The organism is Burkholderia territorii, assembly GCF_001718335.1.
Lineage (GTDB): Bacteria > Pseudomonadota > Gammaproteobacteria > Burkholderiales > Burkholderiaceae > Burkholderia > Burkholderia territorii.
In genome coordinates this window covers 1,492,671-1,548,818 of the sequence record NZ_CP013365.1, presented here as the reverse complement: position 1 = coordinate 1,548,818, position 56,148 = coordinate 1,492,671, and the positions used below count along the sequence as shown (strand labels likewise).

The window sequence follows — 56,148 nt, the reverse complement described above, 5'->3', positions numbered from 1 at the left end:
GCGCTCGCCGCGCTGATCTGGCATTTCGCGGGCGATACGGCGGGCGTGAAGCGCGCAAGCGCGCCGCAGGTGACGACGGTGATTCCGTTGCCGCCGCCGCCTCCGCCGCCACCGAAGAAGCCGCCGCCGGAGAAGGTGAAGGAAGAGGTCAAGACGCCGGTCGAGCGGCCGACGATCGCACCGAAGCCGTCCGAGGCGCCGAAGCCGTCGGACAACCAGCCGAAGCAGATGACGATGAACGCGCCGGCGCAGGCCGGCACCGACAGCTTCAACATCGGCGCGGGCGACGGCTCGGGGATGGTCGGCAGCGGCGGAGGCGGCAAGTTCGGCAATGCGAGCTACGCGCAATACATGGTGTACGTGCTGCAGCGCGCGATCGAGCAGGACAAGGGCGTGCAGGAAGCCGGCGGCGCGCGCTTCGCGGGCAGCCTGAACCTGTGGATGGACGCGTCCGGACGCATCACGAAGGTGACAGTTGCGCAATCGACCGGCGACGCAAAGATCGACGCGGCGGTGGTCGCGGCGGTCGAGTCGCTCGGGCGGGTCGACGAGGCGCCGCCGCCCTCGACCGCGTATCCGGTGCTCGTCAGGCTGCAGGGGCGCAAGCCGGCATGACGTACCGCGCGCGAATGGCGAATGAATCCACGGGGCAGGTCCGTCGCACGGATGCTGCCGGAAAAGAAACGGAAATTGTTCGGAGTGCTTCGATGATTCACAAGATGAACGGACGGGGTGCGGTGCCCCGCAGCGGGGCGCTGCCCGTGCGCCTGTCGCGCGTCGGCGCGGCGGTGCTGACGCTCGGGCTCGCGTGCGCGTCCGCCGCGCACGGCCAGTCGCTCGACGCGCAGGCCGCGTCGGGCAAGGCCGCGCCGACGGAGAGCGTGGTGATCAACCTGATCAACCTGCTCGTCAAGCGCGGCGTGCTTACGCAGCAGAATGCGAACGAGCTGATCGCCGAGGCGCGTACCGAAGCCGTGCAGGCGCGCGCCGCGCGTGGCTCGGGCGCGGCGGTCGTGGCCGGCACGGGCGTGGTCAACCCGCCGACGCAGCCGGGCGACGTCGCGGTGCCGTACGTGCCGCAGCTCGTGCGCGACCAGATCCGCGACCAGGTGAAGCAGGAGGTGATCGCGCAGGCGAAGGCCGAGAACTGGGCGCAGCCGAACACGTTCCCCGACTGGGTGTCGCGCATCAAGCTCGACGGCGACATGCGCGTGCGCGACGAATATCACTTCTACGGCAGCCGCAACGCGAACAACGTGACGAACTTCGCGGCGATCAACCAGGGCGGCGGATTCGACATCAATCCGAACACCAACACGACGCAGCTGCCGACGCAGAACACCACGCAGAACCGCAACAACCTGCTGCGCTATCGCGCGCGGCTGGGCGTGACGGCGACGCTGTCGGACGACATGATCGCCGGTCTCCAGCTCGCGAGCGGCAACGACAACGGCCCGGTTTCGACCACGGGAACGGCCGGTGGCGGCTGGGGCAAGAAGAACATCTGGCTGAACAAGGCGTTCTTCGCGTATCGGCCGACGCCATGGCTGAACCTGACGGCCGGCCGCTTCGACAACCCGTTCTTCAAGTCGGACCTCGTGTTCTCCGACGACCTGATGATGGACGGCCTCGCCGCGAACCTGCGTCACGCGCTGCCGTGGAATCCGGACGTCACGCTGTTCGGCACGCTCGGCGTGTTTCCGATCCAGTACACGAGCGAGAACTTCCCGTCCAACAGCACCGACAAGGCCGGCAGCGACACGAAGTGGATGTTCGGCGCGCAGTTCGGCGCCGACTGGAAGATCGACGCGAAGAACCGGTTGCGCGGCGCGGTTGCGTACTACGACTTCCAGAACATGCGCGGCACGCTGTCGTCGCCGTGCGCGCTGTACCTCGGCGCGACCAGCTGCAGCACCGACAACGAGGCACCGGCGTTCATGCAGGGCGGCAACACGCTGATCGCGCTGCGCAACATCGTGCAGAACCCGAACCTCGCCCCGGGGATGACGCCGCAGCCGCAGCTGTTCGGGCTCGCATACAACTACCGGCTGCTCGACCTGAAGGCGCAGTGGGACACCGTCGTCGCCGATCGCATCAAGCTGCGTCTGGACGGCGAATACGTGCGCAACCTCGCGTACAACGACAACAAGGCGTTCGCGGCCGCGTCGCTGCCGGTCAACAACTACGAATCGACGTCGGTGAACGCGACGCGCGCCGATTACCGCAGCGGTCCGAACGGCTTCCTCGCGAAGGCGACGATCGGCGAGCCGGAGCCGCGCGAGAAGGGCCAGTGGAATTTCTCGATCGCCTACAAGTACCTGCAGCCGGACGCCGTGCTCGACGCGTTCAACGATCCGGACTTCCACCTCGGCGGCACCAACGCGCGCGGTTACGTGATCGGCGCCGCGTATGCGGTCGCGCGCGACACGTGGGTATCGGCCCGCTACCTGAGCTCGAAGGAAGTGTACGGGCCGCCGGTTTCGATCGACGTGCTGCAGCTCGAGCTCAACGCTCGCTTCTGACCGGAGCCGCGGATGAACACGACCTATCGCACGATGCTCGCGGCCGCGCTGCTGTTCGCGGGCGGCGGCGCGCACGCGCAGAGCATCGAGGACAAGTTGCGCAGCCAGTTGCGCTCGACCGTGCAGGAACTGCGCCAACTGCAGGACAACCAGGCGCAATTGCAGGCCGACAAGGCTGCCGCGGAGAAGCAGCGCGACGATGCGCTTGCGCAGTTGAAGACCGTGCAGGCGCAGCTTGCGTCGGCGCGCGGCGATTCCGGCGCCGAAGCGGCCGCGAAACGCGCGCTCGCGGCGGAGCGGGCGGGGCGCGAGCAGGATGCGCGCGCGCTTGCGAAGTACAAGGCGTCGTACGAGGACTTGCTCGCCGTGTCGCGTGCGCGCGATGCGCAGCATGCACAGGCGCAGAAGGACATCGCCGCGCGTGACACGCAACTGAAAACCTGCCAGGCACACAATGCCGAGCTGTATCGCGTCGGCCACGAGATTCTCGACGCATACGAGCATGTCGGAATCGGCACGTTCTTCGCGTCGCGGCAGCCGTTCGCGCAATCGGCGCGCGTGAAGTACGACGAGATCGCGCAACGCTACGGCGATGCGCTGTATGCGGGCAAGTACGATCCGGCCGCACGCGTGCCGGCCGCGGCGCCCGCATCGGCAACCGCCGCATCGTCCGCATCCGTGAGTGCGCAGTGACCCGGCCGCAGCAAGGCCTTGAACCGATCGATCCGTTGAACACCGGGAAGACAGACATGCAACACACGCAATCGAATACCGCCGACGACCGCGCCGCACATGACGCACCGATCGAAGCGATCAGCGCGGAGCACCTCGCCGATATCCTGCGCCGCGCGGGCTACCGCGTGACCATCGCCGAACAGAACGGCGCGATGCAATTGATGAGCGCGAGCCAGGGTGTCGGCTTCGCGGTGCGCTTCGGCAATCCGGCCGTCGCACTCGCACCGCAGGACGCCGATGCCGCGGCGCTCCCGTACATCGACTACACGCTGTCGTGCGTGCTGCAGGTGCAGGGCGACTTGCCGGCGGAACTCGTCGCGAACTGGAACCGCACCAAGCGCTTCGCGCGTCTCGCGAGCCACGGCGCGTTTCTCGCGCTGGAGATGGACGTGGTGGTCGCGGGCGGTGTGTCGGAGCGCCACCTGCGCTCGACGGTCGAGCTGTGGGACCGTTTGATCCAGGAATTCCTGCTGCACCTGCGCAACCGTCCGGCGATGGCCGAGCAGGAAGCGGCGGCCCGCATGGCGGCGGGCGGTGACGCGGCGGCATCGCCCGCCGTCGCGGCATCGCCCGAGGTCGCGGCGCAGTCATGATCGCTGCGAGCCGGCGCGCCGGCCACTGGATCGGCGCCGCGCTGCGCACGCTGCTGCGGGCGCGCGTGCAACTCGCGGCGCGCACGACGGCAGCGGCCGACGCGCCCGCCGCATGGATCGCGTATGCGGACGGTGTCGCGCGGCGGTTGCAGACGGCGATCGACGGCGACGATGCGGCTGCATGCCGGCTGCGCGCGGACGTCGGCCGCTGGGCCGACCGGCTCGCGGATACCGGCGACGACCGGCTGATGCTGCCGGTGCGCGCGTGGCTCGACCGGCGCGGTCACGTGACCCGCGTGGACAGCGCGCCGGCCGCCGATCCGGCGGTCGATGCGGCGCTGCGCGACGTGCTCGTCGGCCGCGCGATCGGCACGGCGCCGCCGCACGGGATGACCCAGCCGATCGTGCTGCGCATGGCGCTGTCGCGCCTGCGCTAGCCGATGCGGCGACGAACGTAACGACGCGTACGCCGCACGCGCTGCGGCGTGCGCGATACGACGGCAATCGAGAGGGCAGTCGAACCATGATGACGAAGATGAAGACGCTGGCGCTGATGGCCGGCGGCCTGATGCTGGCCGCGCCGCTCGCCGCGCACGCGCAGGACGACGTGATCGCAAACGCCGCGCAGGCGTCGGTCACGCAGTCCGATATCGCGAGCCTGCTGAAGGCGGTGAGCCCGGAAGGACGCGAGCGGCTCGCGGCCGATCCGGCGGCGCTGGACCAGATCGTTCGCTCGACGCTCGCGCAGAAGGCGGTGCTCGCCGAGGCGAAATCGAAGGGCTGGGAGAAAGACGCGCAGGTGCAGGCGGCGATCGAGCAGGCGCGGCGCGACATCGTCGTGCGCAGCTATCTCGCGTCGGTGAGCGCACCGCCGGCCGACTATCCGTCGGACGCCGAGATCCAGTCGGCCTACGAGCGCAATCGCGCGGCATTCACCGCACCGCGCGCGCTGCACGTCGCGCAGATCTACATCGCCGTGCCGCCCGATGCCGATGCCGCGACGCTCGATGCCGCGCGCAAGCACGCGACCGATCTCGCGAACCGCGCGCGCACCGGCGATTTCGCGGCGATTGCGAAGGCGAATTCGCAGGACAGGGCGAGCGCGGCAAACGGCGGCGATCTCGGCTTCGTGCCGGATTCGGTGATGCTGCCGGCCGTGCGGCAGGCGGCCGACGGGCTGAAACCGGGCCAGGTGTCGGCGCCTGTCCGCACGCCGTCGGGGTTCCATGTCGTGAAGCTGCTCGAGGTACGCGCGGCCGCGCCGCGCCCGCTCGCCGACGTGAAGGAACAGGTGCGCACGATGCTGCGCGCGCAGCGCACGCAACAAAACGCGCAGGCGTATCTCGCGAAGCTGACGGCGAACGCACCGATCAACGAAGACGCGCTGAAGAAAGCGCTCGCGGCTGCCCGGTAGGCGCCCATGGCACCCGTCCGTTCGACGCCGCGCGCTCTGGCGCCCGATACGCGCACGCCGGGGCGGCGGCGCGCTGCCGCCGCACCCGATCGTCCGCGTTTGCCGAAGGCGAATCCATGGCCGGGGCGGCCCGGCGAATGGCCGACACATTGCCCGCTTTGCTTCGGCGCGCTCGAGCCGCTGCCCGGCGCGGGCGGCCATGCACGGCACCGCAGTGCGCGCTGTTCGGCGCAATGCGTGCTGACGACGCGGCAATACCAGCCTGACGAGCTCACGATTCGCGGCTCGCGCGACGCGCAGGTGGCGGCACGTCATCGCGACGCGTTCGTCGTGCAATGGGCACGTCATTACGCGCTGATGCGACACGTGTGGCCGTCGCTGACGATCGAGCGTTTCATCGCGGTGATCGCGTGCATGGACGTCGCGGATCTCTGGTCGTACCGGATGCTGCGCGACGCCGATCTCGCGGCCGTGCTGCTCGTGCTGGCCGGCTTCCTGCGCGTGCCCGATGCGCTTGTCGGCGACGCGCCGGCCGCTGTTGCCCCCGGCGCCGCGGCGCTCGCGCCGACGGTGCGCTGGGTGCGGTTCTGGTTCGATGCGAGCGTGCGCGACGTCGGCGATCTGTGGACGGCGAGCGGCGATGCGCCGCGACTCTTTCGCGTCGATTATCGGGAACCCGTCGTCACGCCGTATCCCACGGGCGCGCAGGTGCTGGCCTGGCAGCCGATCGACGGGATGCGCGACGCATGGGCGCGCAGCGCCGACGCGCTCGCGCCTGCGGTGGACGCGACCGAGCGCGCCGCGTTCGAGCGCTTTCTCGCCCGGCCGAGGACGCGCGGCGCGCTTGCATGAACGGACGAGTGCACGGACATCGGCGGACCATGATCGAGGGGAAGCGCGGATGAAGATGCGACTGGAGGTTCTGGTGACGTTCGCTTGCATGCTGCCGGTTGCCGGCGCGCTTGCACAGGGTGGTCACGCGGCGGCGGACGAGCCCGGTTCGGCTACGAAGCCCGTGTGCGTCGACGCGGAAGTGGACGGCAAGCGTGCGCTGTCGTACGACTGCCTGAGCCGGCAACTGAAACCGACGCCCGATGCGCAACCGGGCGGTGCGTCGCAGACGGATTCGGAGCGGTTGTCGAAGCAGCCGTCGAATCGACTCGGCACGTTCAACCTGTCGACCGAACGGAATCGCTTCGGCTCGAACTGGGGCCGCTCGGTGACGCCGCAACGGCCCGACGCACCGGTCGCGGTGCCGCCGAAGCCATGATGGCGCCCAGCATCGGGAGCCGACGAGGAGCCGCGACGTGAACACGTGCATGAACATCGGGCGCGCAGTAGCGACGCGAACGACGATGAGCGCGTTGGCCATCGCATGCGCATGCATCGCGACGACGGCCGCGACGGCCGCGACATCGGCGGCCGAGCGGCCCGCATCGGCGGCGGATCGTCCCGTAGCCTCGAGCCTCGCGCTGCCCAACTTCGCGGCGCTCGTGCGACGCGTGGGCCCGGCCGTCGTCAACATCAGCGTCACGCGCGAGGTCACGCAGATGGGTATCCAGCTGCCGCCCGGCATCGCGCCCGATCATCCGCTCGCGCCGTTTCTCGCGCGGCGCGTCATCGGCAACCGCGAGGAGGTGAGCCTCGGCTCCGGCTTCATCGTGAGCGAGGACGGCGTGATCCTGACGAACCGGCACGTAGTAGGCGATGCGGCCACCGTCGACGTGAAGCTGACCGACAAGCGGCAATTCACGGGTCGCGTGATCGGCAGCGATCCGGTGTCCGACGTCGCGGTGATCCGCATCGACGCGCGCAACCTGCCGGTCGTCGCGACCGGCGACCCCGCGCGCACCGAGGTTGGCGATTGGGTGATGGCGATCGGTTCTCCTTACGGGTTCGCGAACACGGTCACGCAAGGCATCGTCAGCGCGAAGTCGCGTTCGTTGCCCGGCGAACGTGCGATTCCGTTCATCCAGACCGACGTGCCGATCAATCCCGGCAACTCGGGCGGGCCGCTGTTCGATCTCGACGGTCGCGTGATCGCGATCAACTCGATGATTTTCTCGAAGACGGGCGGTTATCAGGGGCTCGCGTTCGCGATTCCGATCGACATTGCGCTCGACGTGAAGGACCAGCTGCTGCGCACCGGCAAGGTCACGCGCGGCCGGCTCGGCGTCGCCGTGCAGGAAGTGAGCCAGGCGCTCGCGCGTTCGTTCGGCCTGCCGAACTCCGACGGTGCCCTGATTACGACGGTCGAACCCGACGGTCCGGCCGCGCATGCGGGGTTGCGGGCGGGCGACGTCGTGCTCGCGGTCGACGGCAAACCCGTCGCCGAATCGGCGGACCTGCTCGGCGCGATCGCGGGCATGCGCGGCGGGCGGCAGGCCGACCTGCTCGTGTGGCGCGCCGGACGGGCGATGCACGTCAACGCGACGGTCGGCGCGTTCGACAGCGGGGCGGCGCCGGCCGGCGGCGCGCAAGGGCCGGCGCGATTCGGGCTTGCGCTGCGCGCCGCGACCGAGCAGGAAAGGCAGCGGCTCGGCATGAGCCAGGCGCTCGTCGTCGAGCAGGCGAGCGGCCAGGCGGCGCGCGCGGGCCTTCAGCCCGGCGACATCGTGCTGTCGGTCAACGGCACGCCGGTCGCGAGCATCGGTGCGCTGATGGCCGAGATCGACGCCGCGCGCGGCAACGTCGCACTGCTCGTGCAACGCGGCGGCTCGCGGTTGTATGTACCGATCGAAATCGGATGAGCGGCGCGGGCGAGCGGGCACGTTGCGCGACGGTGCGGCGCACATGGTTTGATCCGGCACGCGGGAACACACGGGAAACGGGAGGTGCGATGGGGCGATGGCGGGAAGGGGCGGTATCCGGGTGGTTGCGCACATGCATTTGCGCATGCGTGCTCGCCGTGTGCGTGCCGGTTGCCGCACAGACCGCCGACGTGCCGCAGCCGTGGATCAACTATGCGCAGCTCGTCGGGCGGCAGTTCCAGGCATGGCTCGAAGCGGACGGCGACGCGGCCGACCGGCTGCATCGGTATCTGGAGGAGCGCGTGTTGAACGCGCGTGCCGATGCGCCGCCGCCGGCGATCGTCGTGCGCGCGTGGATCGGGGCGAACGGTGCGGTGACACGTGTCGAATTCGCGTCGCTCGGCTCGGCCGATGCGGATGCGACGCTGCGTCAGTTGCTGACCGCGAGTCCGCTCACCGAGGCACCGCCGCCGGACATGCTGCAGCCGTTGCGGGTGCGGTTGAGGTTGATGCCGAATCCGGGCGCGGCGGCCAACGCGCCCTGACGGCACGAATCGTCCGGCTCCCGTGACGCGCGCAGATGCCGCGCGCTACGTGATCGCGGTGCCGGTCGACGTCGTCAAGTCCGTCCTGCGTGTCAACGGCATTCCGTATGAAGAAACGGATGCGCGGCAGCTCGAACCGCTGCAGCCGCATGCGGCGCGCGCGGCGACATTGCAGGTCGGTATCCTGTGCGGGCGGTGACGGGCGTCTTTCCGTCACACAGGCCGCCGCGCCGCTCGACCCCGGGTGTCCCACCCCGCGACGTTCCGGTGGGCAGTCCTGTCTATCGCTGCTATCCTTTCGATCGCATCAAGCTATATCAACGCCGCGCGGGCCGGTCGAGCGCACCGGGCCGTCGGCCGCCCGAGCCGGATCGTGTTGATCCGGTCCGGTCGAAAATCCATAATCGAGCATTGCGGGTCTTTTGTGAACGCTTCCATTCCGTCCATGTGCAGAGGGTCAATCCAACGATGAGCGGCGCATCGAAACCACCGGCGAAGCCGGCAAGCGCGCCGCGCGCGACAGCGGACGACACCGACCACGACGCGCTGAAGCACGGCGCGGCCGACGACGAATCGTCCGCCGGCGGGTCGTCGTATCTGGTTCCGGGCCTCGAACGCGGGCTGCGGATCCTCGCCGAATTCTCCGCGCGCGAGCCGGTGCTCGGCGCGCCCGAGCTGTCGAAGCGCATCGGCATCCCGCGCACGACCACCTTCCGCCTGCTGCAGACGCTCGAGGCGCTCGGCTTTCTCGAGCGCGTGAACGGCGACCGCTATTTCCGGCTCGGCGTCGGCGTGCTGCGGCTCGGCTTCGAATACCTGAATTCGCTCGAACTGACCGATCTCGGTACGCCCGTGCTCGAACGGCTGCGCGACGCGACGGGCCTGTCGACGCACCTGCTGATCCGCGACCAGCGCGACGTCGTGTTCGTCGCGAAGGCGCAGAGCAACACGTCGATGTTCGGTTCGGTGAAGGTGCACGTCGGCACGCGGCTGCCCGCGCACGCGACCGTGCACGGGCACGTGCTGATGGGCGACCTCACGCGCGACGCGTTGCGTCAGCTCTATCCGGAAAAACGGCTCGAGCAGTTCACCGAACGCACGCCGGGCACCGTCGACGAGCTGTACGAGCGCGTGCGTCACTACGCGCGGCTCGGCTACGCGGTCAGCGAGGCCGCGTTCGAGAGCGGCATCTCGGCCGTGACCGCGCCCGTGCGCGATCATTCCGGCGCGATCGTCGCGGCGGTCACCGCGACGGTGCCGCGCTCCGAGATCGGCGAGGCCGGAGAGAAGGAGCGGCTCGTCGAAGCAGTGTGCGGTGCGGCGGTCGATCTGTCGCAGCGCCTGAACTACCGGCCGCTCGAAAGCGATCCGACGTTCGCGCACGCGCGTCATCGGGTCGCGATGTTCTGATCCGTCGCGCAGGCCGCATCGTGCGGCTTTATTCATTCATCCATCGCCAATGAAAAAGAGCAGCCCGCGGGCTGCTCTTGTCGTCTCGGGCCCCGGGCGCGTGCGCCCGTCGCCGCTCAGAACGAATGGTGGATGCCGGCCAGCACGACCACCTGGTTCGCGGTGCTCGACACGCCGGCCGTGAAGAACGCGGCCTTCGCGCCGCCCGAACCATGCTCGTACAGCACGTTCGCGTACAGCTGCGTGCGCTTGGACAGCGCATAGATGTCGCCGAGCTCGACCTGCGTCCAGCGGCGGCCGGCCAGGGTCGTGGTCGCCGCGCCGCCCGCGATCGTGTTGAACGCGCTGCTGCGGTAGTTCACACCCGCGTCGTAGCTCTGGAACGTGTCGGAAAACCCGTTCGACTGCATCTTCACGCGCGTATAGAGACCGTGCACGAGGAAGTCGCCGAACTGGTAGGACGCGCCCGCGCCGATGTTCTCGACCTTGTTCGCGAGGTAGCCGTTCGCGGTGTTCTGCCCCTGGAACGACGTGATGCCCGTCTGGCCGATCAGGATCGCGCGGTCGTGCTCGTTCGAGTACACGGCCGACGCCTTGAACGGCCCGTTCGCGTAGTTCAGCGCGACACCGACGGACTTGCCGGTCGAGAAGTTCGTCGTGTTGCCGAGCGCCATCGTGGCCGCGGCCGAGAAGCCGGCGAAGCTCGGCGAACGGTACTTGACCGCGTTGTTGTACGGCACGTTGCCGGTCGCGGCGAGCCCGTCGATATTGCCCGGATGGAATGCATACCAGCTCATCGCGAGATACGCGGTGCTGAGCGGATCGAGATAGTCGAACGTCAGCGGCGTCTGCCGGCCGAGCGTCAGGGTGCCGTAGCGCTCGGAGCTGAGGCCGACGAACGCCGCGCGGTTCCAGATCGTGTTCGCGGTCGCGAACTGCCCGTTGTTCGTATAGAAGCCGTTTTCGAGCTGGAAGATCGCCGACAGGCCGCCGCCGAGGTCCTCCTTGCCTTTGAGGCCCCAACGGTCGGGCTGCGTGTTGCCCTGGATCATCGCCCATTTCGCGTGACCGCCGACGTTGTTCACATACGCGACGCCGGCATCCATGCTGCCGTACAGCGTCACGCTGCTCTGCGCCCAGGCGCCCGACATCGCGCCCATTCCGATGATTGCTGCTGCTACCGCGTGCTTGACCATTTGATCTCCTGACTCTCCAAACCTGATGAGAAACGTGCCGTGGCGGCGGGCACGAGGACGGCCGGCCGTCGCGCGCTTCTTCACCACCGGGCGGGCATCTTTTGTGTTCCATATAAGGAACAGTGTGCCTCTGATGGAATGGAGTATAGAGGTGTCGCGGGAAGTATCAAAAATAAATTTATCGGGCCGGATGCGGTTGCAGACGATCCGCAACAGCGGGCCGGCAATCCTGAAAAGTGGACTTAAATCCCTGCCGTAAAACGAGAAATCATATTGGACGCGGATGACGGTGCCGGCCGTCGACCGGGCGGTCGGTGTTTTCCCTAGGACATGCAGCTTTTTGTTTTACTCGTGGAAAGTCGCTTCTATAATCACCATCCATAAACTGCTGTTCCGGATATGGAACAAATCCGGAGCGAACCGAGAGTCGATCAGAAGGAAGGGTGTGAGATGTCTGAACAATGGGTTTGCGCCGGGCACGCCGGCGCGCTGTCGGAAGACACGCCGATCGAGTTCAAGCGGACCGACGGCGTCGAAATCGGGATCTACCGCGTCGGCGACGAGGTGTATGCGCTCGAGAACGTGTGTCCGCATGCATACGCGCTGCTGACGCAAGGGTTCGTCGACGAGGGCACCGTCGAATGCCCGCTGCACGAGGCCGTGTTCGACATCAAGACGGGCGAATGCCTGAAGGGCCCGGGCGGGCGCGCGCTGAAGCAGTACGCGGTGCGGCTGGCCGGCGAGGAAATCCAGATCAAGGTGGAATGACATGAAAGAAGCGACCGTCAACTTCAATCCCTTCCTGAAGCCGTGGGTGGCGCCGCAGCCGAACAACGTCGCCGGCAAGGGGCAGATCGAGATCCCGGGCCAGGTCGAGAACCGGATCTGGCAGAACCGCAAGGCCGAGCCGACCCAATATGAAAACGACCTCGGCGATGCGCTCGAACGCGTGTTCGAGAGCGGCGCGACCGAGCTGGACGATGTCGTCGCGGGCCTGAACCGCATCGGCTTTCGCGCGCCGGACGGCACCGCGTGGACGGCCGAGCGCTTTCGCGCCGAAATGGCCTCGCTGGCGGAATGAACGCGCGCGCCGCGTGACCGCCAACCCGACGACAACCGCATCCGGAGCACACTGATGACGTCCCCCGCACAACACGAAGCCCAACACGACCCGGTCCGCGAGTACCTCGACCGCGGCATCAAGAACTACTGGTATCCCGTTGCCCCGAGCTGGCAGGTGTCCAACGCGCCGGTCGGCCTCACGCGCCTGTCCGAGCAGATCGTGCTGTGGCGCGATCACGAGGGCAAGGTCCACGCGCTGGAGGATCGCTGCCCGCACCGCGGCGCGCGCCTGTCGCTCGGCTGGAACCTCGGCGGCAACATCGCCTGCTGGTATCACGGCATCGAGGTCGACGGTGGCGGCACCGTCGCGCGCGTGCCGGCCGTTTCGAACTGTCCGCTCGAAGGCATGAAGTGCGTGAAGTCGTATCCGGTCGAAGAGAAGGCCGGCGCGATCTTCCTGTGGTTCGGCGATGAAGCGCATGGCGAACCGGCGCCGCTGAACCTGCCGGAAGAACTGGTCGCCGACGAATACGCCCACTTCCTGTGCGTATCGAACTGGAAGTGCAATTACCAGTACGCGATCGACAACGTGATGGACCCGATGCACGGCGCGTACCTGCACGCGACGTCGCACTCGATGGCCGAAGGCGACAAGCAGGCCGAGATGCGCGTGCGCAAGACGGAAACGGGCCTGATGTTCGAGAAGATCGGCCAGCGCGACGTGAACTTCGACTGGGTCGAGCTCGGCGAAACGGGCTGCCTGTGGATGCGTCTCGCGATTCCGTACAAGCAGAAGTTCGGCCCGGGCGGCAACTTCGGGATCATCGGCTTCGCGACGCCGGTCGACGGCGACAACTGCCAGGTCTACTTCTGGCGCACCCGCAAGGTCAGCGGCTGGCAGCGCGACGTATGGCGCTTCATGTACCGCAACCGCCTCGAAGGCCTGCACTGGGACGTGCTCGAGCAGGACCGCTACGTCCTCGAAAGCCTCGCGCCGCACGCGCGCGATCACGAATACCTGTACCAGCACGACGTCGGCATCACGCGCGTGCGCCGGATGCTGCGCCAGCGCGCGCAGGAACATCTGTCCGCGCTCGACGCGCACCGTGCGGCGCAAGCCGCGGCGGAGCCGGCGAATGGCTGAGTTCGCGCCGGTCGTTTCGCTGCCGGGGCGCCGTGTGCTCGTCACGGGCGGCGCGCGCGGTCTCGGCGCGGCGTTCGTGAAAGCGCTGGTCGCCGCGGGCGCGCAGGTCGCGTTCGGCGACGTGCTCGTCGACGAGGGCCGTGCGCTGGCCGCACAGCTCGCGCAAGCCGGCCACAGCGCGCACTTCTTCGCGCTCGACCTCGCCGATCCGGCGAGCATCGACGCATTCGTCGCGCAGGGCGCGGCGGCGCTCGGCGGCATCGATGCGCTGATCAACAACGCGGCGATCACGAACTCGGGCGGCAAGTTGTCGACGGAACTCGACGTGCCGACCTGGGATGCCGTGATGAACGTAAACGTGCGCGGCGTGTGGCTCGTCAGCAACGCGGCGCTGCCGCATCTCGCGCAATCGGGCCGCGGCGCGATCGTGAACCTCGCATCGGACACCGCGCTCTGGGGCGCGCCGAAACTGCTCGCGTACGTCGCCAGCAAGGGCGCCGTGATCGCGATGACGCATGCGCAGGCGCGCGAGTTCGGCGCGCACGGCGTGACGGTCAACGCGATCGCGCCGGGGCTCACCGAAGTCGAGGCGACGGCCTACGTGCCGGCCGAACGGCACGCGTTCTACATGCAGGGCCGCGCGCTGACGCGCGCGCAGGTGCCCGACGACGTGACGGGCCCCGTGCTGTTCCTGCTGTCGGACGGCGCGCGCTTCGTGACGGGTCAATTGCTGCCGGTCAACGGCGGCTTCGTAATGAATTGAATCGAAGTTTTCACTCTGAATGAAGGAGAGGACGATGGCGGACGCAGATCTCGAACGCAAGTCGTGGGACCAGCCGGAAGGCGCAAGCTTCGGCGACTGGATGGAAGGGCGTGTCGCGCGCTACGCGACGCGGCGCTACGACTGGGACGCACTGAAGTTCCAGGCCGACTACGACCCGAAGTATCGCCGTGCGCAGATGCGCTACGTCGGCACGGGCGGCACGGGCGTCGCGAAGGACGTCAACACGGTGCCGGCCGGCAACTTCACGTTTTCGACGATGGTCATCCCGGCCGGCAACATCGGCCCGAGCCACATCCACATCGACGTCGAGGAAATCTTCTTCGTGTTGCGCGGCAAGATGAAGGTGATCTGCGAGCGCGACGGCGAGACCTGGGAGGCGATTCTCGGCGAGCGCGACCTGATCTCGGTGCCGCCGGGCGTGTACCGCACGGAAATCAACATCGGCGAGGAAGACGCGCTGATGTGCGTGATGCTCGGTTCGCCGAAGCCCATCACGCCGACGTATCCGCCGGATTCGCCGCTCGCGAAGATCAAGCGCTGAGACGGGGCGGAGCAAGCAATGAGTGTCATCGACAAACGTGAACGCGACCGCACGGCGGCGTTCGCCGCGCTGCTCGGGCAGTTTCCCGAACAGCGCTGCGCGGCCGGCGCGGCGGGCACGATCGGCTATCGCGAGGCCGGCGCGCAGCATGCGGGCCGCGCGTTGCCCGTCGTGCTGCTGCACGGGATCGGCTCGGGCGCCGCATCGTGGGTGCGCCAGCTCGACACGCTCGGTGCGTCGCGACGCGTGCTGGCGTGGGACGCGCCCGGCTACGGTGTGTCGACCCCCGTGCACGGCGCGTCGCCGACGGCCGCCGATTACGCGGCGTCGCTGAACGCGTGGCTCGAGGCACTCGGCATCGAACGCTGCGTGCTGGTCGGGCATTCGCTCGGTGCGATCGTCGCGGGCGGGTTGGCCCGCGCGATGCCCGCGCGGATCGCCGGCCTGCTGCTGATCTCGCCCGCGGGCGGTTACGGCAGCGCGCCCGCCGAAACGCGCGACGCACGCCGCGATGCGCGCCTCGCGATGCTCGAGGAACTCGGCCCGGCCGGGCTCGCCGAGCAGCGCAGCGCCAACATGCTGTCGGGTTTCGCGAGCGAGGATGCGCGTGCGTGGGTGCGCTGGAACATGGCGCGCATCGTGCCGGCCGGCTATGCGCAGGCCACGCACCTGCTCGCGAATGCCGATCTCGCGTCCGATCTCGCCGGCTTTCGCGGTCGGACCGCGGTGGCGGTCGGCGCGAACGACGCGATCACGCCGCCTGCGGCGTGCGAGCGGATCGCCGCGGCAGCGCACGTCGGGCTGCAAGTGATTCCGCAGGCCGGTCACGCGGGTTACGTGGAAGCACCGGCGGTTTATTCGTCACTGATCGACACGTTCTGCCGTCAATGCGATCGTCAACGGGGGCTGGAATGAGCGAACCGTTGCAACAGCGGCAGGACGCGGAAGTCGCGAAGTCCGACGCGAACTACGTGGTGCCGGGCCTCGAACGCGGCCTGCGCATCCTCGCGGAGTTCTCGCCGCGCGAGCCGGTACTGGGCGCGCCGGAGTTGTCGAAGCGGCTCGGCATTCCGCGCACGACGGTGTTTCGTCTGCTGCAGACGCTCGAGTCGCTGGGCTTTCTCGAGCGCGCGGACAAGGACCGCAACTACAAGCTAGGCATCGCCGTGCTGCGACTCGGCTTCGAATACCTGAGCTCGCTCGAGCTGACCGATCTCGGCCTGCCGGTGATCGAAAGCCTGCGCGACGCGACCGGTTTCACGACGCACATCGTGATCCGCGACGGCCGCGACGTGGTGTTCGTCGCGAAGGCGCAGAGCCAGTCGCCGGTGTTCAGCTCGATTCGCGTGAACGTCGGCACGCGGCTGCCCGCGCATGCGACGACGCACGGCCACGTGCTGATGGGCGACCTGTCGCTGAAGGAATTGCGCGATCTGTATCCGGAAAGCACGCTGAACCGGATGACGAGCGCGACGCCGGAGACAGTCGATGCGTTGTACGAAGTAATCCGCGAGGACGCATTGCGCGGCTACGGCGTCAGCAATTCGTCGTTCGAACGCGGCATTTCGGTGGTCACGGCGCCGGTGCGCAACGACACGCAGAAGATCGTCGCGTGCATCACGGTGACGGTGCCTCGGCCGGAGATCGACGCGGCGCTGATCGCCGACGGCCTGATCGACAAGGTGCAGCGCGCGGCGGCGGAACTGTCGCGGCGGCTCAATTACCGCTCGGACGACGAGCACACGTTTATGAAGGCTTTGGGATTGAAATGAGATCCGCACGCATGCTTCGCACGCTGCCCCACAACGGGGCGACCATTCCTCCCGGGGCGGCCCGGCAGGGGGCGACGACATGATCAACATCGATCTGACCGGGCAGGTGGCGGTGGTGACGGGCGGTTCGTCCGGCATCGGCCTCGCGACTGCCGAAAAATTCCTGCAAGCCGGCGCGTCGGTCGCGATTTGCGGCCGCGACGGTGAGCGCCTCGCACGCGCGCAAGCGTTGCTCGGCGAGCAATACCCGGGTGCGCAACTGCTCGCCGTGCGCTGCAATGTGCTCGACGAAGCCGATGTGGCCGCGTTCGCGCAGGCCGTGTCCGACCGCTTCGGCCGCGCCGACATGCTGGTCAACAACGCGGGCCAGGGCCGCGTGTCGACCTTCGCCGACACGACCGACGACGCATGGCGCGAAGAGCTCGAACTGAAGTATTTCAGCATCATCCGCCCGACGCGCGCGTTCCTGCCGCTGCTGCGCGACGCGCACGCGCCGACGATCACCTGCGTGAACTCGCTGCTGGCGCTGCAGCCGGAGCCGCACATGGTCGCGACGTCGTCGGCGCGCGCGGGCGTGCTGAGCCTCGTGAAGTCGCTCGCGACCGAACTCGCGCCGCAGCGCATCCGCGTGAACTCGATCCTGATCGGCATCGTCGAGTCGGGTCAGTGGCGCCGCCGCTACGAAGCGCAGGCGCAGGCCGGCGAAAGCTGGGAAGACTGGACGGGCGCGCTCGCCCGCAAGAAGAACATTCCGCTGAACCGCTTCGGCAAGCCTGACGAGGCAGCCTGGGCACTCTTTTATCTCGCAACGCATCTGTCGTCCTACACGACGGGCAGCCATATCGACGTTTCTGGAGGCTTTGCACGCCATGTCTAAAAAAACCACGGTTGGCGAGCTGATTGCCGCCTTTCTCGAGCAGTGCGACGTCAAGACCGCATTCGGTGTCATCTCGATCCACAACATGCCGATCCTCGACGCGATCAACTCGCGCGGCAACATCCGGTATGTCGGCGCGCGCGGCGAAGCAGGCGCGGTGAACATGGCCGACGGCCTCGCCCGCGTATCGGGCGGCCTCGGCGTCGCGTTCACGAGCACGGGCACGGCGGCGGGCAACGCGGCGGGCGCGATGGTCGAGGCGCTGACGGCCGGCACCGCGCTGCTGCACATCACGGGGCAGATCGAGACGCCGTATCTCGATCAGGATCTGGCCTACATCCACGAAGCGCCCGACCAGCTCACGATGCTCGACGCGATCTCGAAGGCCGCGTTCCGCGTGCGCACGGTCGAGACGGTGCTGCCGACAATCCGCGAAGCGGTGCGCGTCGCGCGGACGGCCCCGACCGGCCCCGTGTCGGTCGAGATTCCGATCGACATCCAGGCCGCCGAAATCGAATGGCCGGAAGATCTCGCGCCGGCGCACGTCGCGGTGCGCGAGCACGACGAAGCGCGCGTCGCGAAGCTCGCCGACGCGCTGGCGGCCAAGCGCCGTCCGCTGTTGTGGATCGGCGGCGGTGCGCGCCACGCGCGCGCGGAAGTCGAGCGCCTGGTGAAGCTCGGCTTCGGCGTCGTGACGAGCGTGCAGGGCCGCGGCGTGCTGCCGGAAGATCATCCGGCGACGCTCGGCGCGTTCAACGTGCATGCCTGCGTCGAAGCGTTCTACAAGACTTGCGACGCGCTCGTCGTGGTCGGCTCGCGCCTGCGCGGCAACGAGACGCTGAAGTACAAGCTCGCGCTGCCGCAGCCGCTGTTCCGGATCGATGCCGATGCGCTCGCCGACAACCGCGGCTATCGCAACGCGCTGTTCGTGCACGGCGATTCGAAGCGCGTGCTCGCCGAGCTGGCCGATCGCCTCGAAGGCCGCCTGTCTGTCGATCCGCAGTTCGCGGCCGACCTTGCGGCGGCGCGCGAGCAGGCCGTCGCCAGCGTGGCCGAAGGACTCGGGCCTTACAAGAAGCTGGTCGACACGCTGCAGGGCGCGGTGGGCCGCGACTACAACTGGGTGCGCGACGTGACGATCTCGAACAGCACGTGGGGCAACCGGCTGCTGAAGATCTTCGAGCCGCGCGCGGGCGTGCATGCGCTCGGCGGCGGCATCGGCCAGGGCATCCAGATGGGCATCGGCGCGGCGCTGGCCGGCACTGCGGCGAAGACGGTCTGCCTGGTCGGCGACGGCGGCCTGATGGTCAACGTCGGCGAGCTCGTGACGGCCGTGCAGGAAAACGCGAACGTGATGATCGTGCTGATGAACGACCAGTGCTACGGCGTGATCCGCAACATCCAGGACGCGCACTACGGCGGCCGCCGCTGCTTCGTGCAGCTGCACCAGCCGGATTTCGCGCAGTTCTGCGCGAGTTTCGGTCTCACGCACTACCGGATCTCGTCGCTCGACCAGGCCGAGGCGATCGTGCGCGAAGGGATGGCGAAGGAAGGGCCGGTGATGGTCGAGGTCGACATGCTGTCGGTCGGCTCGTTCGCATCGGCATTCGCGGGCCCGCCGGTGAAGAAGGAAGAAACGCCGTCGGAGCGGCAGTATGCGTAACGGCCACGCTCACGGGCATGCGCCCGTCGACATCGCGATGATCGGCTTCGGCGCGATCGGCGCGGCCGTGTATCGCGCGGTCGAGCACGATGCATCGTTGCGCGTCGCGCACGTGATCGTGCCCGAGCACCAGCGCGACGCGGTGCAGCGCGAGCTCGGCGGTGCGGTGGAGGTCGTGTCGTCGGTCGACGCGCTGGCCCGCCGCCCCGAGTTCGCGCTCGAATGCGCGGGTCACAGCGCGCTCGTCGATCACGTCGTGCCGCTGTTGAAGGCCGGCACCGATTGCGCGGTCGCATCGATCGGCGCGCTTTCCGACCTCGCGCTGCTCGACACGCTGTCGCAGGCGGCCGACGAAGGCGATGCGACGCTGACGCTGCTGTCCGGCGCGATCGGCGGCATCGACGCGCTGGCATCGGCGAAGCAGGGCGGCCTCGACGAGGTGCTGTACGTCGGCCGCAAGCCGCCGCTCGGCTGGCTCGGGACGCCCGCCGAGGAACTGTGCGACCTGCGTTCGATGACGGAGGAGAAGGTGATCTTCGAAGGCACCGCGCGCGACGCTGCACGGTTGTATCCGAAGAACGCGAACGTCGCGGCGACGGTCGCGCTCGCGGGCCTCGGCCTCGACGCGACGCGCGTGCGGCTGATCGCCGATCCGGCCGTCACGCGCAACGTGCATCGCATCACCGCGCGCGGCGCGTTCGGCGAGATGTCGCTCGAAATGAGCGGCAAGCCGTTGCCCGACAACCCGAAGACCTCCGCGTTGACCGCATACAGCGCGATCCGCGCGCTGCGCAACCGCGCGGCGCGCTGCGTGATCTGAGCGGGCGACGCGGCCATTCGGGCCATTGAACGGCCGCCGGCGCCACGGCGCGGGCGGCTGCGCAGAGACAGATTTGTGGGACTTGTGACATGACTCCATTCGATACGAGCCTCGTACCCAACGGCGACATCCTGATCGGCGGCGAGTGGCGGCGCGGCCGTGGCGCGCCGTACGCGAGCATCTATCCGGCCGACCAGTCGCTGAACATGGAAGTATCGACGGCGAACGCCGAAGACGCCGTGGAAGCCGTCGTGGCCGCCGACGCCGCATGGCGCCGCGCCGACTGGGCCGGCCTGAAGCCGCACCAGCGTGCGCTCGTGCTGTACCGGATCGCCGACCTGATCATGCAGCGTCACGAAGCGCTCGCGAACCTGCAGCGCCGCGACAACGGCAAGCCGATCGGCGAGACGCGCGTGCTGGTGGCGAGCGCCGCCAACACGTTCCGCTATTTCGCGGCGTGCCTGGAAACGCTCGACGAAGAACTGACGCCTTCGCGCGGCGACTACCTGACGATGAGCGTGCACGAGCCGATCGGCGTGATCGCGGCGATCACGCCGTGGAATTCGCCGATCGCCTCCGATGCGCAGAAGCTCGCGCCGGCGCTCGCCGGCGGCAACGCGGTCGTGCTCAAGCCGGCCGAAGTCACGCCGCTCGTGTCGCTCGCGCTCGCGCGCATCTGCGAGGAGGCCGGCGTGCCGAAGGGCGTGCTGAGCGTGCTGCCGGGCAAGGGCTCGGTGATCGGCGACGTGCTCGTGCGCCATCCGCTCGTGAAGAAGGTGTCGTTTACCGGCGGCACGGAAGTGGGTCGCGGCATCGCGCGCATCGCGGCGGAAAAGCTGATGCCCGTGTCGCTGGAGCTCGGCGGCAAGTCGCCGACGATCGTGTTCGACGACGCCGATCTCGACCATGCGGTCAACGGCGTGCTGTACGGCATCTTCAGTTCGTCGGGCGAGGCTTGCATTGCGGGTTCGCGCCTGTTCGTGCAGCGCTCGGTGTACGACGAATTCATGCAGCGTCTGGTGGCCGGCGCGCGCAAGCTGCGCGTGGGCGATCCGACGCGGCCCGACACGCAGATGGGTCCGCTGATCACCGCGAAGCATCGCGAATCGGTGGAGCGCTACGTCGCGCTCGGGCTGGAGGAAGGCGGCCGCCTGCTGTGCGGCGGCGAGCGGCCGTCGGGCGACGGCCGCGACGATGGCTTCTTCTATCAGCCGACGATTCTCGAAGGCTTGCCGAACAGCGCGCGCATTTGCCAGGAAGAGATCTTCGGGCCGGTGCTCGTCGCGATGCCGTTCGACGACGAAGCAGCGCTGATCGCGCAGGCGAACGACAGCGTGTTCGGCCTTGCCGCCGGCATCTGGACGCGCGACTACAAAGGCGCATGGCGCATCGCGCGCGCGCTCGAGACGGGCACCGTCTGGATCAACACGTACAAGCTGTTTTCGATCTCCACGCCGTTCTCGGGCTGGAAGGAAAGCGGGATGGGCCGCGAGAAGGGGCGTCTCGGCATCCGCGAATACATGCAGCAGAAGAGCCTCTACTGGGGCTTGAACGACGCGCCGCTGCCGTGGGCGAACTGAGCGAAGGGGAATGACGCAATGAGCATCTTGGGTATCGAGCAGATCACGTACGGTGTCGACGACCTCGCGACGTGCCGGCGCTTTTTCGCCGACTGGGGGCTGAAGGAAGTCGCGCACGACGACACGCGCGCTTGCTTCGAAACGCTGAACGGCTGCACCGTGCTGGTCGTCAAGGCCGACGATCCGTCGTTGCCGCCCGCGTTCGAGGCGGGCCCGACGCTGCGCGAAGTCACGTGGGGCGTCGCGACGCAGCAGGAAGTCGATGCGCTGCGCACGAAACTGGCCGGCCAGCCCGGCTATTACGCGCAGGACGATGCGGTCGGCTGCATCGACCCGAACGGGATGGCGATCCGCATCGAGGTGACGCGCAAGCGTGTGCTCGACATCACCGGCTCGCCGTCGAACGTGTGGGGCCACACGGCGCGCGTCGACCAGCCGAGCCCGATCTATGCGCGCGCCGAGCCGGTCGAGGTGGGGCACGTGGTGTTCTTCACGAACTGCCTCGACGCGCAGGAAGCGTTCTATCACGAGTTGCTCGGCTTCGAGACGTCCGATCGCTATCCGGGCCGCGGCGCGTTCATGCGCTGCGCGCCGCACGGCGGCCATCACGACCTGTTCCTGCTCGCATTGCCGAACGGCAAGCGCGGCCTGAACCACGTCGCGTTCACCGTGCGCGACATCCATGAAGTGTTCGGCGGCGGCATGCACATCGACCGCTGCGGCTGGGAAACGCAACTCGGCCCGGGCCGTCATCCGGTGTCGTCCGCGTACTTCTGGTACTTCCAGAATCCGGCCGGTGCATTGATCGAGTACTACGCGGACGAGGACGTGCTGACGCCCGAGTGGCAGCCGCGCGAATTCGAACCGGGCCCGACCGTGTTCGCCGAATGGGCCGTCGACGGCGGCCTCGACGGCAACACGCGCCGGCAGAAGAACGCGAAGGCGCCGGAAGGCAAGTTCATGACGGAGCGCAAATCATGACCGAAGGGAATACGCAGGCGCCGGCGGCGCCGGGCACCGTCGTCGTGATCGGCGGCGGGCAGGCCGCCGGCTGGGTGCTGAAGACGCTGCGCGCGGAAGGGTTCGCGGGCCGCCTCGTGATGATTGCCGACGAGCCGCACCTGCCGTACGAGCGTCCGCCGCTGTCGAAAGCCGTGCTGGCCGGCGACGCCGACATCGAAACGGTGCGCGTCGTGCGTCCCGACGAATTCGACGCGCTGAACGTCGAGGCATGGCAGCCGGAGCGCGCGTCGTCGATCGACCGCGCGCGCCGCGTGGTGAAGACCGAAAGCGGCCGCGAGATCGAATACGACCGCCTCGTGATCGCAACCGGGGGCACCTCGCGCCGCTTGCCTGACTCAATCGTCAGGACCCCGAATCTGCATTACCTGCGCACGCTCGACGAAGCGGCCGCGCTCGGCGAGAAGCTCCGTGCGAGCCGGCGCGTGCTGGTGATCGGCGGCGGCTGGATCGGCCTCGAGGTCGCCGCGACCGCTCGCAAGCTCGGCGTCGAAGCGGTCGTCGTCGAAGGCGCGCCGCGTCTGTGCGGGCGCTCGGTGCCTCAGATCGTGTCGGACTTCCTGCTCGAGCTGCATCGCGCGAACGGGGTCGACGTGCGCGTCGGCGCGGCGCTCGCGTCGCTCGACGCACAGCCGGACGATGCGTCGAAGGTGCGCGCGACGCTCGCCGACGGTACGACGATCGACGCGGATTTCGCGGTGGCCGGCATCGGCCTCGCGCTGAATGCGACGCTGGCGAGCGACGCGGGCCTGGCGATCGACGACGGCATCGTGGTCGACGAGTTCGGCGCGACCAGCGACCCGGCGATCTTCGCGTGCGGCGACGTCGCGAACCATCACAACGGCTGGCTGAAGCGGCGCGTGCGGCTCGAATCGTGGGCGAACGCGCAGAACCAGGCGATCGCGGCCGCGAAAGCCGTGCTCGGCGTGCGCGCGCCGTACGCTGAGATTCCGTGGTTCTGGTCCGATCAGTACGACGTGAACCTGCAGATCCTCGGCGATCTGCCGGCCGATGCGCAGCTCGTCGTGCGCGGCGATCTCGCCGCGCGCCGCGCGACGCTGTTTTTCGTAGGCGATGGACATGTGAGAGGTGTCGTCGCCATCAACAACGCACGCGAGCTCAAGCTCGCGCGCAAGTGGATGAACCAGGGCCGGGCAGTGGATACGGAAGCCCTGGTGGACACGACCAAAGCGCTTGCCTGACCGGCGAACGATCCAGGAGACACCCCGCATGAGCACTTTCGACAACGTCGTGGCCGGCAGGGCCACGACGGAAGCTGCCGCCTCCACGCCCGGCGCGATCATCGCGCGGCTCGAGCGGCTTCCGGCCAACGCGATGCAGATCCGCGCGCGCGTGCTGATCGGCACGGCCACGTTCTTCGACGGCTTCGACGTGATCACGATCGCGGCGACGCTGCCGTTGCTGATTCACAAGTGGGGGCTGTCGCCGACGCAGATCGGCATGCTGATCGCGTCCGGCGCGATCGGCCAGCTGATCGGTGCGTTCCTGTTTCCCGCCCTCGCGGAGAAGCATGGCCGTGTGAAGGCGATCGCGTGGAGTTCCGCCGTGATCGGCATCACGAGCATCGCGTGCGGATTCGCGCCGACGTTCGAGGTGTTCGTGCTGCTGCGGATCCTGCAGGGGCTCGGTCTCGGCGGCGAACTGCCGGTCGCGGCCACGTACATCAACGAAATCACGCGGGCGCACGGCCGCGGCCGCTTCGTGCTGTTGTATGAAATCGTGTTCCCGATCGGCTTGCTGGTGTCGATGGCGCTGGGCGCATGGCTCGTGCCGCGGTTCGGCTGGGAGATCATGTACTTCGTCGGCGGGCTGCCGTTGATTCTTGCGCTGGTGCTCACGCATCTGGTGCCGGAATCGCCGCGCTGGCTCGCATCGCGAGGGCACCTCGCGGAAGCCGGGCGCGCGGTCGGCGTGTTCGAATCGTCGGTGCGCGGCGAGCTGCCGCCGGTCACGCAGGTGGCCGCGTACGACGAGATGGTCCGTCAGCACCCGAAGCGCCGGATGAGCGACCTGTTCAGCGCAGCGTATCGCAAGCGCACGCTCGCGGTGGCGACGCTGTGGGCGACCTGCGGGTTCATCCAGTACGGGCTGTCGACGTGGTTGCCGACGATCTACAAGAACTTCTATCACGCGCCGCTGCAGCTCGCGCTGAATCTCGCGGTGATCGGCTCGGTGATGGGCGTGCTCGGTTCGCTCGCGTCCGCGCTGCTGGTCGACAAGCTCGGCCGCAAGCCGGTGATCGTGTGGTCGTTCGTGCTTTGTGCGCTGTCGCTGGCGTTCGCGGGCTTCTATCACGCGGCATCGGTGTATGTCGTGGCGACCTTCTGCTCGCTGTCACTGGGGCTGATGGCGTCGGGCTTCATCACCGCGTACGTGTATACGCCGGAGCAGTATCCGACGAGCATCCGTGCGTCGGGCTGCGGCCTCGGCAGCGCGTGGCTGAAGATCGCGTCGTTCGCGGCGCCGATGATCGTGCCGCACGCGATCATCGGCGGCAACCTCGCGCCGGCGTTCTACCTGATCGGCATCGTGCCGCTGATCGCCGCCGTGACGGTTCATCTGGTCGGGATCGAGACGAAGGGGAAAGTGCTGGAAGCGCTGGAGGCGTGAGCGCGGCTGGCCGTCATCGCCGACATGGATAAGCCCGGACACCGTCCGGGCTTTTTCGTTTTACGGCGATCGCGTTCGCCGCTCGCGAGCGAGCGGTTCACCGTGCGATGCCCGGGCCGCGCGCGGCGTTCCATCCCGCGGGCGGCTTGCCCGATGGCCCGATCGAACGTACTCTCTGTCGATACTCCGGCCCACCAGCAGGTTATCGACCATGCAAGCCCATCCTTTGCGTCTTTCCCCCGGCGACGATCTGCGTGCATCGATCGAACAGGCATTGCGCCGGCTCGGCGCGGACGCGGCATTCGTGATCCAGGGAATCGGCAGCCTGAGCGTCGCGCAGCTGCGCTTTGCCGGTGTCGATGCGCCGACCGAACTGCGCGGCGACCTCGAGATCCTGACGCTGGCCGGTTCCGTCTCGCCGGACGGCGCGCATCTGCACATGTCGGTATCCGATGCACACGGACGCGTGTCGGGCGGACACGTTGCGAGCGGCTGCGTGGTGCGCACGACCGCCGAGATCCTGCTCGCGCTGTTGCCCGCACATCGTTTTTCCCGTGAACCCGACGCGGACACCGGATTCAACGAGCTGGTGATCCGTCCGGCGCAACGCTGATCGCGAGCGGCGCTCGGAGCGCGGCCGGTCGGCCCGTCGAGACGGCCGCGCACGGGGGGAGTGCTCAACGGGCCGTCCCGGCGAGCACATGGCGGCGGCAATGTTCGAGATACGCCTGTTCATGCACGGCCATCAGTTCGATGATGCTGCGCCACAGCCATGAAGGTGCGTCGACGGTTTTCGGGCGTTGACGATGCAGCTCGGTGCGCCATGCACGTTGTGTCGCGTCGTCCATCTGCGCGGCATGCGCGCGGCCGATCACGCGGGCAAGATACCGCGCGACCTCGATCGCATCGGCTTCCGACAGCCGTTCAGCTTCCAGTTTCAGATCCTGCGGCATCAATTCGCGCATGACGACGGAGCGCCCGTCGAGCCGCGCCGCGCACATCCGGCTCCCCAGCATCGGCGACACGTGACGGGCGCCTTCGAGCACGCGTTGCGCCGGATCGCGCGGCATGCGCACGCCGGGATGCCTGGGCGCCTTGGCGGTCGTGGCTTCCTTGATGTCGATCAGATACGGCGAATGTCCGTCGGCGCACGCGTCGTCGATGTCCAGCATCACCGCGAAGCGGCGCCGCCCGAGCGAGCTGCAGCCCTTTACCCAGTAGGCTGCATCGAGCACCTTCATGCTGGCGTCGCTCTCTGTCTTGCGGCTGAGTGCCGCGCTGACCGGGGAAAGCGGCGCGGATTCGAACAGCGCGTGGATGGCGTTTCGTTCCTGTTCCGACAGCGGCCAGAAACGCTTTCCGAGCGGAATGTGCGGCGTGATGTTACGGATCGTCTGCCGCTCGAGTTTGCGCCACGATCGATGCAGTGCCGCGTTCATCGCGATTTGCACGGCGGTCGGGCGCTGCATGCGTTCGGTCGTGTCGCGGCGCCGGCCGTCGAACGCGCATTCGTAGCCGTCGATCAGTGCCTCGATCATCCGCCACGTGACGACACCGGGCAGATCGGAGCTGCGAGCCGCGGTCGCGAGCGAGAAGCCGAGCCGCAGCACGTCGTGAACGGGATTGCCGATCACGCTCTGGTCGAGGTCGCGAATCTGCACGGCGACTTCGCCCGTCTTCGCCGCGACCGGCCCCAGATTGCCGAGATGGCAGTCGCCGCCGATCCATATTGCGGGCCCGTCGGGCAGCGTTCCGCGGCGATGGTCCGCCAGCCACGCGTAGAAGCGGTCCGCGCTGCCACGCGTATAGGTGTGTATCGAGCGCGCCATCTTGCGGCTGCGCAGGCGCGCGAGGATTTGCGCACGTTGGTCGCTGGAAGGCAGCCGTGAGGATTTCGATACCTTTTTTGCCATGATTCGTTCTCCTTCCGACCTGTGCGACATACACCCGGTGCGTACGCCGGCCGCGCGGCACCGCGGCGCCGGCGCGGCTCGCCTGCCACACGCACCTTAGCCCGGCACGAACACGCCCATGGCCGCGATTGCCATCGCGAACGTCGCGAGCCATCCGCCCCATGCCAGCGTGCCGGTGATCGCGAACTTGCCCATGATGCGCCGGCTGCCGGCCATCAGCATCATCACGACCATGATCGGCACGGCGGTCACGCCGTTGATGACCGCGCTCCAGTACAGCGCGCGGATCGGGTCGAAATGCAGGAACGTGACCACGACGCCGCCGATGATCGCCAGCGCGATGACCGCATAGAATTCCGGCGCGACGCCGAGCTTCAGCGCGAGACTGTTGCGCCAGCGGAAGGTGCCCGCGGCCGCATAGGCGGCCGATCCCGCGAGCACCGGCAGCGCCAGCAGGCCGGTGCCGATGATCCCGAGCGCGAACAGCACGTACGCGAAGTGCCCGCCGATCGGCTCCAGGGCCCGCGCGGCATCCGCCGACGTCTTCACGTCGATGTGGTGCAGATGGAGCGTGGCCGCCGCGGTCAGCGTGATGAAGAACCCGATGACGTTCGATACGCCCATCCCGACCCAGGTATCGAAGTTGATCCGGCGCAACTGCGCGGGTGCCTGGTGCGGCGCATGCCGCAACGAGCGCTGGCTCGGCACCGCACGCAGTTCCTCGACTTCCTGCGACGCCTGCCAGAAGAACAGATAAGGGCTGATTGTGGTGCCGAGCACGGCGATGACCGTGGTCAGGTATGCGGCGGACCACTGGAAGTGCGGCCGCACGATCGCACGGCCGACCTCCCGCCACGGGACGGGCACGATGAGCGCCACCGCGACGTATGCGAGCAGGATCAGCGCGGTCCATTTGAGCAGGCGCGCATAGCGATCGTACGGCACGAAGATCTGCAGCACGGCCGACACGGCGCCCAGGCATACGACATAGAGTTCTTGCGGGCCGTGCAGCAGCAGGTTGAGCGCCGCACCCATCGCCGACAGGTCGGCCGCGATGTTGATCACGTTCGCGACGATCAGCAGCACGACCGTGGCGTAGAGCAGCCAGCGTGGATAGTGCGTGCGCATGTTCGACGCGAGGCCCTTGCCCGTCACGCGGCCGATGCGCGCGCTGACGAGCTGGATGGCGGTCATCAGCGGATAGGTCAGCAGCAGCGCCCACAGCAGCTCGAAGCCGAATTGCGCGCCCGCCTGCGAGTACGTGCCGATGCCGGACGGATCGTCGTCGGCGGCGCCGGTGACGAGGCCGGGCCCGAGACGGCGGAGCCAGTTTGCGGCACGCGGACGGTGCTGCGCCGAATCGGGGGACTCGTTGTCGTTCATGATCGCGACCCGTGGGGGAGGGGACGATCGATCCGCAAGTAGCGTGCCCGGCCGGCGCGGCCGGCGGGGCCGGGCTTTGACGCGTGTCGAGCGCCCGCCGGGCGCGACACGGAACAACGGAAAGCCGGCGTGGCCGAGGCGCGGGAAGAAAGGGCTGGGAAGCGGCGCGTGGCCGGATCCGGCCGCGGAATACGACGGGCGTGCCGCTCGATTCGCGCCAGCGCCTTTCGCCGCGGCATGCGCGACGGGGAACCGCTACCGCTCATCGGCGGCGCGTGTCCGGCATCAACGTGCTGCGGTCGCCACGTCCTGATTGCCGCGCCCGCTCACGAGGCATGCCGACATGAAGGCTTCGCTCTGGCTGTCGGCGGCCGCGCTGCCGAAGCCCTTGCCGAGCGCGTCATATTTCACTTGCTGGGCGCCCTGCGAGCAGGCTGCCGGGCTCGCATCGCGGCCTTGCGCATGCAGCAACGCGCGGTCGCCGATCAGATAGGCCAGCAGCGCAAAAAAAGCGATGTGTACGACTCGTCTCATGGATCGTCTCCTCGTCGCTCGAGCGTAACGCGGACCGGCTGCGCAAGGCACTTGGGGCTTCCCCCGGTAAACGTCTGCGGAAATGACGACGAGCAGGTGATCGCTTCCCTTTTTTACAGCGCGCACGCGCAAAAGCGGCATTGGGCGGCCCGCTGTCGGCGCATGCGATCGACGCGAGTTTGACGAATATCAGGTTACGCGCGGGGCGAGACGGTCGGCCCCGCAGTCAAGGCGATAGCATGAATGCATGTTTCAACGGAACGCAATGCGCGGCGAGCGATGGGCGCAATGGTTTCGAACGCAACAGTTAAATGCCGGGCATCGCTGTCGAATTAGTGAGGAATCCAAATGCTGAACGTATCTTCGGTCCTGATCAGCCTGGCGCCGATGTGGGCCATTTTGCTGGTTGCGTCGTCCGCCGCGGCCTATCTCGTGTTCTGGCGCAAGATCATCAAGTAAGCGTGACGCGCTGAGCGATCTATCTGACCGCCGTCACCGGCACATTGGAAATTCGCACGAGCCGGCCCAGCACGCTGTCGCGGAAAATCGACAGCAACTGATGAAACAGGTCGTGCCGCGGCGCGACGACGACGATTTCGTCGCAACCCGTTTCGGCCGCAACGGCCGCGATCGTGTCGGCAACCGGGCCGACCTTCTTCACGATGCTGTACTGGACACCGGCTTCCCGCAGCACTCGCTCGGCCGCTGCCAGATCGGCGCATGCGAACTTGTCCTCGATCGAGCGCAGTCGCGACAGCGGGTGAAACGCCTCGAGCCGCGTCGCTTCGAGCGGCGGCTGGACGTTGATCAGCACGATTTCCGACGCGCAGCGCTCGCGATAAAGGAAGGTAGCGTGGCGGACCGCCTGCAGGGAGCGAGGCGAATGACCGACCGGAACCAGCAGCTTGAGCATGGAAAATGCTCCGTAGTCGAGATGTTCCCAGCGTAGTGCGCCGCCGGCTCGCGTGCCCTAAAGATATCGGGCGGCTGCGTAAAAATCTCGTCAACGTCCGTCGCCGCGTGTTGCGCCTATTAGAAATATAAGAAATTTAAGTTTATGCGCATAAACGTTTACACCGATCGGCCGGGGGCGGCAGCCCGACGTCGGCTGCCGTGCGGCGTACCGCACGGATTTAGTCGAATCCTCGATGAATCGCGGCGGAAAATATCGGAGGTCGGCCATCCGGGCTCGCGTAGAGTAGAGCATCGACCGCGGCGCGGCCTTTCCCCGGCGCCTTCCTGGCCATTCGGGATGGACCGCCGCCACCACGCGGCCCGCCATTCCATTCCGATTCCAGGAGACTTCGCATGCCGCACGGCGCCCCGCAGCTTCTCGCCCCCGCATCCATCACCGTCGATCCGATCGTGGCCCTGTCGGCCGGCGAACTCGCGTCGGCGATCCGCGGCAAGGAGGTTTCCTGCGTCGAGACGATGCGCGCATATCTCGATCACATCGAGCGCGTGAACGGCGCCGTGAACGCGCTGGTGTCGCTGCGCGATCGCGCGACGCTGCTCGCCGAGGCAGCGGAAAAGGATGCCGCGCTTGCGCGCGGTGAGTATCACGGCTGGCTGCACGGGATGCCGCAGGCGCCGAAGGATCTCGCGATGACCAAAGGGCTGCGCACGACCTACGGCTCGCCGATCTTCCGCGATAACGTGCCGCAGGCCGATTCGGTCGGTGTCGGCCGAATGCGGGCGGCGGGCGCGATCTTCATCGGCAAGACCAATACGCCGGAGTTCGGCCTCGGTTCGCATACGTTCAACGAAGTTCACGGCGCGACGCGCAATCCATACGATCTGACGAAAAGTGCGGGCGGCAGCAGCGGCGGCACGGCCGCCGCGCTCGCGTCGCGCATGCTGCCGGTCGCGGATGGCAGCGATTTCGGCGGCTCGCTGCGCAATCCGGCCGCGTTCTGCAACATCTACGGGTTCCGCCCGTCGCAGGGCCGCGTGCCGCGCTGGCCGGGCGTCGACGTGTTCATGCAGCAGCTCGGCATCGAAGGGCCGATGGGGCGCACCGTCGGCGACGTCGCGCGCTTGCTCGCGATCCAGGCCGGCTACGACCCGAACGATCCGCTGTCGCTCGCGGAGGATCCGGCCGTCTTCGCGGGGCCGCTCGACAAGGACCTGCGCGGCGAGCGCATCGCGTGGGTCGGCGACTGGAACGGCTACCTCGCGACCGAGCCCGGTGTGCTCGCGCAGTGCGAAAAGGGTCTCGCGACGCTGCGCGAGATCGGCTGCGACGTCGATGCGGCGCTGCCGGCGTTCGCGCCCGAGCGGATCTGGCGCCTGTGGCTCGCGCATCGGCATCTGCTGTCCGGCGGCGGGTTGCTCGCACACTATCGCGACCCCGCGCGGCGTGCGCTGCTCAAGCCCGAGGCGATCTACGAGGTCGAAGGGCTGCTCGCGATGCAGGGCGCCGCCGTGTTCGACGCGAGCATCGAGCGCACCGCGTGGCACCAGGCCGTGCTGAGCTTCTTCGACCGCTACGACTTCATCGCGGCGCCGACCGCGCAGGTGTTCCCGTTCGACGTCGACCAGCGCTGGCCGAAGGAAATCGCGGGCCGCGCGATGGACACCTACCACCGCTGGATGGAGACGGTCGTGCCGTGGACGCTGGCCGGCTGCCCGGTGATCAGCGTGCCGGTCGGCTTCAACGATGCCGGATTGCCGATGGGCATGCAACTGATCGGCCGGCCGCGCGCGGATCTCGCGGTGCTGCAGCTCGCGCGCGGCTACGAGCAGGCGGCCGACTGGGTCGGGCAGCGTCGACCGGCGTGGATGGCTGCGTGAGGCGTGATCCGGCGTTGACCGCGGACGCGCGGGACAAGCGATATTGATGCGCAACGCGAACGAATCCGCGCGCATGCCCGACATCGCGCGAAAAACGCGGACGAATGCGCGCGCCGAGCCGGCACGGCGGCGGAAATGCAAGCCGCCGCGGCGCCCGATTTCGTTTCGATGTGTTTCAGTCGTTGCGGCGGCGCGCGGCGCGCTTCGACAATATCGGCCTCAACCATTCGGGCACGAGGCAAACAAATGAAGCAGATTCGCGCGACGGGCAAGCACCTGGCATCGGCAGGCATCGCATTCGGCATCCTGCTGGGGGCGAACGGCGCCGCGCATGCGCAGCTCGACCTGCAGTCGATCGGCTCGGCGCTGCTCGGCGGCGGGCAACAACAGGCCGCACCCACGCAGGGCGGGGTCGCGCAGCTGATGCAGGCGTATGTCGGCGCGAACCAGCAGGTGCTGGCCGGCCAGTCGTCGCTCGCGTCGGCGATGGGCCTTACCGGCGCGGCCGGGCAGGCGCAGCAGGCCGCCAGCCTGCTCGGCGGCGGCAACGCGTTGACGCCGGCCGCGCTGTCGCAGATGGGCGGCGCACAGCAGTCGGTGTCGCAGGCGCTCGGCCAGGCGTTCGCAAGCGGTGGCGCGACGCACGGCCCGATCGACAAGCAGGCGTTCAGCAACGGCCTCGCGTCGCTCGGCCAGGGCCTCACGCAATATTCGCAGCTGCAGTCGGGGCTCGGCAATCTCGGTTCGACCAGCGCCGCGTCGCTGCTGCAGTCGGGCCTGAATCCGCAGAACATGCAGGCGGCGTCGTATATCGCGCAGAGCGCGCCGGGCCAGTTGCAGTCGCTCGCATCCACGCTCAGCCAGGCCGTGCAGTTCGCGACGAGCCAGGGCATTTCGGTACCGTCGGTCGCGTCGTCCGCGCTGAAGCTGCTGCCGTAACGCTGTCGCACGCCACGCGCCACGCGCCACGCGCCACGCGCCGCGGTGCCGGCGGCGCGCGGCGATCCGGGATGGCCCCGCGCACCATGGGGATTTCGCTCGATGTTATCGTTGCACGTCCCTCCGTTTCCGGTGCCGGTTCATGACTGACTCGTTCGACCTCCCGCGCTACTTCGCCCGCATTGGCTACGACGGCCCGGCCGAGCCGACGCTCGACGTGCTGCGCCGGCTGCATTTGCTGCACCCGCAGGCGATTCCGTTCGAAAACCTCAATCCGCTGACCGGCGCGCGCGTCGCGCTCGATCTGCCCGCGATCGTCGACAAGGTGGTCGGACATCGTCGCGGCGGCTACTGCTTCGAACTCAACAAGCTCTTCTACACGGCGCTCACGACGATCGGCTTTCGCGTGACGCCGCTGATCGCGCGCGTGCGCTGGATGCGGCCGCCCGAGATCGTCACCGCGCAGACGCACATGCTGCTGCGCATCGACCTCGACGGCGCGACGTGGCTCGCGGACATCGGCTTCGGCAGCGCGACGCTGACCGCGCCGCTGCGGTTCGTGCCGGGTGAGCGGCAACTGACGCCGCACGGCGCGTTTCGCGTCGTCGGTGCGCCGGTCGACGGCGAGTTCGACATGCAATTCGAGATTCCCGACGGCTGGCAAACGACCTACCGCTTTTCGCTGAAGCCCGCGGAGTGGATCGATTACGAAGCCGCGAACTGGTTCACGTCGACGTATCCCGAATCGATCTTCGTGAACGACCTGATTGCTTGCCGCGTGCTGCCGGAGGGCCGCGCGGCGCTGTTCAACACCGTGCTGACGCTGCGCGACGCGGCGGGCGCGGGGCGCACCGTCACCTTCGACGACGCGGCCGCGTGGGGCGCGTGCCTGCGCGACACGATCGGCATCGACATGGCTGGCTTCGATGTCGACGCGCTGTTCGCGAGAGTGGCAGCGCGGGTGAATCCGGCATAGGCCCGTGGCGAGCAGGGGGGGCGGCAGCGCGGCCGGGTGACGACATCCGCCGCGCCGCCGGTTCCGGTGTGCCGATTGACACTTGCCAGCGTGAGGACGCGATCATGACCGATCTCCATCAGGACGCCCCCGACAGCACCGCCGCGCGCGTCGCGCTGTGGCGCGCGCTGCACGTCGAACTCGATGCGCCGCCGCACGTGCTCGCCGACGACGTCGGCCTGCGCCTGCTCGCGCCGGCGCCCGGCTGGCAGCAGCGCGGCGACATGGATCCGCACTTCACGCGGCCGTTTCGCGCATCGATCGTCGCGCGGGCGCGCTTCATCGAGGATCTCGTCGTCGAGCAGGCCGCGCGCGGCGTGAGCCAGTATGTGATCCTCGGCGCGGGCCTCGACAGTTTCGTGCAGCGCCGGCCCGAGATGGCGTCGCGCCTGACGGTCTTCGAGGTCGATCCGCCGGCGCCGCAGGCGTGGAAGCGCCGCCGGCTGACCGAGCTCGGCTTTGGCGTGCCGGACTGGCTGCGGTTCGTGCCGGTCGATTTCGAGGCGAAGCAGTCTTGGCGCGACGCGCTCGTGCGCGCGGGCTTCGACCGGGCCAAGCCGGCGGTCGTCGTGTCCACCGGCGTCAGCATGTACCTGACGCACGATGCGAACGTGGCGGCATTGCGCGAAGTCGCGTCACTCGCGCCGGGTTCGACGTTCGCGATGACGTTCCTGCTGCCGCTCGAGCTCGCGGATCCGGACGTGCGTCCGGGGCTCGAAATGGCCGCGAAAGGCGCGCGCGCGAGCGGCACGCCGTTCATCAGCTTCTTCACGCCGGCGGAGATCCGCGCGCTCGCGACGCAGGCAGGCTTCGCGCGGGCCGAGCACGTGTCGGCCGAGGAGCTTGCACGGCGCTACTTCGCCGATCGTACGGACGGCCTGCGCCCGCCGGGCAACGCGGAGGAGTTGCTGGTCGCGACGGTGTGATCCCGACGCGATCCGCGGCGACCGTCACGCCCGTTCGAGCACGGCCATCTCGCGCACGACCACGAGCAGCACCGCGAGGCTTGCGCCGCCCGACGCGCGCAGGTCGGCGAGCAGATGCTCGTAGCGCTGCAGCGCCGCTTCGCGCCGTTCGCGCCACGCATGGACGATCGTCTCGGGCGCCGTCGAGTCGGCCGATTCCGCGAGCGCGCTGGTGGCGAGCGTGCGCTTGAGGCGCGCGACTTCCGCGAGCGCGGCCGCGCGCGCCAGCATGTCCCAGTGCGTCGGCGTCGGCAGCGTGGCCGCGCGTTCGCCGATCCAACCGTAGTTCAGCAGCGTGCCGAGCGAGAAGTAGACACCCGCGACCAGTTCGAGGCTGCGCTCGCCGGTCGCGGCCACTTCCGCGATGTCGAGCAGCGCGGCGGAAATCTCGCCGCTCGCGACGCGCACCGCGAGCGCGCTGTCGACACCGGCCTCGACCAGCACGCGCTGTCGCTCGGACAGCGCCGCCAGATCGTCGGCCGGCAGCAGCGACGGCAACTGCGGCGCGATGCGCTGCACCGCGTCGCGGCAGCGCGCGATCAAGCCGGCGACGCCATCGGCTGCCGTGCCCGACTGCAACTGCCGCAGGAACCATAGCGCCGCACGCTCCAAGAGCCGCGCGACGTCGACGAACATGCGCGCCTGGACGTCGTCGGCGACGCGGTTGTCGAGCGCGTCGATGTCGCGCCATACCGCATCGAGATCGAACACGTCGCGCGCCATGATGCAGGCGCGCACGATGTCGCCCGGCTTCGCGTCGGTTTCCTCCATCAGCCGGTGCACGAACGCGCAGCCGACCCGGTTGACGAGCGCGTTGGTCAGGTGCGTCGCAAGGATCTCGCGGCGCAGCGGGTGACGATGCATCGGTTCGCTGAAGCGCTGTTGCAGCGGCTTCGGGAAATAGTCGACGAGCATCGCGGCGACGAGCGGATCCTCGGGCACGTCGGACTCGAGCAGCGCGTCGTACAGCCACATCTTGCTGTACGCGAGCAGCACCGCGCGCTCCGGCGACGTGAGGCCCTGTTTCGCGGCCTGCCGCTCGGCGATTTCGTCGTCGGTGGGCAGGAACTCGATCACGCGATTGAGGCGGCCCGCGCGTTCGAGCCAGCGCATCAGGCGCGCTTCGGCGTCGAGCAGCTCGACGCCGTAGCGGCCGGCGATCGACAGCGCCTGCGTCTGATAGTAGTTGTCGCGCAGCACGAGCAGCCCGACTTCATCGGTCATTTCCGCGAGCAGCGCGTTGCGCTGCTTCTCGGTCATCTCGCCGTCGCCGACGACGAGCCCGAGCAGGATCTTAATGTTGACTTCGTGGTCCGAACAATCGACGCCCGCCGAGTTGTCGATCGCATCGGTGTTGATGCGCCCGCCGCGTTGTGCGAACTCGATGCGGCCGAACTGCGTGAAGCCGAGGTTGCCGCCTTCGCCGACCACCTTGCAGCGCAGGTCCGCGCCGTTCACGCGTACCGCGTCGTTCGCGCGATCGCCGACCTGCTGGTGCGTTTCGTGCGTCGCCTTCACGTAGGTGCCGATGCCGCCGTTGTACAGCAGATCGACCGGCGCCTGCAGGATCGCGCGGATCAACTCGGTCGGCGGCAGTGCGTGTGCGTCGATGCCGAGCGCGGCCTGCACGGCCGGCGATAGCGGGATCGTCTTCGCGGTGCGCGGGTAGACGCCGCCGCCCGCCGAAATCACGGATGTGTCGTAGTCGGCCCAGCTCGAGCGTTCGAGCGCGAACATCCGCTGGCGCTCCGCGAAACTCTTCGCCGCATCGGGGTTCGGGTCGAGGAACACGTGCCGGTGATCGAACGCCGCGATGAGGCGGATATGCGGCGACAGCAGCATTCCGTTGCCGAACACGTCGCCCGACATGTCGCCGACACCGACCACCGTGAAGTCCGTCGTCTGCGTGTCGATGCCCATCTCGCGGAAGTGCCGCTTCACCGACTCCCAGGCGCCGCGCGCGGTGATCGCCATCTTCTTGTGGTCGTAGCCGACCGAGCCGCCGGATGCGAACGCGTCGTCGAGCCAGAAGCCATATTCGTGCGAGATCGCGTTCGCGTAATCGGAGAACGTGGCCGTGCCCTTGTCGGCCGCGACGACGAGATACGGATCGTCCGGGTCGTGCCGCACCACGTCGGGCGGCGGCACGATCGCATTGCCGGCGAGATTGTCGGTCAGGTCGAGCAGGCCGCGCAGGAATGTCTGGTAGCACGCGACACCTTCGCGCAGCCACGCTTCGCGATCGCTCGGCGGCGGCGGGTTCTTCACGACGAAGCCGCCTTTCGAGCCGACCGGCACGATTACGACGTTCTTCACCATCTGCGCCTTCATCAGCCCCAGCACCTCGGTGCGGAAATCCTCGCGACGGTCGGACCAGCGCAGCCCGCCGCGCGCGACGCGCCCGCCGCGCAGGTGCACGCCCTCGACGCGCGGCGAATACACCCAGATCTCGAACATCGGCTTCGGTTCGGGCAGGCCCGGTACTTTCGCCGGATTGAACTTGAACGACAGATACGGCTTCGATTCGCCGTTCGCGTCGTGCAGGAAATAGTTGGTGCGCACGGTCGCGTTGATCACGCCGAGGAACTGGCGCAGGATCCGGTCCTCGTCGAGGTTCGGCACCTGGTCGAGCGCCGTCTCGATCGCCTTCAGCAGGTGTTCGACCCGCACGTCGCGCGTGCCGCCGGTGGCCGGGTCGAACCGCAGCAGGAACAGTTCGACGAGCTGCCGTGCGATCGCCGGGTTGCCCGTCAGCGCGCGCTCGATGTATGCGTCGCTGAACGTCGAGCCGACCTGCCGCAGGTATTTCGCATACGCGCGCAGGATCGTGACCTCGCGCGCGCTCAGATGCGCGCGCAACACCAGGCGGTTGAAGTCGTCGTTCTCGATCCGGCCGCTCCAGATCCGGTCGAACGCGTCCTCGAACAGACCCTTCACGCGCTCGATGTCGAATTCGGTATCGTCCGCGAGTTCGAGACCGAAGTCGTGCACCCACGCATGCGCGCCGTCCTGCGTCTGGATCCGGTAAGGCCGCTCCTCGTCGACGCGCACGCCGAGATGCTCGAGCATCGGCAGGCTGCGCGACAGCGCGATCGGGTCGCCCGCGCGATACACCTTGAAGCGGAATGCGCGCGCGTCGGCCTCGATCGGGCGGTACAGGTTCATCGCGAGCTGGCCCGATTCCTTCACGCGCTCGATCAACTCGATGTCGCGCACGGCCGTGCGCGCCGGGTAGTCGTCGCGATAGCCGGCGGGGAACGAGTCCGCATAGCGCTGCAGCAGGCGGTTGCCCTGTTCTTCTCCGAAGGCGTCGAGCAGCGCGTCCGCGAGATCGTCCTGCCAGCGGCGCGCGACCTGCACGAGCCGCGTTTCGAGCTCGCGCGTGTCGACGTCGGGCATCGTGCCCGGTTCGGCATGGACGACGAAATGAATCCGCGCGATCGCCGATTCCGACAGCAGCGGCGTGAACTCGACGTTCACGCCGTTGTACGCGTCGACGAGCAGCTTCGCGATGCGTCGCCGCAGGTCGGTGTTGTACTTGTCGCGCGGCACGAACGCGAGGCACGACACGAAGCGGTCGAAGCGGTCGCGCCGCACGAACAGGCGCGTGCGCTGGTGTTCCTGCAGGCGCAGGATGCCGAGCGCGATGTCGTAGAGCTGGTCTTCGTCGGCCTGGAACAGTTCGTCGCGCGGATAGGTTTCGAGCACCGTCACCAGCGACTTGCCGAGATGCCCCTTCGGCAGGAAGCCCGCACGTTTCACGATGTTCGCGCATTTGCGGCGCACGATCGGAATATCGTTGTACGAACCGAAATAAGCCGTCGACGTGTACAGCCCGATGAAGCGGCGTTCGCCGGTCACCTTGCCGTCGGCGCCGACGAGCTTGACGCCGACGTAGTCGAGATAGCCGGGCCGGTGCACGGTCGCGCGCGAGTTCGCCTTGGTCAGGAAGATCGGCCAGGGGCCGGTGATGATCTCGGCGGCGGCCGGCGGCAGCGGTGTCACGTCGGGCGCGCCGGGCGCGCGCAGCGATTCGCGCAGCAGGCCGCAGCCGGAGCCTTCGACGCCTCGCAGGCCGAAGCCCGTGCCGTCCGACACGAGCGCGTAGTCGCGCTGGCCGAGGAACGTGAAGTGATCGGCGACCATCCACTCGAGGAACGCGCGCGCCTCGATGTCTTCCGCGGTGGATTCGCGGGCCTTCATGTCCTTGATCGTCGCGCGCGCGATGTCGACGATCTTCGGCCAGTCCTCGACCGATGCGCGCACGTCGCCGAGCACGCGTGCGATGTCGTCGCGCAGTGTGTCGAGCAGCGCGGCGTCGCCGCAGCGATCGACTTCGAAATGAATGAACGACGCGAGCTGCGACTGGCCGTCGCCGGGCGTCGCGCCACCGGCATCGACGCGTTCGATTCCGCCGTTGCCGCCGCGCCAGATACGGAACACCGGGTGCAGTGCGGAGTGCAGCGCGAGTCCGAGGCGATTGACGGCCATCGTGACCGAGTCGACCAGGAACGGCATGTCGTCGTTGACGATCTCGATCACCGTGTGATCCGAGTGCCAGCCGTGCTGTTCGAGAATCGGGTTGTAGACGCGCAGCCGTTCGCTGCCGGGCACGAATTTCTGGGCGGTCTGCCAGTGCGCCATCGCGGCGCCGTAGAGGTCGGCGATGCTGCGATTCTGCAGATCGTCGGCGTCGACGAAATCGTAGTAATGACGCAGGAACGGTTCGACGATCCGGAACGTGGCTTCGGGCAGGCGCCCGCGCGCGAATTCGACGACATCGGAGAGCAGGTGTGCGACGACTTCCTCGTTCTTCGCTTCCATGGCGGTCTCCTCGTCGGGTGGCCATCGGCTGCTGCGTCTGTGCCGCATTATATGCGCCGATTGCGTGACAACGCGATGTGCGAGCGCACAACGCGTAGCGAGGGAGGGAAGCCGCTTGCAACGCCGGCGTTCGGCGTTGCAAGGGGCGTCAGGCCAGGTCCGGCGGTTTCAGCTCGGGGTGTCGCGCGTAGAGCGGATTCATGAAGTCGATCAGCATCGTGGTCAGCAGTTGCGATACGAATTCGCGATAGGCGACGAATTCCGACTCCGGACACGATGCCTTGACTTCCAGCAGGGAGCGATCGAGGTCGGCGCCCATTTGCAAGATCATGTCGTTGAGAACACTTGCGATTTGCTTGTCTGAGATCACTTGTTCGCCCTTTTAGCATCCCGCCAACGCATTGCAGCTGTTGACGCAGTTCCAGAACTTGAATCCGAAGTTGCCGGTGGGCAAAGTCATTGCCGAGCATTTTGCTCTGCACATTGCTCGCCATTGCGCACAGGCCGACGTGTGTCGGGGTTCCGGTGTCGTGTCGAGTGCGCGCGCACTGGCCACGGGACCGAGGAAAATGAAGTTCGTTGACTCTCGTTTCGTCGTATAGACGACAGCCAGGTCGTCCGCAAATACTAACTCGGCGTCAATTGCTTGCTGACCTGTCATCTGACAAGTCGTCGTTGCCGGTGATGTCGTCACGCGATAGACATGCTCCCGACTGGAAGATTTCATCTTTCCGGTCAGCCGGCATTTGCCGATATCGATGGAAACGTCCACGAGGTTTGGGGCGATCTGGAGTTGCATCGCGGTACCCGAAACCACCGTGGACCACTTTCCCGGACGGATCTCTTCTTGAACCTTGTGGCGAGATCGGTAGGGCTTTGCGACAAAGCTCGTGGTGTCGCCGTCGATGCTCAGCATCACGCCGATCGATTGACTGCTCGTCTCCTGAATTCCGATCGTGATGTCGGACGAAATCGACGTCCCCGGAATATACTCGGTGCCGGTTGGACCGTTTCGTTGATCGTAGACGATGTACCCTGAAATATTGTTCTTGTTTCCGTAGGCGATTAGAAAACGTTCTTGGGATACCTTGATGATTTTGTAGTCTGTACCGTTTTCGACCGCTTCCCATATCCGCACGGCAAGCGAAGGAGTTGGTCTGACGGATTCAATTGCCAACGAGCTTCCGAAGCCGGTGCTCGAGAAGGAAATCAATGAGAACAGCAGCGCAGCAAAATAGCCTTTGAGTGTCGTGATTTTCATGGCGTTGTCCTGCAATGATGGGTTGAAGATCGGCAAGGTCTTGATTGCCGGATTTCATTGCTGGCGGCGCCGCTGGGGCGATTGGCTGGCTGGAGTGTTTCGGATGCTGATTTATTGAATTTGATTGGTTGTGCAGATTGATATACGGAAAATCGGAAGATGCATGTGCCAACAAAAGCTAATTGCCGCGAGACTGATTGTCAACGCCAATATATCGAGATAGCGGCGGAATTCGACATGTGCGAATTGCAGGCCTCCTTTTTCGACGTGAAAAAGGAGGCATTCGACTAGCGGGAGTTCAAGCGCAACACACCCGCAGATCGAGCGGCGCTGGTCAACGCTCGTCGCTCCACAGCTTGCCCGCCGTCGCCCAGTTTTCCTTCTTCACGTCGGCGAGGATGATGTCGACCGAGCCCGGGTCGCACCCGAGCGTCTCGCACGTGACGCGCGTGATCGCCTCGACGAACGCACGCTTCTGCTCGACCGTGCGGCCTTCGAACAACTGAATATTGAAAGTCGGCATGACTGGATACTCCGATGGTGGGTTGGATGATTCGTCGGGAGAGTGGCGAGGGCGGGCGTTCAGTCGCGATACGACGGGTCGATCCGGTCGAGGCGGCGCAGCAGCGCCGGCCATTCCAGTTCGCCCTCGATCGCGCCGCCGTCGCGCAACTGCGCCGCGGTGCGCGCGGCGACGGCCGGTTCCGGCAACACGAGCGGCCCGCCGCCTGCCTGCGCACGGATCTGGATGTCGCAGGCCTTGATCAGCGTATCCATCAAGACATACGCCTCGGCGACGGTCCGGCCGACCGTCAGCGTGCCGTGGTTGCGCAACAGCATCGCGGATTTCGCGCCGAGGCTGGCGGTCAGCCGCGCGCCTTCGGCCGGCGAGAACGCGAGCGCCTCGTAGTCGTGATACGCGAGATCGCCGTGAAACCGCAGCGCGTGCTGCGACGCGGGCAGCAGCCCGTCGCGCTGGATCGACACGGCGATGCCGGCCGTATTGTGCAGATGCATCACGCAGACGGCGTCCGGCCGTGCCGCATGCACGGCGGCGTGGAGCGCGAAGCCGGTCACGTTGACCGCGTGCTCGCCGTCGCCGATCCGGTTGCCGGCCAGGTCGATCTTCACGAGATTCGATGCGCGAACCTCGTCGAACGCAAGGCCGAACGGGTTGATCAGGAAATGCCCGGGTTCGCCCGGCACCGTCGCGGACAGATGGGTGTAGATCAGGTCGTCCCAGCCGTTCAGCGCGACGAGGCGATAGGCGGCGGCGAGATCGACACGCAACCGGTGCTCGGCGTCCGAGATCGGCCCGCCGGGCTTCACGGTGTCAGGACGGTGTGCGAATGACGACATCGGGTTCTCCGAGGGTGAAGCGGCGCGCGACGATCACCGTGATCCACGACGCGACAGCGAACGGGGCCGTGAACGCAGGCAGGCCCGCGCGCGTCGCGAGCCACTGGATCAGCGCGGCGAGTGCGGCGGCGGCGAACGCCGCGCGCGGCCCGCGCGGCATCAGCGCGAGCGCGGCAAGCGCGCCGTTGAAGCCGAGCAGGCCATCCGCGAACGACGTGCCGTTCGCGCCGGACGCGACGAGCAGCACGGTCGACACGATCGCGCCGCCGAGCGCGAATGCGGCCGCGCGGCGCGACGCGACGGCGAGGCCGGCGACGATCAGCATGCCAGCCCACGGGCCTTGCGCAAAGGTGGTCTGTGCGAGGCCCGACAACAGCGCATCGGCGACGGCAGGCAGCGCAAGCGGCGCAGCCGTCGTCGTCGCGTCGCTCGGATGCTGCGAAGCAACAAACGGCAGCCACAGCGCGGTGACGACGAGGCATGGGCTCGAATACGGGCACTGGCGCCAGCGGCCGAGCGGCACACGCATCGCGCGCTGCACGAGCGCCGCGCCGATCGAGACCACCGGCACGAGCGCGATGGCGGCGAGCGACGAAGGCGCGAACAGCACGGCGATCAGCGCGGCGAGCGCGCCGTTGAAGCCGTGCAGCCCTTGTTCGATGTCGCGGGGCTCGCTGCCCGTGAGCACGGCGACCATGCTGGCGGCGGCCGAGCCGACCAGCGCCGCGGACGCAAGCCGCAGGTCGGTGATCGCCAGCGCGGCGAGCAGCAGCGCGCCGGTGGCTGCATTCGGCTGCAGCACGATTTGCCCGACGCCGCGCAGCAGGGTGCGCAGGTCGATCGACGGCGAGGCAGGGCGGGCGACAGGCATGGCGGCGGTGGGACAGGAGGAGCCGCGAGCATAGGACACAATTCCGTGCACCGGAATAGGGAATTCTGGATAGTCAGGATTTGTGGTGGATGCCCCGAATTGGGGAATGGCGATGGCGGGGACTGCATTGGCGGTGTCGCGACACATTGCCGGTGTCGGTGGGCGGGTTCGTGGCAATGGCCGGTTCTCGCGGCCGTTTGCGTCGCCGAGCGGAATTCGTGCGACGATGAACGACATCGAATCGATCGGGAGGCGAAAGCATGCGCGAGGTGCGTTGGGCGTCGCTGGAGGGCGACGGCGTCGAACATCTGACATTCGACCGGAGCGGCGGCGGCATCGTCGTCGAAAGCGCGGTGGTGGGCCAGCGCTACGGCCGCGCCTACGGGCTCGCGTATCGCGTCGAATGCGATTCCCGCTGGCGCGTGACGTACGCGGTGCTCAAGGTGATGGGCGGCGGCACGCTGGCGTTGCAGGGCGACGGCGCCGGGCATTGGCGCGACGGTTCGGGCCGCGCGCTGCCGGAACTGGACGGTTGTGTCGACATCGACATCGCGGCGACGCCGTTCACGAATTCGCTGCCGATCGGCCGCCTCGGTCTCGCGCGCGGCGAGCGGCGGCCGATCGACGTCGCATACGTTTCGACGCCCGACCTGAAGGTGACGCCGGTCAAGCAGGCGTATACGTGCATCGAGCCGGGCCGGCGCTACCGCTACGAAGGCATTTTCCGAAACTTCACGGCGGAAATGGACATCGACGCCGACGGGCTCGTGATCGACTACGAGACGCTGTTCAGGCGCCTGCCGGCATTGCGCTGAACCGCCGCCGCTTGCGTCGCTGCCGCCGGTGCTGCCGCGACCGCCGGCCTTTCATGCGCGGCCGCGAACCGGTCGATTCGCGCCGCGATCAGCTCCGGATTGCGCATCACGATCCAGTGCGCGCCGTCGATTTCCTCGCGCACGTGCTCGCCGAGCCAGCGATCGAGGTCGACCGACATCTCGGGCGTCACGTAGCGGTCGCGCACCGGCACGAGGATCTGCACCGGCGCCTGCGCATATCGCTCGCGCGGCTTTCTCGCCCGCGCGAGGAAGTTCGCGCGGTAAAGCTGCAACCCGTTCAGCGCGTTCTTCAACTGCGCGGGATCGCGCTCCGGCCGCACGCGCTCGGTCAGTTGCAGCCAGCGCGGCCACAGCGCGGCGCCGCCGAGGCGCCAGACCAGCGACGGCACGACTGGCAGGTGGAAGAACGCGATGTACCACGACTTCAGGCTTTGCTTGAGCCGCATCTTCGCGCGGAACACGTGGTCGAGGCACGGGCCCGAGATCGACGTGTACGACGCGATCCGGCCACGAAACGCGGGATCGGTCACGGCCTCCCAGCACTGGATCGATCCCCAGTCGTGACCGACCAGATGGAACGGCCGGCCGCCGCACGTCGCATCGGCCACCGCCTTCAGGTCCTCCGCGAGCCGCGCGAGCGCGTAGTCCGCGCGGCGGCGCGGCGCATCGGATGCGCCTGCGCCCCGCACGTCGTACGCAATCACGCGATAGCGCTTCGCGAGCCGCGCACGGACCGGCGCCCACACGGCCGCCGAGTCGGGATAACCGTGCACGAGGATCAGCGGCGGCGCGCGCCGCGGTCCGCTGACGTAGACGGCGAGCTTCACGTCGCCGGAGCGGACGATCAGCATCTTGTGTGCGCGCGCCATGACGTCATGCCTGCGCAACCGGATGCAGCGGCACGCGGCGCGGGGCGGCCTGCGCGGCATGGCGCGCGTTGGTCGCGTCGATGTTCGCGAGCAGCGTGTCGAGCCCCTGCAGGTACTGATGGTTGTCGTGGTCCCACGGATGGAAGCCGGGGCGGAAGTAGTCGAGCCATTCGCGCGCGATGCTCGGGAATACGCCGTGCTTCGGGCTGTACAGGTACTTGACGAGGCGCCACATGCCGCCGAACCTGCCGTGCTCGCGACGGTGCGCGAGCATCAGGCGAACGTGGAAGTCGAACACGATCGCCCAGAACAACACCGTCGTCGTCAGCATCGTGCCCGTGCGCAGCAGGTAGCTGCCGAGGCCCGGCTTCATCACGGCGTTCCATACGTCGTACGACACGGCCTTGTGCTCGGTTTCCTCCATCGCGTGCCACATCCACATCTGCTGATAGCCTTCGACCGACCCGTCGATCCGGTGTTCGTGGCCCGACAGCAGCTGGTTCGCGAGGATCGCCGTGTAGTGTTCGAGCGCGATCGTGATCGCGAGCTGCATCGAATGCGGCAGCACCTTCTTGAAGAAGCCGAGGATCGCCCACAGCCGCTTGTCGAGCTTGTGCGCGGGCAGGCCGGACGACTGCAGCAGGTCGTTGTACTCGATGTGCTCGCGCGTGTGCATCGCTTCCTGGCCGATGAAGCCGAGCACCTGCTTCTTCAGTTCGGGATCCTCGATGCGGTCGCGGTAGTTGCGTACCGAATCCATGAAGAAGCGCTCACCGGCCGGGAACAGCAGCGACAGCGCGTTCATGAAGTGCGTGACGGGCACGCCCTGGACGTGCCAGTCCTTCGCGCGTTCGGGCGGCAGCGCGAAACGGATGTCGCGCCGTACCGGCATCATGTGCGGGGTCGTCATGATTGTTCTCCTCCCTGATTGCCTGCGTTGTTGTAGGTGGCGTGAAGCGGCGCGGCCGCCGGCGCGCCGTAGCGCGACGCCGCGCGGCGGGCCTTCGCGGCCTCGCGGCGCGTCGCGAGCACGACGAGCGCCTGGTATGCGGCCGGCAGCGTACGCGCCATCCAGTCCGCCGCTTTCGCGTCGCGGCCGATCAGCACGCGGCGCTTGTTCTTGCGCACGCCGGCGAGGATCGTGCGCGCGGCGTCGTCGGCGGTCGTGATGAAGAACTTCTCGAAGCTGTCCTTGCCTTGCTGCTCGCTCTCGACGATGAAGCCGACCATGTTCTTCGCGACGCGGCTCGATTGCGCGATGTTGGTGCGGATGCCGCCCGGATGCACGCAGGTGGCCGACACGCCGCACTTCATCATGTCGAGTTCCTGCCGCAGCGATTCGGTGAAGCCGCGCACCGCGAACTTGGTCGCGTTGTAGCCGCTCATCCCCGGCTGCGAGAAGATCCCGAAGATGCTCGACGTGTTGATCACGTGACCGTCGCCCGATGCCTTCAGGTGCGGCAGGAACGCCTTCGTGCCATGCACGACGCCCCAGAAGTTGATGTTCACGATCCACTCGAGATCGCTGTACTCCATGCCTTCGATCGTGCTCGACAGCGCGACGCCCGCGTTGTTGAAGATCAGGTTGACCTTGCCGTGTTCCTGCGCGGTGTCGTCGGCCCACGCGAACATCGCGTCGCGGTCGCCGACGTCGAGCACGCGCGTCGACACGCGCACGTTCGGTGCGATGGCCCGCACGATCCGCTCGGTTTCGGCGAGGCCGACGCCGTTCTTGTCCGCGAGCGACACGTGGCAGCCCGCCTGCGCGAGCTGAACGGCGAGCGAGCGGCCCATGCCCGAGCCTGCGCCCGTGATCGCGGCAACCTTGTTGGAGAAATCTCTCATGTCGGTGGCTCCTTGTCTGACTCAGGCCGCTTCGGCGGAAGTGGAAGCCGAAGCGGCGGGCGCGGCGACGGGCCGCGCGGTCGTGTCGTGGCTCGGCGAGCGATACGCGTGGTAATCGGCGATCGAGAAGTGCGCGGTCGCCTGGCGGAAGCGCCACGTGAAGCCGGGCCACAGGGTCGTGTTCTTGCCGGTGCGCGGATCGAGGTACCAGCTCTTGCAGCCGCCCGTCGACCAGATCGCCTTCTTCAGCTTGCCCTGCAACTCGCTGTTGTACTGCGCCTCGACGAGCGGGCGCACCTCGATCGCATCGGCGCGCTCGCGGCGCATCGCGTTCAGCGCGCCGAGGATGTATTCGATCTGCGACTCGATCATGAACACCATCGAGTTGTGACCGAGGCCGGTGTTCGGGCCGACGATCATGAAGAAGTTCGGGTAGCCCGGCAGCGTCGTGCCGAGATACGCGTGCGCGCCGTCGCGCCAGGCATCGACGATGTCGAGGCCGCCGCGGCCGATGATCGCGCCGCGCGGATACGGATCGGCGACCTGGAAGCCCGTGCCGTAGATCAGGCAGTCGACCTCATGACGCTTGCCGTCGGTCGTCACGACCGCGTCGGCTTCGATATGGTCGATGCCGGTCGTGATCACGTCGACGTTCTTGCGCGACAGCGCCGGGTAGTAGTCGTTCGAGATCAGCACGCGCTTGCAGCCGAGCGTGTAGTTCGGCGTGACGGCCTTGCGCAGTTCCGGATCGGGAATCTGCCTGCGGATATGGCGCAGCGCGAGCTTCTGCACGTTCTTCATCAGCGACGGATGGATCGCGAAGCCGAGCACGCGCGATTCGAGCATCCAGTAGATGCCGCTGCGCACGACTTTCTGCGTGAACGGCAGCGTGCGGAACAGCCATTTCTCGAAGCCGGTCAGGTTGCGGTCGGGCTTCGGCATGATCCACGGCGGCGTGCGCTGGAACAGCGCGAGTTCCTTCACGCGCGGGGCAATCTGCGGCACGAACTGGATCGCGCTCGCGCCGGTGCCGATCACCGCGACGCGCTTGCCTTCGAGCGCGTAGTCGTGATCCCACTGCTGCGAATGGAACGCGTGGCCCTTGAAGTCCTCGACACCGGGAATCGCCGGCAGCGCGGCGCGCGACAGCCCGCCCATCCCCGACACCAGCACGCGCGCCGACAGCCGTTTGCCGTTCGCGAACGTGAGGCGCCAGCGTTGCGCGGCTTCGTCGTATTCCGCGCGCTGCAATTCGTGGTTCAGGCGCAGGTGCGGGCCGACGCCGAAGCGCTGCACGCAATCTTCCAGATACGCGCGGATCTCCGGCTGCGGCGCGAACATGCGCGTCCAGCGCGGGTTCGGCGCGAACGAGAACGAATAGACGTGCGATTGCACATCGCACGCACACCCGGGGTAATGGTTGTCGCGCCACGTGCCGCCGACCGACGCGGCCTTCTCGAGAACGACGAAGTCGGTCACGCCGGTCTGCCGCAGGCGAATGGCCATCCCGAGACCGGCGAAGCCGGTGCCGATGATGGCGATGTCGATGGTTTCGTCCGGGCCGTCATGGCCGGGCGGGCCGAAAGGCAACGTGCGAGCATTCATCCGGGTGTCTCCGATCTGGCTCATTTTTGAATGTTACATTGCGTGATGTAACGATAGTGGGTGAACCCGGAAACCGCAAGAGGCTAGAAGCGGCGCTCTAAGGGCCGGAAGCCGCGCGGGGAAAGGCTGGGCGAGGTTTGGAACGGGTCGGTTTCCGCATTGCGGAATGCGTGGAAACGGCCGTCGGCAGGGCGGGAGAGGCGGCGGAGGAGGCCGCCGGCCCGCGACGGCTTGTTTGAAACGCTATCGGGGCCGGATCGTCCGGGCGGCCGTCTCATGGAAAACCCCGGCGACGATCGTGACCTGCGCGAGCGCGTAGAGGCCCCAGATCAGATAGTCGATGCCGGGAAAGCCGCCGAGGAAGCGCCCGACGCCGATCAGCGTGTCGGAGCCGACGAAGATCAGGCTGCCGATGGCGACCAGCGGGCCGCGCGTGCGGGCGGCGAGCGCGAAGCTTGCCATCGCGCACAGCACGAGCATGTAGATGGCGACTGGCGCGAGCAGCTCGCCGAGGTGTGGGAGGAATGCCGCGTAGAACGCCGGCGCGGCGATCCACAGGCCGATCAGCGCGAGGATGCGCCAGCCGTGCGGCCGCGCGCGCCAGCGCACGAAGATCGCGCTGTAGCACAGGTGTGTCAGCAGGAACGCGCCGAGCCCGAGGACGAACGACAGCGGCCAGTCCGGCAGCGCGAGCAGCACGTCGCCGAGCACGGCGGTGGCGAGCGCCGCGCATAGCCATGCACGTTCGCGCGGTGCCGCGCAGGTGCCGCCGGCCGCGAGCAGCAGGATGCCCATCGCGGCTTTCGCGACGGCCTGGCCGGGATAGGGAGCGGCCGCGAGCGACAGCCCGTACAGCAGCGCGGCGGCGACCGCGAGCGGCCAGAGCCGGCGATAGGTGGCTGGGAGGGTAGCGATCAAGGCGGTGTCTCCGGATTGTTGTCGTCTGCGATGGACGGCGCGCTGTCGTGAGCGCGCTGCAGACCATTATCCGGAAGAACGGGTGGGGGAAAACCGGGGAATCCTTCTAGCGCATGGTTCCGGCCGCGCATCCCGCGTGCGGGTCGACGTGTTCGCGGCGCTAGAGGGATGCGGCGATGCACGTAGCCGGCGTGCGCATACGGCGGCGGCGGAACGAGAAAAGCGGACGGGGAGGGTACCCCGGCCGCCTTGCTCGAACGAGCGCCCGCCGCGCGTTACTTGGCCGCGAGCGCGCTCGCGACGCGCTTGTCGCTCCACGCGTTGTCCGCGACGCTCAGCTTTTGCGGAATCAGCTTCGCCGCATAAAAGGCATCGGCCACGCCTTGCTGAACCGCGACGATTTTCTCGTCGACCGGCACCGCGCCGAACGGCACGCGCTTGAGCCACGTTTCGACGAGCGGCAGCGGCAGGCCGACCTTCGGCGCGATCAGCGCGGCCGTCTCGGCCGGATGCCCGTTGACCCACAGGCCCGTTTCGCGCAATTGCTTCAGGATCGTGCCGACCACGTCGGGATGCTGCTCCGCGAAGTCGCGCGTTGCCTCGTAGAAGTTGTTCGCGGGCGTGAGGCCCGTGTAGTCGGACAGCGTGCGGATCTTCAGCGAATTCTGGGCGGCCGCGTAGTACGGATCCCAGACGGCCCACGCGTCGACGTTGCCGCTCTCGAACGCGGCGCGCGCGTCGGCGGGCGGCAGGTACACGGGGCGGATCTCGTCGTAGCGCACGCCGGCCTTCTTCAGCGCCTCGAGCAGCAGGTAGTTCGCGCTCGAGCCTTTCTGCAGCGCGACCTTCTTGCCGCGCAGGTCGGCGAGCGAGCGGACCGGCGAATCGGCTTTCACGAACACGGCTTCATTGTGCGGCGACGGCGGTTCCGCGCCGACGTACACGAAGCGTACGCCGGCCGCCTGCGCGAACACCGGCGGCGGCGCGCCCGTGTAGCCGAAGTCGATGCTGTTCGCATTCAGCGCTTCGAGCAATTGCGGGCCGGCCGGGAACTCGAACCACCGGACGTCGTAGCCGAGCGGCTTGAGCCGCGCCTCGAGCGAGCCCTGCGTCTTGACGACGGACAGCAAGCCGGCCTTCTGGAAGCCGATGCGCACGACCTTGTCGGCGCTGCCCTGCGCGAGCGCGGCGGTGGCGGTGAGCGCGACGAGCGTCGTCGCGGCGGCGCGGGTGATCCAGCGGGTGAAACGAATCATCGAACGGACTCCATGCGAAACGTCTTCGGGGAGCGGCGCGTGCCGCTCGGGTGGAAGAATCGTCGCACGGGCGATCGGGCCCGCAAACGAAGCATTGCCGATATGAATATGACGCCGGCGCGCCTATGCTTTGTCGCCGTCGGCTTGCGGATCGGACGTGCCGGCCTGCCGTGCCGCTTCGTCGCTCAGCTTCTTGTCGAGGATCGTCGCGACGCGGCCGCCGAGATAGGCGCTTGCCGCCGCCTCGAGCGCGCGGTTCGTCTCGCCTTCGACGAACACGGCCGCGAGCGGGCGCAGCCGCCAGATCGCGTCGACGAGCGCGGGCACGTCGTTGACCGGCGGCAGCGTGCCCGCGTCGTAACGGTCGAGCCGCTTCACGACGAGATCGACGAGCAGCCGCGCGATCGCGTCGAAGTGCGGCCGCGCGAGGCTGATCACGTCGAGCAGTTCGCGCGGCGGGATGCCTTCCTTCGTCATCGCGGCCGCCGCCTCGAGCAGCGCGGGGCTTTTCGCGACGAACGACAGGCCGCGCCGTTCGAGCAGGCCGAGTTCGGTCACGCGCGACAGTTGCGATGCCGTCTGCGGGCCGAACATCTGCGCGAGCGCGGCGAGCGAATAGGTTTTCGGCAGTTCGTGCGACCAGCGGCCGCCGATCGCGTTTTCCAGGCCGAGGATCGAGCGCAGGTCGTGACCTTCGTCGATCGCCTTGATCAGGTCCTGGATGTTCGACAGCGTATAGCCGCGCGCGAGCAGGTGGTTGATCAGCTTCAGGCGCGCGACGTGCGTGTCGTCGTAGATGCCGACGCGCCCGCGCTTCTCGGGCGGCGCGAGCAGGCCGCGATCCTGGTATGCGCGGACGTTGCGCACGGTCGTGTCGGACACGCGTGCGAGTTCGTCGACCGTGTACTCGTTGCGGGAATCCGCCGCGGCCTCGTCTGGCATGGTTGGAGTCTGTTTTGGCATGCGGCCATTCTAGCGCGACGCGACAGGCTAGGGCGAGGCGGGCAGCGTGCGTGCGCCGTCGCCGAGCGCGCGCTGCATCAGCGCGGTATCGATCCAGCGGCCGTGCTTGAAACCGACCGCCTTGAGCACACCCGCCGGCTCGAAACCGAATGCGCTGTGCAGCGAAGTCGAGCCGCCGGTGCCGCCGTCGGCGATCACCGCGATCATCTGCCGCCACGGGCCGGCCTCGCAACGCGCGATCAGCGCCGCGAGGAGCGCGCGGCCGATGCCGCGGCCGCGCTGCGCGTCGTCGATGTAGATCGAATCCTCGATCGTGTGACGGTACGCCGTGCGTGTGCGATACGGCGTCGCGTACGCGTAGCCGGCGATGCGGCCGTCGCATTCGGCGACGAGATAAGGGAGCCCGTGGCGCAGCACCGCGTCGCGGCGGGCCCGCAGCTCGTCGACGTCGGGCGGCGTCTCTTCGAACGACGCGACGCTGTGGCGCACGTGGTGCGCGTAGATCGCGTGAATGGCGGCGAGATCGGCATCGGTCGCGTCGCGGACGACGACGCAGGCGGGGGCGGCGGACATGGTGGCGGAGCGATCGGACGAAACCGCTACTATGCCCGCCGCGACGCGGCGCCGTAAAGGCATGGATCGCGTCGCGCGCTCGGCAGGAGCCGGGCCTACAAATGCCCGTCTGCTTCGCGAACCGCGTCGGCGATTGCGTCCGCGACGCGCTGCACGCGCGGCGAGCGCCGCACGTCCGGGTGGACGACGAGCCAGATCTCGCGTTCGACATCGCAACGGGGCACGGACGTCAACTCGACGAGCGCGGCGGCACCCGGAAGCGACGGGTCGCTGGGAAGCGGCGGCGTGCCCGCGCCCGCGTCCGCATCCGTCGCCGACGTGTCGACGAGAAAGCGCGGCAGCAACGCGACGCCCGCGCCGGCCATGCACGCACGATGCAGCGCGGCCAGGTCGTTGGCGATGAACGCGAAGCGGCGCCCGGCCGCGAAGCGTTCGAGCCATTGCTGCTGCGGCATTTGCGCGAGCGCGTCGTCGTAGCCGAGAAATGCCCAGGTGTCGGGCGGCGCGGCGGCCCAGTCGGGCGACGCGCACAGCGCGAAGCGCATCGTGCCGAGCCGGCGCGCGGCCAGCCCCGGCTCGGACGGCCGCGACAGGCGCACCGCGAGGTCCGCTTCGCGCGCGTACAGGTTGGCCGCCTGCATCTCGCCCATCAGGTCGATCCGCAGCGCGGGCCACGCACGCAGCGCGCGGGCGAGCCGCGGCGCGAGGAAGTGGCTCGCGAATACCGGCGACGCCGACACGCGCACGACGCCATCGAGCGCCGCCGCTCCCTGCGCGGCGCGCGCAAACGCGTGCACGTCGGCTTCGACGCGGGCGGCATGCTCGGCGAGATGCAGGCCTTCGTCGGTCGGTGGCCAGCCGCGCGGCAGCCGGTCGAACAGCCGGATGCCGAGCGCGGACTCCAGCGCATCGATGCGCCGGGCGACCGTCGAATGCTGGACCTGCAGCGCTCGCGCGGCGGCCGACAGGCTGCCGCCGCGCATCACCGCCAGGAAATAGCGCAGGTCGTCCCAGCTCATCGGCGGCGCGGATGTCGGCAGCGGATCGGTCGAATTTTGCACAGTAATTGGGCGGGAAACGGGAATTCCGATCGATTATGCACGATGGGATGATCGTGTCACACCATTCGATTGCGAGGAACGTCATGACCCAAACTGCCACCGCCACCCGAATCGGCATCGACCGCTACGGCGACGCCGGCGTGCTGCGCCGCGTCGATGCGACCGTCGCACCGCCCGGCGCTGGCGAGGTGCGGATTCGCCAGACCGCCGTCGGCGTGAACTTCGTCGACATCTATTTCAGGACCGGCGCGCATCCGTTGCCGGCACTGCCGGACGCGCTCGGTGTCGAGGCGGCCGGCGTGGTCGATGCGGTCGGGGCCGGCGTGACGGGGCTGGTCCCGGGGCAGCGCGTCGCCTATGCGGGGCTGCCGACCGGCAGCTACGCGAGCGTGCGCACGCTGCCTGCCGAGCGCGTGGTGCCCGTGCCCGACGGCGTGAGCGACGACGCAGTCGCGGGCGGGCTGCTGAAAGGCATTACCGTCTACATGCTGCTGCACCGCGTGCGTCAGGTGCATGCGGGCGACACCGTGCTCGTGCACGCGGCGGCGGGCGGTGTCGGATTGCTCGCGACGCAGTGGGCGCGCGCGCTCGGTGCGCGGGTGATCGGCACGGTCGGTTCGGCCGCGAAGGCCGCCCTGGTGCGCGCGCGAGGCGCGGAGGCGGTGATCGACTATCGCGAGGCGGATTTCGTCGCGGCGGCCCGCGCGTTCGGCGGCGGCGCGGGTGTCGACTATGCGATCGACGGAATCGGCGGCGAGGTGCTCACGCGTACGCTCGGCGCGGTCCGGCCATTCGGGATGGTCGCGAGCATCGGGCAGGTTGCCGCGATCGGCGCCCGGCAGACGTTCGACCTCGACGAACTGGGTCCGGCCCGCTCGATTGCGCTGGCGCGGCCGAGCGTGCTGGGCTTCATCGCGCGGGACGTGGCGGGGTACCGGGACGCGGCGCGCGCGACGCTCGAACGGCTCGCTGGCGGGATGCACGTCGAAATCGGCGCGCGCGTGCCGCTCGAGCAGGCGGCCGACGCGCATCGTCTGCTGGAATCGCGACAGACGACGGGCGCGGTGGTGCTGGTGCCGTGACGGCGGACCGTGCGTCGGGAACGGCCGTTTCGCGGCGCCTGGCGGGGGCCAGGCGGCGCGGCCACGATGCCGCCGCCCGCCCGCCGATCAGTGATGCTTGCGCAGCGGCGTGCTCTCGACGAACCACGCAAGCACGAACGCGATCGCGATCACGCCGGCGGCCGCGAGATACACGACGTGCAGCGACCCGGCGAACGCATGCAGATACGCGTCGCGCACCGCATCGGGCAATTGGTGGACGGCCGCCGGGCCGAGCGCCGGGGGCAGCTCCGTGCCGGCCGGCAGTGCCTGCGTGAGCCGCGCCTGCAGCCCGTGCGAGAACAGCGCGCCGAACGCCGCGACGCCGAGCGAGCCGCCGATCGAGCGAAACAACGTCACGCCCGACGTCGCGACGCCCATGTGGCGGAATTCGACCGTGTTCTGCACGGCGAGCGTGAGCACCGGCATCACCATGCCGAGCCCGATCCCGAGCAGCGCCATGTACGCGTACATCGTCCGCAGCGGCGTGTCGAGCGACAGCGTCGACAGCAGTGCCATCGCGATGCCGCCGATCAGCGTCCCCGCGATCGGAAACGGCCGATACGTGCCGAACCGCGAGATCAGCCGCCCGCTCGCGACCGACATCGCCAGCATCCCGCCCATCATCGGCAGCAGCTGCATGCCGGCCTGCGACGGCGTCGAGCCCTTCACGACCTGCAGATAGAGCGGAATGAAGGTGACCGAACCGAACAGCGCGATGCCGACGACGAAGCCGATCAGGCTCATCAGCACGAAGGTGCGCTGGCGGAACAGGTCGAGCGGCATGATCGGCTCGGCCGCGAGCCGTTCCTCGTAGATGAAGCCGCCGATCGCTACCACGCCGAGCACCAGCGTCATCCACAGCTGCGGTGACGACCACGGCAGCAGCGAACCGCCTTCGCTCGTGAACAGGATCACGCACGTGAGGGCCGTCGCGAGGAACGCGGCGCCCATGTAGTCGATCCGGTGCTTCACGTGCGCCGTGTGCGGCCGGAACGCGATGCCGATCACTGCGAGGGCGACGAAACCGAGCGGCAGGTTGATCGTGAAGATCCAGCGCCACGACAGGTGTTCGACCAGGAAGCCGCCGAGCAGCGGCCCGATGATCGTCGCGAGGCCGTATACGCCGCCGAACATGCCCTGATAACGCGCGCGGCGGTCGGGCGGCACGAGATCGCCGATAGCCGCCATCGTGACGACCATCAGCCCGCCGCCGCCGAGGCCTTGCAGCGCGCGCAGCACGATCAGTTGCGTCATGTCCTGCGCGACGCCGCACAGCGCGGAGCCTGCGAGAAACAGCACGATCGCGGCCTGCAGCACGATCTTGCGGCCGTACAGGTCGCCGAGCTTGCCGTACAGCGGCAGCACGACCGTCGACGACAGCAGGTACGCGGTGACGACCCACGACAGCTGGTCGAGGCCGCCGAGCTCGCCGACGATGGTGGGCAGCGCGGTCGACACGATCGTCTGGTCGAGCGCGGACAACAGCATGACGAGCAGCAGTGCGGCGACGATCAGCCCGGTCGGCGCGTCGCGGCGGGCCGCGTCGGCGGCCGGTGGGGTAACGAGGGTATCGGTTCTCATCGATATATCTGCCATGGCAGGAAACTGACCGAAATATAGAATCGATTGATTGCCTGGTCAATTTCTGCCGCATCTGGAATTGTTGCAGCGGTAACAGAAGATTGCGGGCGGGAAAATTGATCGCGATCAGCCCGGCAAAGGGCAGGGCTCAAGTTTTTTGCAGGCAAACCGTAATCCAGAGTGCCGCGGACCGATTGCCGCGGCACTTTTTTCCGCTCACGTCCCGTCATGAACCTGAACGCCCTGTTTTCCCGCTTCTCGATCCGCACGCGGATTTTTTCCACGCTCGGCCTCGTCGCCGCGCTGCTCGTCGTCTCGGGCCTGATCGGCCTGACCGGCATGCAGAGCTCGAACCGTGCGCTCGACGAGGCCTATACGCGCCAGCTGGCCGCGAAGACCGCGCTGTCCGCCGCGAGCCTGAACCTGACGATCGTGCGCACCACACTCGATCGCGCGCTGCTGCATCCCGAGGCGCCGGAAGTGCCCGATCTCGTCACCAAGGCCGAAAACTATCTCGCGAAGGCAGACGCCGCGTGGCGCACCTACGCGGCGATGCCGCACGACGGCGACGAAGGCCCGCTCGCGACGCGGCTCGACGCCGCGCGCCAGGCGCTGATCGGAC

Annotated in this window: 55 protein-coding genes (2 of these 55 running past the window's edge); 34 read left to right on the top strand and 21 right to left on the bottom strand. The window is 68.0% G+C overall.

All coding sequences use genetic code 11. The annotated features are described in order from the left end of the window. From WS51_RS06865 to WS51_RS06815, 12 genes are all read left to right on the top strand, one after another. Positions 1–615, top strand: the 3' portion of a protein-coding gene (locus tag WS51_RS06865) for an energy transducer TonB family protein (RefSeq protein ID WP_059507665.1). The gene continues 84 nt to the left of window position 1, outside the view; 615 of the gene's 699 nt are visible here — the last part of the coding sequence; the start codon falls outside the window, past its left edge; it ends in the stop codon at positions 613–615. Positions 616–707: 92 nt separating this feature from the next. Beyond that, positions 708–2,522: a putative porin gene (locus tag WS51_RS06860; RefSeq protein ID WP_060022402.1), complete on the top strand. Its 1,815-nt coding sequence runs from the start codon at positions 708–710 to the stop codon at positions 2,520–2,522. Positions 2,523–2,534: 12 nt separating this feature from the next. Then, complete coding sequence (locus tag WS51_RS06855) at positions 2,535–3,215, top strand: coiled-coil domain-containing protein (RefSeq protein ID WP_059943247.1); 681 nt, start codon at positions 2,535–2,537, stop codon at positions 3,213–3,215. A gap of 56 nt (positions 3,216–3,271) precedes the next feature. After that, positions 3,272–3,850, top strand: a complete 579-nt coding sequence (locus tag WS51_RS06850; protein ID WP_069229147.1) for a YbjN domain-containing protein — start codon at positions 3,272–3,274, stop codon at positions 3,848–3,850. Next, positions 3,847–4,287, top strand: a complete 441-nt coding sequence (locus WS51_RS06845) for a hypothetical protein (protein ID WP_059507661.1) — start codon at positions 3,847–3,849, stop codon at positions 4,285–4,287. Before WS51_RS06850 ends, WS51_RS06845 begins: the two co-directional genes overlap by 4 nt. 86 nt (positions 4,288–4,373) lie before the next feature. Continuing rightward, entirely contained in the window at positions 4,374–5,264 is an 891-nt protein-coding gene (locus WS51_RS06840) for a peptidylprolyl isomerase (protein ID WP_059774211.1), read from the top strand. Positions 5,265–5,270: 6 nt separating this feature from the next. Then, positions 5,271–6,116, top strand: a complete 846-nt coding sequence (locus tag WS51_RS06835) for a hypothetical protein (protein ID WP_069228843.1) — start codon at positions 5,271–5,273, stop codon at positions 6,114–6,116. 49 nt (positions 6,117–6,165) lie between these two features. Beyond that, the gene (locus WS51_RS06830) at positions 6,166–6,534 is read left to right on the top strand and encodes a hypothetical protein (protein ID WP_230958547.1); all 369 of its coding nucleotides are present in this window, start codon (positions 6,166–6,168) and stop codon (positions 6,532–6,534) included. 85 nt (positions 6,535–6,619) lie between these two features. Further along, positions 6,620–8,014 carry a Do family serine endopeptidase gene (locus WS51_RS06825; protein WP_236872340.1) on the top strand — a complete coding sequence of 465 codons (1,395 nt, stop codon included), beginning with the start codon at positions 6,620–6,622 and terminating at the stop codon, positions 8,012–8,014. Positions 8,015–8,103: 89 nt separating this feature from the next. After that, the gene (locus WS51_RS06820) at positions 8,104–8,559 is read left to right on the top strand and encodes a hypothetical protein (protein ID WP_069228841.1); all 456 of its coding nucleotides are present in this window, start codon (positions 8,104–8,106) and stop codon (positions 8,557–8,559) included. A 22-nt stretch (positions 8,560–8,581) separates the two neighbouring features. After that, the gene (locus tag WS51_RS31975; protein WP_155640026.1) at positions 8,582–8,758 is read left to right on the top strand and encodes a hypothetical protein; all 177 of its coding nucleotides are present in this window, start codon (positions 8,582–8,584) and stop codon (positions 8,756–8,758) included. A gap of 269 nt (positions 8,759–9,027) precedes the next feature. Next, positions 9,028–9,969 (top strand): IclR family transcriptional regulator, encoded by a 942-nt coding sequence (locus tag WS51_RS06815; RefSeq protein ID WP_069228840.1) that lies wholly within the window; start codon positions 9,028–9,030, stop codon positions 9,967–9,969. A 116-nt stretch (positions 9,970–10,085) separates the two neighbouring features. Here the strand turns inward: WS51_RS06815 and WS51_RS06810 are convergent, their stop codons facing one another. Continuing rightward, entirely contained in the window at positions 10,086–11,165 is a 1,080-nt protein-coding gene (locus WS51_RS06810) for a porin (protein WP_059451069.1), read from the bottom strand. Positions 11,166–11,615: 450 nt separating this feature from the next. Here WS51_RS06810 and WS51_RS06805 point away from each other — a divergent pair, with 450 nt between their 5' ends. From WS51_RS06805 to WS51_RS06735, 15 genes are all read left to right on the top strand, one after another. Continuing rightward, positions 11,616–11,933 (top strand): non-heme iron oxygenase ferredoxin subunit, encoded by a 318-nt coding sequence (locus tag WS51_RS06805; protein ID WP_006758060.1) that lies wholly within the window; start codon positions 11,616–11,618, stop codon positions 11,931–11,933. Position 11,934: 1 nt separating this feature from the next. Then, entirely contained in the window at positions 11,935–12,246 is a 312-nt protein-coding gene (locus WS51_RS06800) for a recombinase-like helix-turn-helix domain-containing protein (protein WP_039321045.1), read from the top strand. 54 nt (positions 12,247–12,300) lie between these two features. After that, positions 12,301–13,371 (top strand): aromatic ring-hydroxylating dioxygenase subunit alpha, encoded by a 1,071-nt coding sequence (locus tag WS51_RS06795; RefSeq protein ID WP_059451070.1) that lies wholly within the window; start codon positions 12,301–12,303, stop codon positions 13,369–13,371. Beyond that, positions 13,364–14,134: an SDR family oxidoreductase gene (locus WS51_RS06790; protein ID WP_059451071.1), complete on the top strand. Its 771-nt coding sequence runs from the start codon at positions 13,364–13,366 to the stop codon at positions 14,132–14,134. Before WS51_RS06795 ends, WS51_RS06790 begins: the two co-directional genes overlap by 8 nt. Before the next feature lie 34 nt (positions 14,135–14,168). After that, the gene (locus WS51_RS06785) at positions 14,169–14,696 is read left to right on the top strand and encodes a cupin domain-containing protein (protein ID WP_009692519.1); all 528 of its coding nucleotides are present in this window, start codon (positions 14,169–14,171) and stop codon (positions 14,694–14,696) included. Between the two features lie 18 nt (positions 14,697–14,714). Beyond that, positions 14,715–15,611, top strand: coding sequence for an alpha/beta fold hydrolase (locus WS51_RS06780; RefSeq protein ID WP_059451072.1), 897 nt, complete (start codon positions 14,715–14,717; stop codon positions 15,609–15,611). After that, a complete protein-coding gene (locus WS51_RS06775; protein ID WP_059507653.1) occupies positions 15,608–16,468 on the top strand; it encodes an IclR family transcriptional regulator in 861 nt (286 codons plus the stop codon). The genes WS51_RS06780 and WS51_RS06775 overlap by 4 nt, the downstream gene beginning before the upstream one ends. A gap of 79 nt (positions 16,469–16,547) precedes the next feature. After that, on the top strand, positions 16,548–17,345 hold the full coding sequence (locus tag WS51_RS06770; protein ID WP_059507652.1) for an SDR family oxidoreductase: 798 nt from the start codon (positions 16,548–16,550) through the stop codon (positions 17,343–17,345). Beyond that, positions 17,338–19,008 carry a thiamine pyrophosphate-binding protein gene (locus WS51_RS06765; RefSeq protein WP_059451075.1) on the top strand — a complete coding sequence of 557 codons (1,671 nt, stop codon included), beginning with the start codon at positions 17,338–17,340 and terminating at the stop codon, positions 19,006–19,008. Before WS51_RS06770 ends, WS51_RS06765 begins: the two co-directional genes overlap by 8 nt. After that, on the top strand, positions 19,001–19,828 hold the full coding sequence (locus WS51_RS06760) for an aspartate dehydrogenase (protein ID WP_069228839.1): 828 nt from the start codon (positions 19,001–19,003) through the stop codon (positions 19,826–19,828). The genes WS51_RS06765 and WS51_RS06760 overlap by 8 nt, the downstream gene beginning before the upstream one ends. Positions 19,829–19,917: 89 nt before the next feature. Further along, a complete protein-coding gene (locus WS51_RS06755) occupies positions 19,918–21,408 on the top strand; it encodes an aldehyde dehydrogenase (RefSeq protein ID WP_069228838.1) in 1,491 nt (496 codons plus the stop codon). An 18-nt stretch (positions 21,409–21,426) separates the two neighbouring features. Continuing rightward, positions 21,427–22,389, top strand: a complete 963-nt coding sequence (locus tag WS51_RS06750) for a VOC family protein (protein ID WP_069228837.1) — start codon at positions 21,427–21,429, stop codon at positions 22,387–22,389. Further along, positions 22,386–23,630 (top strand): NAD(P)/FAD-dependent oxidoreductase, encoded by a 1,245-nt coding sequence (locus WS51_RS06745; RefSeq protein WP_069228836.1) that lies wholly within the window; start codon positions 22,386–22,388, stop codon positions 23,628–23,630. The genes WS51_RS06750 and WS51_RS06745 overlap by 4 nt, the downstream gene beginning before the upstream one ends. Before the next feature lie 28 nt (positions 23,631–23,658). Continuing rightward, positions 23,659–25,059: an MFS transporter gene (locus tag WS51_RS06740; RefSeq protein WP_059451080.1), complete on the top strand. Its 1,401-nt coding sequence runs from the start codon at positions 23,659–23,661 to the stop codon at positions 25,057–25,059. A 211-nt stretch (positions 25,060–25,270) separates the two neighbouring features. Next, on the top strand, positions 25,271–25,672 hold the full coding sequence (locus WS51_RS06735) for a PPC domain-containing DNA-binding protein (RefSeq protein ID WP_059545666.1): 402 nt from the start codon (positions 25,271–25,273) through the stop codon (positions 25,670–25,672). A 64-nt stretch (positions 25,673–25,736) separates the two neighbouring features. Here WS51_RS06735 and WS51_RS06730 read toward each other — a convergent pair whose 3' ends face one another. From WS51_RS06730 to WS51_RS06715, 4 genes are all read right to left on the bottom strand, one after another. Beyond that, positions 25,737–26,972, bottom strand: coding sequence for a DUF2252 family protein (locus WS51_RS06730; protein ID WP_069228835.1), 1,236 nt, complete (start codon positions 26,970–26,972; stop codon positions 25,737–25,739). A gap of 96 nt (positions 26,973–27,068) precedes the next feature. Next, entirely contained in the window at positions 27,069–28,355 is a 1,287-nt protein-coding gene (locus tag WS51_RS06725; RefSeq protein ID WP_069228834.1) for an Nramp family divalent metal transporter, read from the bottom strand. Positions 28,356–28,640: 285 nt separating this feature from the next. Further along, entirely contained in the window at positions 28,641–28,889 is a 249-nt protein-coding gene (locus WS51_RS06720) for a hypothetical protein (RefSeq protein WP_059451084.1), read from the bottom strand. Positions 28,890–29,367: 478 nt separating this feature from the next. Then, complete coding sequence (locus WS51_RS06715; protein ID WP_059451085.1) at positions 29,368–29,802, bottom strand: universal stress protein; 435 nt, start codon at positions 29,800–29,802, stop codon at positions 29,368–29,370. A gap of 395 nt (positions 29,803–30,197) precedes the next feature. Between WS51_RS06715 and WS51_RS06710 the strand changes: the two genes are divergently transcribed. The 4 genes from WS51_RS06710 to WS51_RS06695 all read left to right on the top strand — a co-directional run bounded on the left by WS51_RS06710 (position 30,198) and on the right by WS51_RS06695 (position 34,562). Then, the gene (locus WS51_RS06710) at positions 30,198–31,682 is read left to right on the top strand and encodes an amidase (RefSeq protein WP_060022377.1); all 1,485 of its coding nucleotides are present in this window, start codon (positions 30,198–30,200) and stop codon (positions 31,680–31,682) included. 246 nt (positions 31,683–31,928) lie between these two features. Continuing rightward, entirely contained in the window at positions 31,929–32,621 is a 693-nt protein-coding gene (locus WS51_RS06705) for a hypothetical protein (protein WP_059451087.1), read from the top strand. A 142-nt stretch (positions 32,622–32,763) separates the two neighbouring features. After that, positions 32,764–33,597, top strand: a complete 834-nt coding sequence (locus tag WS51_RS06700) for an arylamine N-acetyltransferase family protein (protein WP_069228833.1) — start codon at positions 32,764–32,766, stop codon at positions 33,595–33,597. Positions 33,598–33,701: 104 nt separating this feature from the next. Further along, positions 33,702–34,562 carry a class I SAM-dependent methyltransferase gene (locus tag WS51_RS06695; protein WP_069228832.1) on the top strand — a complete coding sequence of 287 codons (861 nt, stop codon included), beginning with the start codon at positions 33,702–33,704 and terminating at the stop codon, positions 34,560–34,562. A 24-nt stretch (positions 34,563–34,586) separates the two neighbouring features. Here the strand turns inward: WS51_RS06695 and WS51_RS06690 are convergent, their stop codons facing one another. The 6 genes from WS51_RS06690 to WS51_RS06665 form a co-directional block, all read right to left on the bottom strand. Further along, positions 34,587–39,425 (bottom strand): NAD-glutamate dehydrogenase, encoded by a 4,839-nt coding sequence (locus WS51_RS06690; protein ID WP_069228831.1) that lies wholly within the window; start codon positions 39,423–39,425, stop codon positions 34,587–34,589. A gap of 148 nt (positions 39,426–39,573) precedes the next feature. Then, positions 39,574–39,795 (bottom strand): hypothetical protein, encoded by a 222-nt coding sequence (locus WS51_RS06685; RefSeq protein WP_059507641.1) that lies wholly within the window; start codon positions 39,793–39,795, stop codon positions 39,574–39,576. A 12-nt stretch (positions 39,796–39,807) separates the two neighbouring features. Continuing rightward, positions 39,808–40,686 (bottom strand): hypothetical protein, encoded by an 879-nt coding sequence (locus WS51_RS06680; protein WP_155773567.1) that lies wholly within the window; start codon positions 40,684–40,686, stop codon positions 39,808–39,810. Between the two features lie 334 nt (positions 40,687–41,020). Further along, positions 41,021–41,209 (bottom strand): 4-oxalocrotonate tautomerase, encoded by a 189-nt coding sequence (locus WS51_RS06675; protein WP_014898956.1) that lies wholly within the window; start codon positions 41,207–41,209, stop codon positions 41,021–41,023. Positions 41,210–41,268: 59 nt separating this feature from the next. Continuing rightward, complete coding sequence (locus WS51_RS06670; RefSeq protein WP_069228829.1) at positions 41,269–42,045, bottom strand: class II aldolase/adducin family protein; 777 nt, start codon at positions 42,043–42,045, stop codon at positions 41,269–41,271. Beyond that, positions 42,020–42,916 (bottom strand): urea transporter, encoded by an 897-nt coding sequence (locus WS51_RS06665; protein WP_069228828.1) that lies wholly within the window; start codon positions 42,914–42,916, stop codon positions 42,020–42,022. The genes WS51_RS06670 and WS51_RS06665 overlap by 26 nt, the downstream gene beginning before the upstream one ends. A gap of 260 nt (positions 42,917–43,176) precedes the next feature. Here WS51_RS06665 and WS51_RS06660 point away from each other — a divergent pair, with 260 nt between their 5' ends. Beyond that, positions 43,177–43,731, top strand: a complete 555-nt coding sequence (locus WS51_RS06660) for a putative glycolipid-binding domain-containing protein (RefSeq protein WP_059451094.1) — start codon at positions 43,177–43,179, stop codon at positions 43,729–43,731. On the opposite strand, the gene WS51_RS06655 is transcribed toward WS51_RS06660, so the two are convergent. From WS51_RS06655 to WS51_RS06615, 9 genes are all read right to left on the bottom strand, one after another. Beyond that, positions 43,692–44,621: an alpha/beta fold hydrolase gene (locus tag WS51_RS06655; RefSeq protein ID WP_069228827.1), complete on the bottom strand. Its 930-nt coding sequence runs from the start codon at positions 44,619–44,621 to the stop codon at positions 43,692–43,694. The two genes, WS51_RS06660 and WS51_RS06655, sit on opposite strands and share 40 nt — an antisense overlap. Before the next feature lie 4 nt (positions 44,622–44,625). Then, entirely contained in the window at positions 44,626–45,531 is a 906-nt protein-coding gene (locus WS51_RS06650; protein WP_059507635.1) for a metal-dependent hydrolase, read from the bottom strand. Continuing rightward, complete coding sequence (locus WS51_RS06645) at positions 45,528–46,466, bottom strand: SDR family NAD(P)-dependent oxidoreductase (protein ID WP_059792800.1); 939 nt, start codon at positions 46,464–46,466, stop codon at positions 45,528–45,530. The genes WS51_RS06650 and WS51_RS06645 overlap by 4 nt, the downstream gene beginning before the upstream one ends. 21 nt (positions 46,467–46,487) lie before the next feature. After that, positions 46,488–48,071, bottom strand: coding sequence for a flavin-containing monooxygenase (locus WS51_RS06640; protein WP_059545644.1), 1,584 nt, complete (start codon positions 48,069–48,071; stop codon positions 46,488–46,490). A 243-nt stretch (positions 48,072–48,314) separates the two neighbouring features. Further along, positions 48,315–48,989: a lysoplasmalogenase gene (locus WS51_RS06635; protein WP_059793089.1), complete on the bottom strand. Its 675-nt coding sequence runs from the start codon at positions 48,987–48,989 to the stop codon at positions 48,315–48,317. Between the two features lie 275 nt (positions 48,990–49,264). Next, positions 49,265–50,245 (bottom strand): sulfonate ABC transporter substrate-binding protein, encoded by a 981-nt coding sequence (locus tag WS51_RS06630; protein ID WP_059507633.1) that lies wholly within the window; start codon positions 50,243–50,245, stop codon positions 49,265–49,267. Positions 50,246–50,368: 123 nt separating this feature from the next. Further along, on the bottom strand, positions 50,369–51,208 hold the full coding sequence (locus WS51_RS06625; protein WP_059451100.1) for a MerR family transcriptional regulator: 840 nt from the start codon (positions 51,206–51,208) through the stop codon (positions 50,369–50,371). Between the two features lie 27 nt (positions 51,209–51,235). Then, positions 51,236–51,781: a GNAT family N-acetyltransferase gene (locus WS51_RS06620; RefSeq protein WP_060022363.1), complete on the bottom strand. Its 546-nt coding sequence runs from the start codon at positions 51,779–51,781 to the stop codon at positions 51,236–51,238. A gap of 95 nt (positions 51,782–51,876) precedes the next feature. Then, entirely contained in the window at positions 51,877–52,800 is a 924-nt protein-coding gene (locus WS51_RS06615) for a LysR family transcriptional regulator (protein ID WP_069229146.1), read from the bottom strand. Between the two features lie 125 nt (positions 52,801–52,925). Here WS51_RS06615 and WS51_RS06610 point away from each other — a divergent pair, with 125 nt between their 5' ends. After that, positions 52,926–53,924: a quinone oxidoreductase family protein gene (locus WS51_RS06610; RefSeq protein WP_069229145.1), complete on the top strand. Its 999-nt coding sequence runs from the start codon at positions 52,926–52,928 to the stop codon at positions 53,922–53,924. 87 nt (positions 53,925–54,011) lie between these two features. Here WS51_RS06610 and WS51_RS06605 read toward each other — a convergent pair whose 3' ends face one another. Beyond that, a complete protein-coding gene (locus WS51_RS06605) occupies positions 54,012–55,526 on the bottom strand; it encodes an MDR family MFS transporter (protein WP_059798589.1) in 1,515 nt (504 codons plus the stop codon). 228 nt (positions 55,527–55,754) lie between these two features. Between WS51_RS06605 and WS51_RS06600 the strand changes: the two genes are divergently transcribed. Beyond that, positions 55,755–56,148, top strand: the beginning of a protein-coding gene (locus WS51_RS06600) for a methyl-accepting chemotaxis protein (protein WP_059451103.1). Its footprint extends 1,166 nt past the window's final position; only the first 394 of its 1,560 coding nucleotides appear in the window; its start codon is at positions 55,755–55,757; its stop codon lies beyond the right edge, outside the window.

Bases quoted from the DNA above. Each gene is read 5' to 3' on its own strand.
- WS51_RS06785 (WP_009692519.1), top strand. From the start codon at position 14,169: ATGGCGGACGCAGATCTCGAACGCAAGTCGTGGGACCAGCCGGAAGGC.
- WS51_RS06705 (WP_059451087.1), top strand. From the start codon at position 31,929: ATGAAGCAGATTCGCGCGACGGGCAAGCACCTGGCATCGGCAGGCATC.
- WS51_RS06815 (WP_069228840.1), top strand. From the start codon at position 9,028: ATGAGCGGCGCATCGAAACCACCGGCGAAGCCGGCAAGCGCGCCGCGC.
- WS51_RS06810 (WP_059451069.1), bottom strand. From the start codon at position 11,165: ATGGTCAAGCACGCGGTAGCAGCAGCAATCATCGGAATGGGCGCGATG.
- WS51_RS06805 (WP_006758060.1), top strand. From the start codon at position 11,616: ATGTCTGAACAATGGGTTTGCGCCGGGCACGCCGGCGCGCTGTCGGAA.
- WS51_RS06610 (WP_069229145.1), top strand. From the start codon at position 52,926: ATGACCCAAACTGCCACCGCCACCCGAATCGGCATCGACCGCTACGGC.
- WS51_RS06690 (WP_069228831.1), bottom strand. From the start codon at position 39,425: ATGGAAGCGAAGAACGAGGAAGTCGTCGCACACCTGCTCTCCGATGTC.
- WS51_RS06640 (WP_059545644.1), bottom strand. From the start codon at position 48,071: ATGAATGCTCGCACGTTGCCTTTCGGCCCGCCCGGCCATGACGGCCCG.
- WS51_RS06675 (WP_014898956.1), bottom strand. From the start codon at position 41,209: ATGCCGACTTTCAATATTCAGTTGTTCGAAGGCCGCACGGTCGAGCAG.
- WS51_RS06650 (WP_059507635.1), bottom strand. From the start codon at position 45,531: ATGACGACCCCGCACATGATGCCGGTACGGCGCGACATCCGTTTCGCG.
- WS51_RS06645 (WP_059792800.1), bottom strand. From the start codon at position 46,466: ATGAGAGATTTCTCCAACAAGGTTGCCGCGATCACGGGCGCAGGCTCG.
- WS51_RS06755 (WP_069228838.1), top strand. From the start codon at position 19,918: ATGACTCCATTCGATACGAGCCTCGTACCCAACGGCGACATCCTGATC.
- WS51_RS06795 (WP_059451070.1), top strand. From the start codon at position 12,301: ATGACGTCCCCCGCACAACACGAAGCCCAACACGACCCGGTCCGCGAG.
- WS51_RS06725 (WP_069228834.1), bottom strand. From the start codon at position 28,355: ATGAACGACAACGAGTCCCCCGATTCGGCGCAGCACCGTCCGCGTGCC.
- WS51_RS06605 (WP_059798589.1), bottom strand. From the start codon at position 55,526: ATGAGAACCGATACCCTCGTTACCCCACCGGCCGCCGACGCGGCCCGC.
- WS51_RS06740 (WP_059451080.1), top strand. From the start codon at position 23,659: ATGAGCACTTTCGACAACGTCGTGGCCGGCAGGGCCACGACGGAAGCT.
- WS51_RS06850 (WP_069229147.1), top strand. From the start codon at position 3,272: ATGCAACACACGCAATCGAATACCGCCGACGACCGCGCCGCACATGAC.
- WS51_RS06845 (WP_059507661.1), top strand. From the start codon at position 3,847: ATGATCGCTGCGAGCCGGCGCGCCGGCCACTGGATCGGCGCCGCGCTG.
- WS51_RS06760 (WP_069228839.1), top strand. From the start codon at position 19,001: ATGCGTAACGGCCACGCTCACGGGCATGCGCCCGTCGACATCGCGATG.
- WS51_RS06730 (WP_069228835.1), bottom strand. From the start codon at position 26,972: ATGGCAAAAAAGGTATCGAAATCCTCACGGCTGCCTTCCAGCGACCAA.
- WS51_RS06750 (WP_069228837.1), top strand. From the start codon at position 21,427: ATGAGCATCTTGGGTATCGAGCAGATCACGTACGGTGTCGACGACCTC.
- WS51_RS06615 (WP_069229146.1), bottom strand. From the start codon at position 52,800: ATGAGCTGGGACGACCTGCGCTATTTCCTGGCGGTGATGCGCGGCGGC.
- WS51_RS06655 (WP_069228827.1), bottom strand. From the start codon at position 44,621: ATGGCGCGCGCACACAAGATGCTGATCGTCCGCTCCGGCGACGTGAAG.
- WS51_RS06630 (WP_059507633.1), bottom strand. From the start codon at position 50,245: ATGATTCGTTTCACCCGCTGGATCACCCGCGCCGCCGCGACGACGCTC.
- WS51_RS06840 (WP_059774211.1), top strand. From the start codon at position 4,374: ATGATGACGAAGATGAAGACGCTGGCGCTGATGGCCGGCGGCCTGATG.
- WS51_RS06820 (WP_069228841.1), top strand. From the start codon at position 8,104: ATGGGGCGATGGCGGGAAGGGGCGGTATCCGGGTGGTTGCGCACATGC.
- WS51_RS06720 (WP_059451084.1), bottom strand. From the start codon at position 28,889: ATGAGACGAGTCGTACACATCGCTTTTTTTGCGCTGCTGGCCTATCTG.
- WS51_RS06620 (WP_060022363.1), bottom strand. From the start codon at position 51,781: ATGTCCGCCGCCCCCGCCTGCGTCGTCGTCCGCGACGCGACCGATGCC.
- WS51_RS06625 (WP_059451100.1), bottom strand. From the start codon at position 51,208: ATGCCAAAACAGACTCCAACCATGCCAGACGAGGCCGCGGCGGATTCC.
- WS51_RS06700 (WP_069228833.1), top strand. From the start codon at position 32,764: ATGACTGACTCGTTCGACCTCCCGCGCTACTTCGCCCGCATTGGCTAC.
- WS51_RS06660 (WP_059451094.1), top strand. From the start codon at position 43,177: ATGCGCGAGGTGCGTTGGGCGTCGCTGGAGGGCGACGGCGTCGAACAT.
- WS51_RS06735 (WP_059545666.1), top strand. From the start codon at position 25,271: ATGCAAGCCCATCCTTTGCGTCTTTCCCCCGGCGACGATCTGCGTGCA.
- WS51_RS06830 (WP_230958547.1), top strand. From the start codon at position 6,166: ATGAAGATGCGACTGGAGGTTCTGGTGACGTTCGCTTGCATGCTGCCG.
- WS51_RS06765 (WP_059451075.1), top strand. From the start codon at position 17,338: ATGTCTAAAAAAACCACGGTTGGCGAGCTGATTGCCGCCTTTCTCGAG.
- WS51_RS06860 (WP_060022402.1), top strand. From the start codon at position 708: ATGATTCACAAGATGAACGGACGGGGTGCGGTGCCCCGCAGCGGGGCG.
- WS51_RS06715 (WP_059451085.1), bottom strand. From the start codon at position 29,802: ATGCTCAAGCTGCTGGTTCCGGTCGGTCATTCGCCTCGCTCCCTGCAG.
- WS51_RS06775 (WP_059507653.1), top strand. From the start codon at position 15,608: ATGAGCGAACCGTTGCAACAGCGGCAGGACGCGGAAGTCGCGAAGTCC.
- WS51_RS06800 (WP_039321045.1), top strand. From the start codon at position 11,935: ATGAAAGAAGCGACCGTCAACTTCAATCCCTTCCTGAAGCCGTGGGTG.
- WS51_RS06770 (WP_059507652.1), top strand. From the start codon at position 16,548: ATGATCAACATCGATCTGACCGGGCAGGTGGCGGTGGTGACGGGCGGT.
- WS51_RS06835 (WP_069228843.1), top strand. From the start codon at position 5,271: ATGGCACCCGTCCGTTCGACGCCGCGCGCTCTGGCGCCCGATACGCGC.
- WS51_RS06670 (WP_069228829.1), bottom strand. From the start codon at position 42,045: ATGTCGTCATTCGCACACCGTCCTGACACCGTGAAGCCCGGCGGGCCG.
- WS51_RS06855 (WP_059943247.1), top strand. From the start codon at position 2,535: ATGAACACGACCTATCGCACGATGCTCGCGGCCGCGCTGCTGTTCGCG.
- WS51_RS06665 (WP_069228828.1), bottom strand. From the start codon at position 42,916: ATGCCTGTCGCCCGCCCTGCCTCGCCGTCGATCGACCTGCGCACCCTG.
- WS51_RS06710 (WP_060022377.1), top strand. From the start codon at position 30,198: ATGCCGCACGGCGCCCCGCAGCTTCTCGCCCCCGCATCCATCACCGTC.
- WS51_RS06680 (WP_155773567.1), bottom strand. From the start codon at position 40,686: ATGAAAATCACGACACTCAAAGGCTATTTTGCTGCGCTGCTGTTCTCA.
- WS51_RS06695 (WP_069228832.1), top strand. From the start codon at position 33,702: ATGACCGATCTCCATCAGGACGCCCCCGACAGCACCGCCGCGCGCGTC.
- WS51_RS06780 (WP_059451072.1), top strand. From the start codon at position 14,715: ATGAGTGTCATCGACAAACGTGAACGCGACCGCACGGCGGCGTTCGCC.
- WS51_RS06790 (WP_059451071.1), top strand. From the start codon at position 13,364: ATGGCTGAGTTCGCGCCGGTCGTTTCGCTGCCGGGGCGCCGTGTGCTC.
- WS51_RS06745 (WP_069228836.1), top strand. From the start codon at position 22,386: ATGACCGAAGGGAATACGCAGGCGCCGGCGGCGCCGGGCACCGTCGTC.
- WS51_RS06825 (WP_236872340.1), top strand. From the start codon at position 6,620: ATGAGCGCGTTGGCCATCGCATGCGCATGCATCGCGACGACGGCCGCG.